General features: G+C 71.8%; 54 protein-coding genes and 1 pseudogene (1 of these 55 cut by a window edge). 36 read left to right on the top strand and 19 right to left on the bottom strand.

Annotated features, from left to right (window positions below):
- The 16 genes and pseudogenes from ACT2CW_RS07820 to ACT2CW_RS07745 form a co-directional block, all read left to right on the top strand.
- A protein-coding gene (locus ACT2CW_RS07820; RefSeq protein WP_445516019.1) for an enoyl-CoA hydratase/isomerase family protein crosses the window boundary here: on the top strand, window positions 1–641 show its 3' portion. It extends 151 nt beyond the left edge of the window; 641 of the gene's 792 nt are visible here — the last part of the coding sequence; its start codon lies beyond the left edge, outside the window; it ends in the stop codon at window positions 639–641.
- A gap of 29 nt (window positions 642–670) precedes the next feature.
- A complete protein-coding gene (locus ACT2CW_RS07815) occupies window positions 671–1819 on the top strand; it encodes an acetyl-CoA C-acetyltransferase (RefSeq protein ID WP_445516018.1) in 1149 nt (382 codons plus the stop codon).
- Between the two features lie 90 nt (window positions 1820–1909).
- Window positions 1910–2533: a TetR/AcrR family transcriptional regulator gene (locus ACT2CW_RS07810; protein WP_037953725.1), complete on the top strand. Its 624-nt coding sequence runs from the start codon at window positions 1910–1912 to the stop codon at window positions 2531–2533.
- 156 nt (window positions 2534–2689) lie between these two features.
- Window positions 2690–3064: a nuclear transport factor 2 family protein gene (locus ACT2CW_RS07805; protein WP_164431422.1), complete on the top strand. Its 375-nt coding sequence runs from the start codon at window positions 2690–2692 to the stop codon at window positions 3062–3064.
- Entirely contained in the window at window positions 3061–3438 is a 378-nt protein-coding gene (locus ACT2CW_RS07800) for a hypothetical protein (RefSeq protein ID WP_164431420.1), read from the top strand. The genes ACT2CW_RS07805 and ACT2CW_RS07800 overlap by 4 nt, the downstream gene beginning before the upstream one ends.
- A 25-nt stretch (window positions 3439–3463) precedes the next feature.
- Complete coding sequence (locus tag ACT2CW_RS07795; protein ID WP_445516228.1) at window positions 3464–3784, top strand: EthD domain-containing protein; 321 nt, start codon at window positions 3464–3466, stop codon at window positions 3782–3784.
- A gap of 92 nt (window positions 3785–3876) precedes the next feature.
- A complete protein-coding gene (locus ACT2CW_RS07790; protein ID WP_445516017.1) occupies window positions 3877–5382 on the top strand; it encodes a class I adenylate-forming enzyme family protein in 1506 nt (501 codons plus the stop codon).
- Window positions 5379–6419, top strand: coding sequence for an MBL fold metallo-hydrolase (locus ACT2CW_RS07785; RefSeq protein ID WP_445516016.1), 1041 nt, complete (start codon window positions 5379–5381; stop codon window positions 6417–6419). Before ACT2CW_RS07790 ends, ACT2CW_RS07785 begins: the two co-directional genes overlap by 4 nt.
- A gap of 156 nt (window positions 6420–6575) precedes the next feature.
- Window positions 6576–7835, top strand: a complete 1260-nt coding sequence (locus ACT2CW_RS07780) for an SGNH/GDSL hydrolase family protein (protein ID WP_445516015.1) — start codon at window positions 6576–6578, stop codon at window positions 7833–7835.
- A gap of 128 nt (window positions 7836–7963) precedes the next feature.
- Window positions 7964–8677, top strand: a complete 714-nt coding sequence (locus tag ACT2CW_RS07775; protein WP_445516014.1) for a GntR family transcriptional regulator — start codon at window positions 7964–7966, stop codon at window positions 8675–8677.
- A gap of 94 nt (window positions 8678–8771) precedes the next feature.
- Window positions 8772–9227 (top strand): annotated as a pseudogene (locus tag ACT2CW_RS07770) (ATP-binding protein); the annotation flags it as partial.
- A 43-nt stretch (window positions 9228–9270) separates the two neighbouring features.
- A complete protein-coding gene (locus tag ACT2CW_RS07765; protein ID WP_445516013.1) occupies window positions 9271–10440 on the top strand; it encodes a pyridoxal phosphate-dependent aminotransferase in 1170 nt (389 codons plus the stop codon).
- Window positions 10441–10604: 164 nt separating this feature from the next.
- Window positions 10605–12743, top strand: coding sequence for a hydantoinase/oxoprolinase family protein (locus ACT2CW_RS07760; protein WP_445516012.1), 2139 nt, complete (start codon window positions 10605–10607; stop codon window positions 12741–12743).
- Window positions 12740–14473 (top strand): hydantoinase B/oxoprolinase family protein, encoded by a 1734-nt coding sequence (locus ACT2CW_RS07755; protein WP_445516011.1) that lies wholly within the window; start codon window positions 12740–12742, stop codon window positions 14471–14473. Before ACT2CW_RS07760 ends, ACT2CW_RS07755 begins: the two co-directional genes overlap by 4 nt.
- A gap of 124 nt (window positions 14474–14597) precedes the next feature.
- The gene (locus ACT2CW_RS07750; protein WP_445516010.1) at window positions 14598–15923 is read left to right on the top strand and encodes an MFS transporter; all 1326 of its coding nucleotides are present in this window, start codon (window positions 14598–14600) and stop codon (window positions 15921–15923) included.
- Window positions 15920–16489, top strand: coding sequence for a cysteine hydrolase family protein (locus tag ACT2CW_RS07745; protein WP_445516009.1), 570 nt, complete (start codon window positions 15920–15922; stop codon window positions 16487–16489). The genes ACT2CW_RS07750 and ACT2CW_RS07745 overlap by 4 nt, the downstream gene beginning before the upstream one ends.
- A gap of 55 nt (window positions 16490–16544) precedes the next feature.
- Here ACT2CW_RS07745 and ACT2CW_RS07740 read toward each other — a convergent pair whose 3' ends face one another.
- The gene (locus ACT2CW_RS07740) at window positions 16545–17660 is read right to left on the bottom strand and encodes an AI-2E family transporter (protein WP_164431398.1); all 1116 of its coding nucleotides are present in this window, start codon (window positions 17658–17660) and stop codon (window positions 16545–16547) included.
- Window positions 17661–17733: 73 nt separating this feature from the next.
- Window positions 17734–18675: an EamA family transporter gene (locus tag ACT2CW_RS07735; protein ID WP_445516008.1), complete on the bottom strand. Its 942-nt coding sequence runs from the start codon at window positions 18673–18675 to the stop codon at window positions 17734–17736.
- A gap of 42 nt (window positions 18676–18717) precedes the next feature.
- Between ACT2CW_RS07735 and ACT2CW_RS07730 the strand changes: the two genes are divergently transcribed.
- From ACT2CW_RS07730 to ACT2CW_RS07720, 3 genes are all read left to right on the top strand, one after another.
- A complete protein-coding gene (locus ACT2CW_RS07730) occupies window positions 18718–19242 on the top strand; it encodes a MarR family winged helix-turn-helix transcriptional regulator (RefSeq protein WP_445516007.1) in 525 nt (174 codons plus the stop codon).
- A 188-nt stretch (window positions 19243–19430) separates the two neighbouring features.
- Window positions 19431–20051: a flavin reductase family protein gene (locus ACT2CW_RS07725; protein ID WP_414083382.1), complete on the top strand. Its 621-nt coding sequence runs from the start codon at window positions 19431–19433 to the stop codon at window positions 20049–20051.
- Window positions 20052–20092: 41 nt separating this feature from the next.
- Complete coding sequence (locus tag ACT2CW_RS07720) at window positions 20093–20752, top strand: HAD family hydrolase (protein ID WP_445516227.1); 660 nt, start codon at window positions 20093–20095, stop codon at window positions 20750–20752.
- Window positions 20753–21015: 263 nt separating this feature from the next.
- Here ACT2CW_RS07720 and ACT2CW_RS07715 read toward each other — a convergent pair whose 3' ends face one another.
- On the bottom strand, window positions 21016–21888 hold the full coding sequence (locus ACT2CW_RS07715; RefSeq protein WP_164431385.1) for an undecaprenyl-diphosphate phosphatase: 873 nt from the start codon (window positions 21886–21888) through the stop codon (window positions 21016–21018).
- A gap of 294 nt (window positions 21889–22182) precedes the next feature.
- On the opposite strand from ACT2CW_RS07715, the gene ACT2CW_RS07710 reads away from it, so the two are divergent.
- On the top strand, window positions 22183–23727 hold the full coding sequence (locus ACT2CW_RS07710; protein WP_445516006.1) for an MFS transporter: 1545 nt from the start codon (window positions 22183–22185) through the stop codon (window positions 23725–23727).
- Window positions 23728–23801: 74 nt separating this feature from the next.
- Here the strand turns inward: ACT2CW_RS07710 and ACT2CW_RS07705 are convergent, their stop codons facing one another.
- Window positions 23802–24560 carry a TVP38/TMEM64 family protein gene (locus ACT2CW_RS07705; protein ID WP_445516005.1) on the bottom strand — a complete coding sequence of 253 codons (759 nt, stop codon included), beginning with the start codon at window positions 24558–24560 and terminating at the stop codon, window positions 23802–23804.
- Between the two features lie 251 nt (window positions 24561–24811).
- Between ACT2CW_RS07705 and ACT2CW_RS07700 the strand changes: the two genes are divergently transcribed.
- The 3 genes from ACT2CW_RS07700 to ACT2CW_RS07690 all read left to right on the top strand — a co-directional run bounded on the left by ACT2CW_RS07700 (window position 24812) and on the right by ACT2CW_RS07690 (window position 27200).
- Complete coding sequence (locus tag ACT2CW_RS07700) at window positions 24812–24964, top strand: hypothetical protein (RefSeq protein ID WP_445516004.1); 153 nt, start codon at window positions 24812–24814, stop codon at window positions 24962–24964.
- 97 nt (window positions 24965–25061) lie between these two features.
- Window positions 25062–26237, top strand: a complete 1176-nt coding sequence (gene tuf / locus ACT2CW_RS07695) for an elongation factor Tu (RefSeq protein WP_037953746.1) — start codon at window positions 25062–25064, stop codon at window positions 26235–26237.
- 117 nt (window positions 26238–26354) lie between these two features.
- Window positions 26355–27200 (top strand): spermidine synthase, encoded by an 846-nt coding sequence (locus ACT2CW_RS07690; protein ID WP_445516226.1) that lies wholly within the window; start codon window positions 26355–26357, stop codon window positions 27198–27200.
- Here the strand turns inward: ACT2CW_RS07690 and ACT2CW_RS07685 are convergent.
- Together ACT2CW_RS07685 and ACT2CW_RS07680 are read right to left on the bottom strand one after the other, a co-directional pair.
- The gene (locus ACT2CW_RS07685; protein ID WP_445516003.1) at window positions 27187–28503 is read right to left on the bottom strand and encodes an MFS transporter; all 1317 of its coding nucleotides are present in this window, start codon (window positions 28501–28503) and stop codon (window positions 27187–27189) included. The two genes, ACT2CW_RS07690 and ACT2CW_RS07685, sit on opposite strands and share 14 nt — an antisense overlap.
- A gap of 74 nt (window positions 28504–28577) precedes the next feature.
- Window positions 28578–29693: a hypothetical protein gene (locus ACT2CW_RS07680; protein WP_445516002.1), complete on the bottom strand. Its 1116-nt coding sequence runs from the start codon at window positions 29691–29693 to the stop codon at window positions 28578–28580.
- Between the two features lie 95 nt (window positions 29694–29788).
- Between ACT2CW_RS07680 and ACT2CW_RS07675 the strand changes: the two genes are divergently transcribed.
- The 4 genes from ACT2CW_RS07675 (at window position 29789) to ACT2CW_RS07660 (ending at window position 32579) form a co-directional block, all read left to right on the top strand.
- A complete protein-coding gene (locus ACT2CW_RS07675; protein ID WP_445516001.1) occupies window positions 29789–30241 on the top strand; it encodes a DUF4442 domain-containing protein in 453 nt (150 codons plus the stop codon).
- 207 nt (window positions 30242–30448) lie between these two features.
- Entirely contained in the window at window positions 30449–31117 is a 669-nt protein-coding gene (locus tag ACT2CW_RS07670; RefSeq protein WP_164431373.1) for a DedA family protein, read from the top strand.
- 215 nt (window positions 31118–31332) lie between these two features.
- Window positions 31333–31863, top strand: a complete 531-nt coding sequence (locus tag ACT2CW_RS07665; RefSeq protein WP_414083391.1) for a gamma carbonic anhydrase family protein — start codon at window positions 31333–31335, stop codon at window positions 31861–31863.
- 23 nt (window positions 31864–31886) lie between these two features.
- Entirely contained in the window at window positions 31887–32579 is a 693-nt protein-coding gene (locus tag ACT2CW_RS07660) for a GAF and ANTAR domain-containing protein (protein WP_445516000.1), read from the top strand.
- Window positions 32580–32727: 148 nt separating this feature from the next.
- Here the strand turns inward: ACT2CW_RS07660 and ACT2CW_RS07655 are convergent, their stop codons facing one another.
- From ACT2CW_RS07655 to ACT2CW_RS07635, 5 genes are all read right to left on the bottom strand, one after another.
- Window positions 32728–33651: a cytochrome c oxidase assembly protein gene (locus ACT2CW_RS07655; RefSeq protein ID WP_445515999.1), complete on the bottom strand. Its 924-nt coding sequence runs from the start codon at window positions 33649–33651 to the stop codon at window positions 32728–32730.
- Window positions 33651–34205, bottom strand: a complete 555-nt coding sequence (locus ACT2CW_RS07650) for a DUF2243 domain-containing protein (RefSeq protein ID WP_445515998.1) — start codon at window positions 34203–34205, stop codon at window positions 33651–33653. The genes ACT2CW_RS07655 and ACT2CW_RS07650 overlap by 1 nt, the downstream gene beginning before the upstream one ends.
- A gap of 162 nt (window positions 34206–34367) precedes the next feature.
- Complete coding sequence (locus ACT2CW_RS07645; RefSeq protein WP_445515997.1) at window positions 34368–35144, bottom strand: VOC family protein; 777 nt, start codon at window positions 35142–35144, stop codon at window positions 34368–34370.
- Window positions 35145–35217: 73 nt separating this feature from the next.
- A complete protein-coding gene (locus ACT2CW_RS07640) occupies window positions 35218–36423 on the bottom strand; it encodes an FUSC family protein (protein ID WP_445515996.1) in 1206 nt (401 codons plus the stop codon).
- A 124-nt stretch (window positions 36424–36547) separates the two neighbouring features.
- Complete coding sequence (locus ACT2CW_RS07635; RefSeq protein WP_138916316.1) at window positions 36548–37414, bottom strand: DMT family transporter; 867 nt, start codon at window positions 37412–37414, stop codon at window positions 36548–36550.
- A gap of 107 nt (window positions 37415–37521) precedes the next feature.
- Here ACT2CW_RS07635 and ACT2CW_RS07630 point away from each other — a divergent pair, with 107 nt between their 5' ends.
- Window positions 37522–38094: a helix-turn-helix domain-containing protein gene (locus ACT2CW_RS07630; protein WP_086883114.1), complete on the top strand. Its 573-nt coding sequence runs from the start codon at window positions 37522–37524 to the stop codon at window positions 38092–38094.
- A gap of 50 nt (window positions 38095–38144) precedes the next feature.
- Window positions 38145–38699 (top strand): YbaK/EbsC family protein, encoded by a 555-nt coding sequence (locus ACT2CW_RS07625; RefSeq protein WP_086883113.1) that lies wholly within the window; start codon window positions 38145–38147, stop codon window positions 38697–38699.
- Window positions 38700–38714: 15 nt separating this feature from the next.
- Here ACT2CW_RS07625 and ACT2CW_RS07620 read toward each other — a convergent pair whose 3' ends face one another.
- From ACT2CW_RS07620 to ACT2CW_RS07610, 3 genes are all read right to left on the bottom strand, one after another.
- Window positions 38715–39122 carry a CoA-binding protein gene (locus ACT2CW_RS07620; RefSeq protein WP_445515995.1) on the bottom strand — a complete coding sequence of 136 codons (408 nt, stop codon included), beginning with the start codon at window positions 39120–39122 and terminating at the stop codon, window positions 38715–38717.
- A gap of 88 nt (window positions 39123–39210) precedes the next feature.
- Window positions 39211–40083: an NAD(P)H-binding protein gene (locus tag ACT2CW_RS07615; RefSeq protein ID WP_445515994.1), complete on the bottom strand. Its 873-nt coding sequence runs from the start codon at window positions 40081–40083 to the stop codon at window positions 39211–39213.
- On the bottom strand, window positions 40080–40526 hold the full coding sequence (locus ACT2CW_RS07610; protein WP_311766906.1) for a nuclear transport factor 2 family protein: 447 nt from the start codon (window positions 40524–40526) through the stop codon (window positions 40080–40082). Before ACT2CW_RS07610 ends, ACT2CW_RS07615 begins: the two co-directional genes overlap by 4 nt.
- A 127-nt stretch (window positions 40527–40653) precedes the next feature.
- Here ACT2CW_RS07610 and ACT2CW_RS07605 point away from each other — a divergent pair, with 127 nt between their 5' ends.
- A complete protein-coding gene (locus tag ACT2CW_RS07605) occupies window positions 40654–41496 on the top strand; it encodes a helix-turn-helix transcriptional regulator (RefSeq protein WP_445515993.1) in 843 nt (280 codons plus the stop codon).
- Between the two features lie 346 nt (window positions 41497–41842).
- On the opposite strand, the gene ACT2CW_RS07600 is transcribed toward ACT2CW_RS07605, so the two are convergent.
- Complete coding sequence (locus tag ACT2CW_RS07600) at window positions 41843–42178, bottom strand: hypothetical protein (RefSeq protein ID WP_445515992.1); 336 nt, start codon at window positions 42176–42178, stop codon at window positions 41843–41845.
- A 245-nt stretch (window positions 42179–42423) separates the two neighbouring features.
- Here ACT2CW_RS07600 and ACT2CW_RS07595 point away from each other — a divergent pair, with 245 nt between their 5' ends.
- Together ACT2CW_RS07595 and ACT2CW_RS07590 are read left to right on the top strand one after the other, a co-directional pair.
- Window positions 42424–42756, top strand: coding sequence for a plasmid stabilization protein (locus ACT2CW_RS07595; RefSeq protein ID WP_445515991.1), 333 nt, complete (start codon window positions 42424–42426; stop codon window positions 42754–42756).
- 150 nt (window positions 42757–42906) lie between these two features.
- A complete protein-coding gene (locus ACT2CW_RS07590; RefSeq protein WP_445515990.1) occupies window positions 42907–43392 on the top strand; it encodes a DUF6098 family protein in 486 nt (161 codons plus the stop codon).
- Between the two features lie 13 nt (window positions 43393–43405).
- On the opposite strand, the gene ACT2CW_RS07585 is transcribed toward ACT2CW_RS07590, so the two are convergent.
- On the bottom strand, window positions 43406–43990 hold the full coding sequence (locus tag ACT2CW_RS07585; RefSeq protein ID WP_445515989.1) for a hemerythrin domain-containing protein: 585 nt from the start codon (window positions 43988–43990) through the stop codon (window positions 43406–43408).
- A 54-nt stretch (window positions 43991–44044) separates the two neighbouring features.
- Window positions 44045–45247, bottom strand: a complete 1203-nt coding sequence (locus tag ACT2CW_RS07580; protein ID WP_164431355.1) for a hypothetical protein — start codon at window positions 45245–45247, stop codon at window positions 44045–44047.
- A 179-nt stretch (window positions 45248–45426) separates the two neighbouring features.
- On the opposite strand from ACT2CW_RS07580, the gene ACT2CW_RS07575 reads away from it, so the two are divergent.
- A complete protein-coding gene (locus tag ACT2CW_RS07575; protein WP_182469440.1) occupies window positions 45427–46053 on the top strand; it encodes a YigZ family protein in 627 nt (208 codons plus the stop codon).
- Between the two features lie 57 nt (window positions 46054–46110).
- Here the strand turns inward: ACT2CW_RS07575 and ACT2CW_RS07570 are convergent, their stop codons facing one another.
- Together ACT2CW_RS07570 and ACT2CW_RS07565 are read right to left on the bottom strand one after the other, a co-directional pair.
- Window positions 46111–47640: a sensor histidine kinase gene (locus tag ACT2CW_RS07570; protein ID WP_445515988.1), complete on the bottom strand. Its 1530-nt coding sequence runs from the start codon at window positions 47638–47640 to the stop codon at window positions 46111–46113.
- Window positions 47637–48458, bottom strand: coding sequence for a response regulator transcription factor (locus tag ACT2CW_RS07565; protein ID WP_445515987.1), 822 nt, complete (start codon window positions 48456–48458; stop codon window positions 47637–47639). The genes ACT2CW_RS07570 and ACT2CW_RS07565 overlap by 4 nt, the downstream gene beginning before the upstream one ends.
- A 290-nt stretch (window positions 48459–48748) precedes the next feature.
- On the opposite strand from ACT2CW_RS07565, the gene ACT2CW_RS07560 reads away from it, so the two are divergent.
- The 3 genes from ACT2CW_RS07560 to ACT2CW_RS07550 all read left to right on the top strand — a co-directional run bounded on the left by ACT2CW_RS07560 (window position 48749) and on the right by ACT2CW_RS07550 (window position 55707).
- Entirely contained in the window at window positions 48749–50788 is a 2040-nt protein-coding gene (locus ACT2CW_RS07560; protein ID WP_445515986.1) for a SulP family inorganic anion transporter, read from the top strand.
- A 177-nt stretch (window positions 50789–50965) separates the two neighbouring features.
- Window positions 50966–52279 carry an exonuclease SbcCD subunit D gene (locus ACT2CW_RS07555; protein WP_445515985.1) on the top strand — a complete coding sequence of 438 codons (1314 nt, stop codon included), beginning with the start codon at window positions 50966–50968 and terminating at the stop codon, window positions 52277–52279.
- Window positions 52276–55707 carry an AAA family ATPase gene (locus ACT2CW_RS07550; protein ID WP_445515984.1) on the top strand — a complete coding sequence of 1144 codons (3432 nt, stop codon included), beginning with the start codon at window positions 52276–52278 and terminating at the stop codon, window positions 55705–55707. The genes ACT2CW_RS07555 and ACT2CW_RS07550 overlap by 4 nt, the downstream gene beginning before the upstream one ends.
- Window positions 55708–55901 lie beyond the last annotated feature (194 nt).

The raw sequence follows: 55901 nt of genomic DNA, 5'->3' as shown, positions 1-55901 counted from the left end.
CCGGTGAGGGGAAGTCCTTCTGCGTCGGCGGTGACCTCGGGGAGTTCTCCCGGCTCTCCGGAGAGCCACTGGAGCGGCACCTCATCGCGGTGACCGGCGCGCTCCACGAAGCGCTGCGCACGTTCGCGGCGGGCGACGCGCCCGTGGTGGCCGCCGTCCAGGGAGCCGTGGCCGGTGCGGGGATCGGCCTGGCCGCGTCCGCCGATGTGACCCTTGCCGCCGACGACGCCTCCTTCACCACCGCGTACACCCGGATCGGCTACTCACCGGACGCCGGGGTGAGCTGGTTCCTGCCCCGGCTCGTCGGCTCCAAGCGGGCCCTGGACCTACTGCTGACCAACCGCCGTATCGCGGCGGTGGAAGCCGAGGACATCGGACTGGTGAGCCGGGTCGTCGCCGCCGACCGGCTGGCCGCCGAGGCGCTGCGCACGGCCGACGCTCTGCGCGACGGGCCCACCGCCGCCTTCGGCGCCACCCGCCGTCTCGTGGCCACCGGGCTGACCGCCGACCTCGGTACGCATCTGGACCGCGAGGCCCGTGCGATCGCCGCCGCGGCCGCCTCCGCCACCGGCCGTGAGGGTGTCGCCGCCTTCCTGGGCAAACGGACACCCGACTTCACCTCCGCCGCCCCCAGCACCTGACTCCGTCCCGAAACCCTTGGAGCCCCACCGTGTCGGAAGCATTCATCGTCGGAGCCGTCCGCACCCCCGTCGGCCGCCGCAAGGGCGCGCTCAGCGGCGTCCACCCCGCCGATCTCGGCGCTCATGCGCTGCGCGCCCTGCTGGAGCGCACCGGGGCCGACCCGGGCGCCGTCGACGACGTGTACTTCGGCTGCGTCAGCCAGATCGGCGCGCAGACCGGCAACGTCGCCCGTACCGCATGGCTGTCGGCCGGGCTGCCCCAGCACGTCCCCGGCACCACCATCGACCGCCAGTGCGGCTCGTCCCAGCAGGCCGTGCACTTCGCCGCCCAGGCGGTCGGCTCCGGGACCGCCGATCTGGTGGTCGCCGGCGGGGTGGAGGTGATGAGCCTGGTGCCCATCGCCAGCCCCATGTACGTCGGAGAACAGGCCGGTATGGGCAGCCCGTACGCGGGGGACGGCTGGCGCGAGCGCTTCGGGGACCAGGAGGTCTCCCAGTTCCGGGGGGCCGAGCTGATCGCCGAGAAGTGGGCCGTCTCCCGCTCGGAGATGGAGGAGTTCGCGCTCACCAGCCACCAGCGGGCCCTCGCCGCCCAGGCCGACGGCGCCTTCGACGACGAGATCACCCCGGCCTTCGGGCTCGCCGCCGACGAGGGGCCGCGCGCCGACACCACGCTGGAGAAGATGGCCGGGCTGAAGAGCCTCACCGAGGACGGCCGGCTGACCGCCGCCGTCTCCAGCCAGATCTCGGACGGCGCCGCCGGCCTGCTGATCGCCTCCGAGGAGGCGGTGCGCCGCCACGGCCTGACCCCGCTCGCGCGCGTGCACACCATGGCCGTCGTCGGCTCCGATCCGATCCACATGCTGACCGGTCCGATTCCCGCCACCGAGAAGGTCCTGGACAGGGCCGGGCTGGCGATCGGCGACATCGATCTGGTGGAGATCAACGAGGCGTTCGCCTCCGTCGTCCTCGCCTGGCAGAAGGAGATCGGCGCCGACCCGGAGCGGGTCAACGCCTTCGGCGGCGCCATCGCGCTCGGACATCCGCTCGGCGCCACCGGCGCCCGGCTCATGACCACGCTCGTCCACCAACTGCGCAGGACCGGCGGACGCTACGGGCTCCAGACGATGTGCGAGGGCGGCGGCATGGCGAACGCGACGGTATTGGAGCGCCTTTGAGCACGGCCCATTCACGTCGATTGGCAACTGAGTTCAGCTTGGGGCTACTCTCGGGTACGGACAAGGTGGACTGCGGCCAGGAGACGAGGCATGGCGACGAGAATCGTTGAACCCGAAGCGGGACCGAGGTCCAAGCGTGCCGCCATCCTGGCCGCCGCCGTCGACTGCTTCGGCGAGACGGGGTTCGAGGCCACCAAGTGGTCCACCGTGGCCGAGCGGGTCGGCATCGGGCAGACGGCGCTCTACCACTACTTCGAGTCCAAGACGCACTGCCTGCTCACCATCATGCGGCTGGAGCTCCAGCGCTCCCACGACAAGTTCACGGAGGCGACCGAGGGCGTCGAGGACCCGACCGAGGCGCTCCGGGCGGCCGTCCGCGCGGCCTACGACGTCTCGGACCACGAGGTCCTCCAGATGCGGATCCTGCACAACCACATGGACCTGCTCTCCGGCACGCGCAAGTCCAAGCGGGAGGAGGCCGAGCGGGTCGAGGCCCGCAAGCTGGTCCAGCTCGTCGAGCGGAACTGGACGAACCTGCTGGTGAAGGGCATGTCCATGGGTGCGTTCCCGCTCCGGGACGCGCAGCTGCTCGGCTCGGGGGTGCTCGGCCTGATCGTCAGCGTCTGGCGGTGGTACCGGCCCTCGGGGCCGACACCGCTGTCGGAGGTCAGTGAACTGATCGAGGGCGCCTGCGTGCGTATGGTCGCCACCTGACCCCCTGAGCGGCCCCCTGCCGTTCCGGCCCCCGGCGGATATCCGCCGGGGGCCGTTTCGCGTCCGTACGGGCTCTTGTCAGCCGCGTTTCCCCCGGATTACGATCCAGATCACTGAATTGAACTGAACTCAGGTTGATCTGGGAGCCCCGGTCTCATGGCATTGCGCACGTACATGGCCAGTATGGACAGCCCGCATCCGGAACGGACGCTGGACCTGCTCGAACCCGACTTCCGCTTTCTCATCGCCCTGCCGGGCAGTGAGATCACCGGCGAGTCCAAGGAGGACTTCGCCGCGTACATCGCCGGCCGGAATCCCAAGGAACGGTCGCATGAGATCCTGCGCCACAGCCGGGACGGCGACCTCGAGACCGTGTACGGGGTGGTGACGGAGGGCGGGCGGTACACCGGCTCCTTCCTCTCGGCCGCGGTGATCTCGCCCGGCGGGCTCATCGCGCGCTACCAGTCCTTCTTCACGACCTCGTTCGAACTGGTCGACTGGGCCCCGCGGGGCGACGGGAGTCCGGCATGACGGACGCCCCGGCCGCGGCCCCCTTCCTCACCGCGTGGTTCGAGATCCTCGACGGCGACGAGCCGTCCCGTATCCTCGACCTGATCAGCGACGACTTCTCGCTGTCCATCCTGTTCTCCACCGGCGACGGCAACGCCACCGACTTCGCCGGGGACCGCGCCGCCCTGGTGGGCTATCTCGAACAGCGTGAGAAGGGCACCCGCACCCACCATCTGCTGTCGGCGACCACGCTCGGCCAGGACGAGCTCTTCCTGGGCGAGGTGCGCCGCGCGGGTGTCCCCGAGGCCACCTTCGTCGCCGCCGGGCGGGTGAACGACGAAGGCCGGCTTCAGCGCCTGCTGATCGGGCGCTCATCCGAGATCCGCTTCACCTGACCTCGACCCCATGGAGAGCACTGTCATGTACAACCTGGTCCTGCTGGCGGCCCGGCCCCCGGAGTGGACGCATGAACAATTCATCACGTGGTGGCGCGGCGACCACGCGGAGCTGACCTACCGGCTGCCCGGGCTGCGCGCCTGGCGCCACACCGAGATCGACGCCGCTCTGGAGCCGCGTTCCGAAGGCTGGGACGGGATCTCCGTACTCAGCTTCGACTCCCCCGAGGACCTGAAGAAGGCCCTCGCGAGCCCCGAGTGGGCCGATGCCGTCGCCCAGGTCGGCGACATGAAGGGCCGCCGGATCGCGGTCATGGGACACGAGGCGGAGATGTTCACCGCCTGAGCGTTCCGGGCCGCCCGGCTCGGTCCGGCGGCAGGTCAGACACCAGAGCGTTTCGGCACAACGGAGTTCGGCACAGCGCAGCGAGGGGCAGGATGCGACAGGTAGTGCGGGAGTTCCAGCAGAAGGCGGACGAAGCCGACTTCATCGCCGTGATCGACGACACCGGCAGCCATACGGCCCGGCAACTGCTCGAGGAGGCCGGACGGCTGGCCGGAGCGCTGTCCGCCGACGCGGCCGACGGATCGGTCGGCACGGTCCTGGTCCAGGCGGACAACTCATGGCGCACCGTCGCCGCCACCCTCGCCGTGGGCCTGCGGGGCGGGGTGCTCGCGGTGGTCAATCGGCACACCACACCCGCCGAGTTCGCCGCCGCATGGGAGGACATCCGTCCGGACGCCGTCGTCGCCGAGCCCTCGGCGATGGACGAGTGGACGGTGCACACCCGGCTGCCGGGCCCGGCGCGGACCGTGCTGGACGGCTGGGCGTGCCGGTCCGTACCCGGCGGACACGAGGTGTCGCGCTGGTCGGGCGGCGCCCTCATCGGTCTGACCTCCGGGTCGACCGGGCGGCCCAAGGGCGTCATACAGTCCGAGCGGGCCCTGCGCTACGCCGCCACGAGCACCATCGACGCCAACGGGCTGGCACCGGGCGACGCCATCGCCGCGATCGTGCCGCTGTCGTCCACCGCGGCGTACTGCTTCGGGGTCTACCTCTCCCTCCTGCTGCGCGGGCCGCTCGTCCTCACGGGCAAGTGGGACCGGGCGGTCGCGCTGCGGCGGATGGCCGACGCGGGCGTCCGCTGGACCATGTGCGTACCGACCATGGCGTTGCAGATGGGCGCCGAAGCGGCCGGCTCCGGCATCCTCCGGGGCGTCCGGTCGATCACCGTCGGCGGCGGGCCCATGGACCGCGGGGCGCTGGCCCGGGCCGAACGGTCCCTGGGCACGAAGATCCTCCGCGTCTTCGGCATGTCCGAGTGCCTGGGCCACACCACGCCGAGCCCCGACGACCCCGAGGAGATCCGGCTCGGAAGGGACGGCCGTCCCTTCCCGGGTACGGACGTGCGCGCGCTCACCCCCGACGGTCAGGTGGCCGGACCGGGGGTGACCGGCCGGGCGCAGGTCCGCGGCCCCTCCCTCTACCTCGGATACGCCCGCGAGGGCAGAACCGATCCACCCGCGCTCACGGCGGACGGCTATCTGCCCACCGGCGATCTGCTGATGGTCCACGAGGACGGCACCATCACCATCATGGGCCGCGAGAAGGACATCATCATCCGGGGCGGCCGCAACATCGACATCACCGAGATAGAGCGCGCGGTCGCCAGCCATCCGCGCGTGGCCAGGGCCTGTGTCACACCGGTCCCCGACGATGTCCTCGGTGAACGCGTGGCGCTGCTCGTCGTCGCCGAGGACGGTGGCGGCTTCGAACTGGCCGAGGTGACCGGCCATCTGGAGAGCGTCGGTCTGTCCAAGACCAAGTGGCCCGAGTACGTCTACGACGTCGAGGAGCTGCCCCAGACGAAGGTCGGCAAGCTCGACCGGGGCGGGGCCCGGGACCTGGCCGTCAGGCTGCACACCCGCGAAGGAGGATCATGACAGCGCGGTTCGACCAGGCTCCATGGGCGACGGCCGGAATCCAGACCGTGGGGCCCGGGGTGCACCGCGTGCCGCTGCCGCTGCCCAACGACGGTCTGCACGCCGTGAATGTCTACCTCCTGGAGGATCTGGACGACGACGGCGGCATCGTCATGATCGACGGGGGCTGGGCGATTCCCGAGGCGCGCAAGACGCTCGAGGAGGCCGTGGCCGCCCTCGACCGCGACCTCGGCGACATCAGCCACATCCTGGTCACCCACATCCACCGCGACCACTACACCCAGGCGGTGGAGCTGCGCCGGCTGCTCGGCTCGCGCGTCTACCTCGGCGCGGAGGAGCGCCCGGGCCTGGAGATGCTCCACCGGCTGCGCAGCGACCAGCCCGTGGGCTCGCTGCGGACCCTGCGGGCGGCGGGCGCCGGGGAACTCGCCGACCGCATCGAGGCGATGGACCACGGTGGCTACGACCCGAGTGTCTGGGAGGCCCCCGACCACTGGCTCGGCGCGGAGACGCTGCGCTTCGGCGAGCGCGAACTGCGGGTCGTGCCCACTCCCGGGCACACCAAGGGCCATGTGGTCTTCCTGGACGAACAGCGGGGGCTGCTGTTCTCCGGGGACCACGTCCTGCCGCACATCACCCCGTCCATCGGCTTCGAACTCGCCGAGCCGGGCGGCCACCCGCTCGCCGACTACCTGGACTCGCTGCGGCTGATGACCCGCTACGCCGACGCCCGACTGCTGCCCGCGCACGGACCGGTCGCCGACTCCGCCCACACCCGGGTCGCCGAACTGCTCGCCCACCACGACGACCGGCTGGCCCGGAGCCTGACGGCGCTGGGCGAGGACGCGCTCGACGCCCACGCGGTGGCGCGGAAGCTCGCATGGACGCGCCGGGCCGTGCCGTTCGGGGAGCTGAGCGCCTTCAACCAGATGCTCGCGGTCCATGAGACGGCCGCGCATCTGGATGTCCTGGTGCTGCGGGGCCGGGTGACGGCGGTCCGCGCCGACGGGGTGGATCGGTACACGCGCGTGCGCTGACGACACCGTACGTAAGTCCATCGAATAGATCCGATGACCATGGGGGTGGTGAGCGGCTCATCCCGGGCAGTTTGGCCCTCTCTCTCGACAGTCGGACCGGAATTGCGTATCAATTCATCCGATCACTGAACTGTCGAGAGAAGGAAGGGCCGCATCATGCAGAGACCCGGCTTACCCGCACGCGCCTTCGGCCTCCTGGCCGCGACCGCCGCCGCCCTCGGGGCCTTCGTGGCCACCGGGACCGAGTCCTACGCCGCCCAGCCGGCCGCCCAGCCCGCCGCCCAGTCCGTGACACCCCCCGCCCCGCGCTCCTCCGTCGTCACCTGGGCCTCCAGCGCGTACCCGGCGGGAACCGCCGCCCAGGACCTGACCTACCGGTTCGTCGTCCACACCAGCGTCGGCGGCCGGGACCTGCGGATCCGGCTCTCCAACGCCTACGGCGACCAGCCGGTGACCTTCGGCCACGCCTACGCCGGTGTGCGCGAGTCCGGGGCGGCGGTCGTGCCCGGCAGCAACGGACGGCTGACCTTCCGCGGCGCGTCGTCGGTGACCGTACCGGTGGGCGGCGTCGTGTACAGCGATCCGCTGCCGGGCCGCGTCCAGCCCCAGTCCGACCTCGCCATCAGCCTCTACGTGCGCGGCGCGGGCACGCTCGCGACCGGCCACAAGGGGGCCCGCGCGACCCAGTACGTCGCACCGGCCGGTGACCACGCCGCGGAGGAGGGCGCCGCCGCCTACACCCAGCAGATCACCTCCTGGTACTACCTGGACGCCGCCGTCGTACGGCCCCCGCGCGGCACCGGCGCCGTCGTCGCCTTCGGCGACTCGATCACCGACGGCTCCGCCTCGACTCAGGACACCAACCGCCGCTGGCCGGACTTCCTCGCCCGACGGCTGCTCGCCGACCCCCGCTCCCGGCTCAAGGGCGTCGCCAACGAAGGAATCTCCGGCAACAGGATCCTCGCCGACGGCTCGGCCGAGAGCGCGCTGAAGCGACTCGAGCGGGATGTGCTCTCCCAGGCCGGTGCGCGCACGGCGATCCTGCTGGAGGGCATCAACGACATCAAGGCCACGCCGGGCCCCACCGCCGACGACCTCATCGCCGGCTACCGGCAGATCATCGCGAGATCCCACGCGCGTGGCATGTGTGTGGTCGGGGCGACCGTCATGCCGTACGAGGGCTGGCGGGAGTACGAGACCGTCGACGAGACGGTCCGCCAACAGGTCAACGCCTTTATCCGCACCAGCGGCGAGTTCGACGCGGTCGTCGACTTTGACCAGGCCGTCCGGGACCCCGCGGCGCCCACCCGGATGCTCCCCGCCTACGACAGCGGCGACCACCTCCACCCCAATGACACCGGTATGCGCGTGATGAGCGACGCCATCCCCCTCCCCGCCCTCAACTGCGACCGCTGACCCCCGCCCCGCTCCACCCCGGGCCGTGGCCTCGCGGCACCGGCCCGGGGTGGGGTTCACCCTCGTCGGACAGGAGCTGAGATCTCCGGTCGGGGGGTGTGAGATCGCAATTGCGCTAAAGTAGAAGTGTGAAGTATCTGCCGGCCATCCTCAGCGAAGATCATCCGAGCCTCAGCGCCACCGAGCGCGCATACGCCACCATCAAGCGCCAGATCATCGAGCTCGAGCTGGAGCCCGGCGCTCATGTCACCAAGTCGACCCTCGCGCGCCGGGCCGGCGCCAGCACGATGCCCGCCCGGGAGGCGCTGACCCGGTTGCAGCGGGACGGTCTGGTGCAGGCGCTGCCCCGCTCGGGCTACCGCATCCTGCCGGTCACCCTCAAGGGGACCCGTGACCTCTGTGCCTTCCGTCGGCTGCTGGAGGTCGAGGCGGCGGGTCTCGCGGCGGAGCTCGGCTGCCCCGAGCGCGATCTCGCCCGGATGGAGGAGCTCCTGTCGGTCACGTACGAGACGGGGGACCCGGCCAGTCTCGACGCGTTCCTCCGCGCCAACCTCGAGTTCGACGCGATCATCGCCAACCGGTGCGGCAACGACATGCTGGCCCAGGCGGTCATCCGAGTCTTCGACGAGTTGGAGCGAGTCCTGCGGATCACGCTGAAGTCCCTGCCCTTCTCGGAGCCGGCCGCGCATCAGCGGCGGGAGATCCTCGAGGCCGTCCGGGACCGTGACCCGGCCGCCGCCCGTGCGGCCATGGGCGCCAGAACGCGGACCGCCCAGGAGCAGATCATCGACCAGCTCGTCTCCCATGCGTCGCTCGCCGAGGTCAGCATCAGCGTCACCTGATCCCGGAGGGCCGGGTTCCGTTTCGCGTTCCCCAGGGGTTGAAGTGGTTCTCCGGGCAGATGTAAGATCTCAGTATAGAGATCTAAGATCTTAGATGGGGATGGAATTCCAGACTCCCGCCCGCCGCCACATCGAGATGATCACTATGAACACCACAGCGCTCTGCCGGACCGACCGGACTTTCTCGCTGCCGCCTTCCGCCGCTGATGTGCCCGGGGTCCGGAGTGCCCTGGTGGAGACCCTCCTCGAATGGGGAATGCCGGCGGGAGGTGAGCTGGTCCACACCATCGGCCTCATCGCCTCGGAGCTGGTCACCAACGCCGTGAACCACGCCGGTGTGTTCACACCGAACATCGTCGTCACCCTCAGGCTCGGTGACGACGGAACGCTGGAACTCGGTGTCCGCGACAACTCGCGCGACGTTCCGAGGCCGACGGCCGCCTCCCCGGAGGCCACCCATGGCCGCGGAACGGCGATCGTCGACGCACTGCTCACCGAATTCGGCGGGGGTCTCACGGCCGAACGGCATCCCGATGGCAAGACCGTCTGGGCCCGGTTGCCCGGCGCACCACGATCCGTGAAGGGAACCCCTGATGAAGCTGGAACGTCTGCCGGCGCTCGAACTCGCCGACCGTGCCCGGACGGCGCCGCCGCACCATGTGGCCATGATCCCCTTCCGCGGTGTGCCGATGCTGCCCATGCCGGAACACGTCGTGGAGGCCGCGCGGACCGCCGCCGGTGAGGTGTTCCCCCGGAACAGCCGCGGTTCCGAAGAACTCCGCCAGGCGATCGCTTCGCGCCTGGAGGCCACGTACGGGCTCGCCGTGGACCCGGGGCGCGAACTGCTGATCACCCATGGCGCCCAGCACGGGATGAGCGTGGCGCTGAGGGCTCTGCTGTCGCCGGGCGACGACGTCCTGATCCCCGCTCCGAGCTATTTCTTCGACGGCATGATCCGCCTGGCGGGAGCCCGGCCGGTGTACGTACCGTCCGACGAGAGCCGCGGCTGGGACCATGTCCCGGCGGCCGTCGAGGCCGCGATCACTCCGGCCACCCGGGCACTGCTGATCTGCAACCCCAACAATCCGACCGGTCATGTGCCCAGCCGGGAGCGGCTTTGCCGGCTTCTGGACATCGCCGCGCGCCACGGTCTGATCGTCTTCTCCGACGAGTCCTACGAGCGCTATGTATGGGACGGGCCCGGCTATGTGCCGCAAATGCTGCTGCGCGATCACCATCCGGACCTGGTCACCGTCACCAGCCTCAGTAAGAACTACGCCTTCACCAGCTGGCGGGTCGGCTATGTGCACGCCCCCGCCCATCTGCTGAGGCCGATACACCATGCCTTCGAATGGGACGCCATCAACGTCGGCGACGTGGCCCAGGCCGCGGCGCATGCCGTCATGACCGGCCCGCAACACTGGATCGAACAAGAGTTCGCCACCATGCGGGCCAGGCGTGACATCCTCCGCGACGGGCTGGAGAGCGCCGGCCTCGCTTCGGTGCGCCCCGACGCCGGTGTTTTCGTCTTCGTCGACTGCGCCCCGCTCGGATTCCGCGGGCGCCGGCTGGAGCGGCTGCTGCTGGATCACGGCATGACGGCCATCGCGGGGGACGCCTTCGCGGGGCCGGATACGCATGTCCGCATGGTGTACGGGGGATCCGCCGCCGACCTCGAGGAAGTGGGGCGGCGGCTCGGGGAGTTGAGGCGGGGGAGTGGGGGCGGGGGCGGCGTGGCGCCCCGGCTGTCCGTCGCGGAGTAGCGGGAACGGAAGCCGACGCTCGCGGAACGTCGCGGTATCGCACGGGCGACAAAGAGATCCTACTAGTTCATTGCTGAGATCTCAGATCTGCCTTATGGTCATCGCAACTGCCGGAGGGGTGGCGCGAGAGAGCCCCTCCAGGGCCGCCATTCAAGGAGCCGAACATGTCAGGACCCGCTGTGACCGATCCCGACGGAAGCTGGCGCGTCGCCGCCGACATCGGCGGGACCTTCACCGATGTCATCGCCCTGGGCCCGGAAGGCCGGGTCGTCCCCGTGAAGGTCCTCTCCACACCGCCGGACTTCGGCAGCGGCGTCCTCGGCGGAACCCGGGCCGCGCTCTCCGCGGCGGACGCGCTTCCGCACCAGGTCACGGCGATGCTGCACGCCACCACGGTGGCCACCAACGCCATCCTGGAGATGCGGGGAGCACATACCGCCCTGGTGACCACGCGGGGATTCCGCGACGTACTGGAACTCGGACGCCTGCGCCGCCCCCTGCTGTACGACCTCTCCTGGCAGCGGCCGACCCCGCTCGTTCCCCGGCGCCACCGCTACGAGATCGACCAGCGCATCACCGCAGACGGCCACCTCGAACCCCCGGCGGACTCTGCCGAACTGGCGCGGGTGGCGGACGAGATCCGGGCCGCGGGCATCGAGGCGGTGGCGGTGTGTCTGATCAACTCCTATGTCCGTCCCGAGGAGGAGCGCCGAGTCGCCGCCGAGCTGCGGGCCCTCCTGCCCGGCACCTATGTGACCGCCTCCGTCGACATCACGCCGCAGATGCAGGAGTACGAGCGCACCAGTACCGCGGTCGTCAACAGCTATGTGGGGCCCCAGGTCCATGACTATGTCACGGCGCTCGGCGAGGGGCTGCGGAAGGCGGGCGTCTCCGCGCCCTTGATGATCATGCAGTCCAGCGGTGGCCTCCTCGACGCACCCTCGGTGGTGGGGCGCCCGGTACAGATCATCGAGTCGGGGCCCGCCGCCGGCGTCATCGCCGTACGGAAACTCTCCCAGCTCATGGGGATCGACTCGGTGGTCGCCTTCGACATGGGCGGCACCACGGCCAAGGCCTCCCTCATCGAGCACGGGGAGCCGTTCGTCGCCGGTGACTACGAGGTCGGCGGGGGCATGAACATCACCCGGGGCATGGGCAAGGGGGCGGGATACGCGCTGCGCGTGCCCTCCATCGACATCGCCGAAGTGGGCGCGGGCGGCGGCAGCGTCATCTCCACCGACGTCGCCGGATCCCTGCGGGTCGGACCGGAGAGCGCCGGCTCCCGGCCCGGTCCCGCCTGCTACGGCAACGGAGGGACCAGCCCCACGCTGACCGATGCCAACGTGGTCCTGGGCTACCTCAGCCCGCGGGCACTGGCCGGCGGACGCGTGGCCATCAAACCGGACCTCGCCCGGCGGGCCATCGCCCCGGTGGCCAAGGACCTCGGCGTCGACATCCCGGCGGCCGCGCGCGGGGCCTACGAGGTCGCCGTGTCCAGCATGACCAAGGCCGTCAAGGCCGTCACCAGCGAACGCGGCCGCGATCCGCGGGAGGCGGTCATGGTGGCCTTCGGCGGTGCCGGGCCCCTCTATGGCGCGGCCATCGCCCGGGAGCTCGGCATCGACACCGTCATCGTCCCCGTGCACACCGGGCTGTTCAGCAGTCTGGGGCTCCTCGTCGCCGACACCGAACGGCAGGCGGTGGTGCCCCACCGGGCGGACCTCGACGCGCTCGACCTGCTCGGCGCGGAGTTCGACCGCATGGCCAAGGAGGTCACCGAGGCCCTGCGGGAGGCCGCCCCCTCGGTACACACCGAGGTACAGCGGGTCTTCGACATGCGCTACCGCGGTCAGCGGTTCGAGCTGTCCGTCACCGTCCCCGACGGGACGCTGGACTCCGGCCTGATGGCCTCCGTACGGCAGCGGTTCCACGCCGAGCACCACCGCACCTACGGCCGCGCCGGCACCGACGAGCTCGTGGAGATCGTCAACCTCCGCGTCCGGGGGCGGGTGCGCAACGCCGTCGGCGTCGAGCGGCTGCTGAGCCTGCCGCCGTCGGCGCCCCGGGCCGAAACGACCTCGGCGCCCCGGGCCGAAACGACCCGGGAGTGCCGGTTCGACCGGACCGAGCCGACCCCGGTCATTCCCCGCGCCGCACTGTCGCCGGAGCCCCGGCAAGGCCCCCTCGTCATCGAGGACATGGACTCCACCACCCTCGTACCGCCGGCGGCCACCGCCCACCGCGACCGCTTCAACAACATCGTCATCAGCTGGACGACCGCAGCCCCGGAGGCAGCCTCATGAGCCCGCGCCCGATCAGCGACGCCGCCACGTTCGAGGTCTACCGGAACGCGGTGACCGGACTCGCGGACGAAATGGCGATCACCATTCTGCGCACCGCGCACTCCCAGATCGTCGCCTCCAGCATGGACTTCTCGGCCGCGCTGTGCGACGCCTCGGGACGGGTGATCGCGCAGGCCAACACCTGTCCGGTGCACCTCGGCTCCATTCCCGAAGCCATGAGCGCCGTGCTCGCGGCCTTCGGCGACTCCGTCCGCCCGGGCGACGTCTATCTGCTCAACGATCCCGACCTGGGCGGTATGCATCTGCCCGACATCTTCGCGATCGCCCCGGTGTTCACCTCCGGCCAGCAGCTGCTCGGCTACTCGGTCACCGTCGTCAACCACGTGGACGTGGGAGGCTGGGCCGCGGGATCCATGGCGGTGCAGTCCACCAGCATCTTCGCGGAAGGCGTGCAGATACCGCCGTCCCGGCTGTACGACGCGGGCACGCTCAACGAGACCTTCCTCGCGCTCATCCTCCGCAACGTACGGGAGCCGGAGCTGCTCCGTGGCGATCTGGAAGCACAGCTCGCCGCGTGTCACGCGGGCGGGGAGGGGCTGAGGGAACTGGCCGAACGCCATGGCACCGACGGGCTGGCCGCGCTCAACGAGGAACTCCTCGCCTACTCCGAGACCCTGCTGCGCGCGGCGCTCGCCGAGGCGCCCGACGGTGCCTACGCGTTCGAGGACTTCATCGACGACGACGGCATGGGTTCGCCGCCCATCCCCTTCCGCGTCACCGTCACCATCACTGGCGACACCCTGCACGTGGACTTCACCGGGTCCTCCCCCCAGGTCGCCTCGGCCCTCAACGCCACCGCGTCCTTCACCCGGTCCGCCTCCTACGCGGCCATCCAGGGCGCCCTGGGATCCGACATCCCGGCCAACAGCGGCTTCTACCGGCCCCTCACCTTCACCATCCCCGAGGCCTCCATCCTCAACGGCCGAAGGCCCTCGGCCCGTGGCGCCCGGGGGCTGGTCGCCTACCGCATCATCGACACCGTCCTCGGCGCGCTGGCTCCTGTCTTCCCCGACCGGGTCCCGGCCGCGGGCGACGGCGGTCCGGACTCCGTGGCCATCGGCATCACCGGGGAGAACGGAACCACCAACGTCCTGTGGGACATCCTGTGCGGGGCCTGGGGAGCCCGTCCCGATCGCGACGGTGTGGACGGTGTCAGCCCGCTCGGCGCCAACCTGGCCAACGTACCGGTGGAGGAACTCGAACAGTCCGGCCATGTGCGCATCGACGGCTACGGCTACCTGCCCGACACCGGCGGCCCCGGCCGGTGGCGCGGCGGCCTGTCGACCTTCCGCGACATGACGGTGCTCGCCCCCGCGGTGTCCGTACAGATCCGCTCCGACCGGCGCACCCACCTGCCCTACGGCCTCGACGGGGGAGCCCAGGGCACGCCGTCGTCCAACATCCTCAACCCCGGCACCCCGCTGGAGCAGATACTCCCCGCCAAGGTCGTCCAACTCCTCGCCGCCGGCGAACGCCACCGGCACGTCACCGCCGGGGGCGGCGGCCACGGGGACCCCTTCACCCGGGATCCCGACCGTGTCCTGCAAGACGTACTGGACGGGAAGGTCACCGCCTCCGGCGCGATCCGCGACTACGGAGTCGTCGTCACCCCGGACGGCGCGGTCGACACGGCGGCGACACGGCGGCGGCGCGCCGCCGGGCGCCACTAACCCCGTCCCCGTCCCCGTCCCCAACTCACCATTCCCACCCCCCACCTCACCATCCTCGGACCCCGCTCACCGAGAGGACCCCGTCATGGCCGAGGTCACCGCCCCGACAACGACAGACGATGGCATGCGTCGTGTATGGCGCAAAGTAGGCATCCGCATCATCCCGCTCATCGGCCTCGCCTACGTGATGAGCTACATCGACCGTGCCAATCTCGGCTATGTGGCGCAGTCGCTCAACAAGAGCCTCGGCATCACCGCCGGACAGCTGGGCCTGGCCTCCGGCCTGTTCTTCATCGGCTACATCCTCGTGGAAATCCCCAGCAATATGATGCTGCGCCGGTTCGGAGCGCGGAAATGGATCACCCGGATCCTGGTCTCCTGGGGCCTCGTCACCATGGGAACCGCGGCCGTGCAGAGCGTCGCCCAGCTCTACGTCATGCGAATCCTGCTCGGTTTCGCGGAGGCCGGGCTGGCCGCCGGAATCCTGCTGTACATGACCTTCTGGTTCCCCAGGAGACAGCGGACATGGGCCATGTCGATCTTCTTCATCATGATTCCGCTGTCCGGCATCATCGGATCGCCACTCGCCGCGGCCATGCTGTCCTGGGGTGAACAGCTCACCGGGTACGCCGGGTGGCGGTCGTTGTTCTTCACCGAGGGCCTCTTCACCGTCCTGTCCGGAACCCTGATCTACGGCCTGCTGCCGGACCGGCCCGCCGACGCGAAGTGGCTGACACCCCAGGAGAAGGACGCCATCCAGCACCGACTCACCCTCGAAACCGCCCAGCAGAACGCACATGGCGCGCTCACCGGGATGCGTCAGGCGCTTTCCAGCGGACGCGTGTGGATGCTGGCCTTCGCCTTCTTCGCCATCGTCTTCGGCCTGTACCCCATCGCGTTCTTCCTGCCGACGATGATCTCCACGCTCACCGGGAACGCGTCCACCATCTCGGATGTCGGCAGCGTGCTGCTCGCCGGTATCCCCTCGGCCATCGCCATCGTCGCCATGCTCGCCTGGGCCAAGGTGGCGGCGCGCCGGTCCGTGGTGTTCTCCACGGCGGTACCCCTGGCGTTCGGTGCGGTGGGCCTGCTGCTGGCCACCTTCACCCACAACGACGTCCTGTTCATCGGGGCGTTCTGCGTCAGCGTCTCCGGCGTCTTCACCGCCATGCCGCAGTTCTGGCGACTGCCGCCGCTGTGTCTGACCGGTGCCGCCGCGGCCTCGGGCATCGCGCTGATCAACTCGGTGAGCAACGTCAGCGGCTTCATCGGCCCCTATATGACGGGCGCCATCGCGGACGCGACCGGCGACTTCACGTACGCCCTCCTGGCCATCGCCCTCATGCTCGCCGCCGGATTGGTGATCCTGCTGACGGCCGGGCGAAAGGCGGAACAGTCAACCGCCCAGGATCCACTGCCCCAGCGCCACGACTCGGAGAAGATCGGGTGACCGGCCGCACCGACACCGCACTCATCATCGGTGATATGCAGACGGGCATCCTGGCCAGCTATCCGTTCAGCCGAGCGCCCGTGCCTCCCATGCGGGAGTCGGTACGCGCCGCTCGCGCGCACGGCTTCCTCGTCGTCCTCGTGCGCACGGAGCTGCGGGCGTCGGGAGCCGATGTCTCCGAGAACAACACCCTGTTCACCGCGTTTCACCAGGCCGGCTCCCTGTTTCATGAGGGATCCGGGGAGACGGACATCATTCCGCAACTGGCACCGCGACCGGAGGACGTCGTCATCACCAAGCGCCGCACCAGCGCGTTCGCCGGAACGGAACTCGACCTGGTGCTGCGCGCCCACCATGTCGAGTCGATCGCGCTGACAGGCGTGGCGACCAGCGCGATGGTCGCGGGAACGCTCTACGACGCCCTGGACCGCGACTACCGGGCCACCGTCCTGAGCGACGCCTGCGCGGACGCCGAGGCGGACGTCCATGACTTCTTCATGGAGCGGGTCTTCCCCGCACGCGGCGCGCGGGTCATGACAGTGGAGTCCTGGCTCGGAGGACTGTGAGGATCCGCCCCAGGACGCCGGGGGCCTCGCCCCCGGCGTCCTGGACGACGAGTGGTTACGACACGACGGCGCCACCGGCGGGCTGCTCGTCGCTCTCCGGCTCCTGTGGCGGATGGCTGAGCTGTTCGCGCACGTAGTTCCAGGCCACCGCGATCAGCGCGGCCACCGGTACGGCGAGCAGACTGCCCACGATCCCGGCCAGACTGCTGCCCAGTGTCACCGCCAGCAGGACGACCGCCGCGTGCAGGCCGAGTCCACGGCTCTGGATCATCGGCTGGAACACATTGCCCTCGAGCTGCTGCACCACGATGATGATCGCCAGCGCGATCAGCGCGTCCGTCGGACCGTTGAACACCAGCGCGATGAGCACCGCGACCACACCCGCGAACAAGGCCCCCACGACGGGAATGAACGCGGAGATGAAGGTCAGGACCGCAAGCGGCAGCACCAGCGGTACTCCCAGAGCCCACAGCCCGAGCCCGATGAGGATGGCGTCGAGCAGGCCGACCAGCGCCTGGGAACGCACGAAGGCCCCGAGGGTGTCCCAACTGCGCGCGGCCACGGCGGGGATGTCGATGGCGAGGCGGCCGGGGAGCTGACCGGCGAGCCACGGCAGGAACCGCGGGCCGTCCTTGAGGAAGAAGAACATCAAGAAGAGCGCCAGGACGGCGGTGATCACACCGTCGACCACGGTGCTCACTCCCGCGACGACAGCGCTGACCAAGCTGCCCGCACTGCTCTGCAACCGGGCGGCCGCGCCGTCGGTGGCCTGCGCGATCTGGGCATCGTCGATGTTCAGCGGCGGCCCGGCGGCCCACTCACGCACCCGCTCGATGCCTTCGGTCACCCCGTCGGCCAGTTCACCGGACTGGGACGCCACGGGCACCGCGATCAGCGCCACGATGCCCGTGGCGACCAGGAGGAACAGCAGGGTCACGACCGAGGCGGCCAGCGCGGGAGGCCACCCCCACCCGCGCAGAAGGCGGGCCAGGGGCCAGGTCAGCGTCGTGAGGAGCAGACCGACGACGAGCGGCCAGATGACCGACCACATCTGGCCCAGGGCCCATAGGACCGCCGCGGCCATGACGAGGATCAAAAGCAATTCGAGGGAGATACGCGACGATTCGCGGAGCGCGGCGCGGGTTTTCGTGGAACTCAACGTGCGTGGCATGGGGCCACCCGTACCTCATCAGGGCTTCCCGGCGCTGCCTTTCAGGAACACCCTAGCCAAACTCCCAGTGCGATCACCGGGGTTGGGGGCGGGAGGGCGAGGGATCCCGTGCGGGGCGCGGGTGAGAGCCGGGCTGGGCGGGCGTCCGGCCGGTGCCACGTCGGCCGACGCGGGTGGGCCGGCCGAGGACGACTCCGGCCAGTACCAGAACCAGTCCGCACAGTTGCTGACCGGTCAGCACCTCCGTGGCGACCGTTGTGCCGAGCAGCACGCCCGTGACGGGGTTGAGCAGCCCGATCAGACCCACGGTCCCCGCGGGCAGATGCCGCAGCCCGGTGAACCAGGCGGTGAAGGCCAGCGCGGTGGCGGCCAGGGAGACATAGCCGAAGGCCACGAGCGCCGGTGTGGAGAGTGCGGGCGGAGGTCCCTCCACCACCGCGGCGGCCGGAAGCAGGAACAGCCCTCCGGCGGTCAGCTGCCAGGCGGTCGAGGCGAGCACATCGGTCTGGGCGCTCCACCGCTTGGTCAGGATGTGGCCGAAGGACGACACCAGCATGGCGGCTGCCGAAGCGAGAACCCCCGGCACGCTCACCCCCTCCGCTCCCGTGAGCAGCATGAGGCACACCCCGGCGAGCCCGACCACGGCACCGGACAGATGGGCGGTGCGGGGCCGTTCGGACACCAGGGGCCAGGCGATGAGCGTCATCGTCAGCGGGGACACCGCCATGACGGTCGCCGCGACGCTCGTCGGCAGCAGCTGGGAGGCGACGTAGACGAGGACGAAGAACACGCTCACGTTGAGCGATCCCAGGACCGCCGACCGCCACCACCACGCACCGTGCGGCCGACGCCACCGGCACAACGCCAGCAGGACGAGCCCCGCGGGCAGCGCCCGCAGAGCGGCCCCGTACAGCGGGCTCCCGGCGGGGAGGAACTCGTGCGTGACGAAGTAGTTGGCTCCCCACGCCACCGGCGCGACCGCGGTCAGCGCCACCCAACGCGCATTAGCTTCCATGGAAGACAAATATAGCTTCCCGGGAAGCTATATTTGTCTTCCATGGAACATCGGCAACCGCTGGACCGCGTGGCCCGCATCCAGGCCGACTGGCGCCGCGAACGGCCCGACGTCGACACCTCTCCGCAGGGAGTGATCGGCCGGCTGCACCGCCTGGCCGGTCAGCTCACCGAAGAACTCTGCCGCGTATACGGCCGCTACGACCTCACCGAGGGGGAGTTCGACGTCCTGTGCGCACTGCGCCGCGCTGGCGAACCCTATGAACGCGCCCCTGGCGAGCTCGCCGCGCACACCATGGTCACCACCGGCGCGATGACCAAGAGAATCGACCGCCTCGAACGAGCCGGACTCGTCACCCGCCGCCGCTCGGACGACGATCAGCGCGGCCGGATCGTCGCCCTCACCGAACCCGGACGCGAACTGATCGACCGGGCGTTCACCGACCATATGCGCAACGAACACCACCTGCTGAACCTGCTGACGCCCGCCGAGGCCGAGACGCTCGAAGCGCTGCTCACGACCTGGCTCTCCCGCCTGGAAGACCCGCGTCCTCCCCGCCACGAGTGACCCGCCCCGCGCGGACCCGCACAGCCGCCTGCTCGACTCCGGCCTCAGTACGGGCGTCCCGTAGCCCGCCTGATACCCACTTCACGACGACGGAGCCCGGAACCGTCCTCTCTGGAGGCGGCCACTGGCCCAACCTATGGGCTCGGATCCGCTGGGATGCGCCGCCGGGCCAGCGGATACTGGGGCGCATGCGTATCGACTTCGAGCCCGAGACCATGGGGACCACCCCCTTCTACAAGCTGCTGACCTCGGTCATCGTGCCCCGGCCGATCGCCTGGGTGTCGACCGTCGGCCAGGACGGTGCCGCGAACCTCGCCCCGCACTCCTTCTTCACCGTCGCGGCCGTGGCTCCGCCCGTCGTGCAGTTCACCTCCGTGGGGCGTAAGGATTCGCTGCGGAATGTCGAGGACACCGGGGAGTTCGTGGTGAACCTCGCTCCCGAGGGGCTGTTCGAGCAGGTCAACGCGACCGCGACGGACTTTCCGCACGGGGTGAGCGAGTTCGAGGCGGTGGGGGTGGAGCAGGAGGCCAGCTTGCGGGTGAAGCCGCCTCGGGTGGCGGGGTCGCCGGTGGCGTTGGAGTGTGTGGTGCACAGCACGATGGGGCTCGGGAACTCGACGGTGGTCTTCGGACGGGTGGTGCACGCCGCGATCGACGACGCGGTGATGGTCGACGGGCATGCCGAGGTCACCAGGCTGCGGCCGCTGTCCCGGCTGGGGAAGAACGAATGGGGCACGGTCGGTGAGGTGCTGGATCTGGCCCGGATCCGGTACGCGGACTGGGAGGGCCGGGGGCCGGAGCAGGTGTGAGGGTCGCGGGCATGGGAAGCGGGCCGTAGGAAGGGGGCGTGGTGGTGGAGAGCGTGGTGTTCGACATCGGCTCGACCCTCGTCCGTGAGGACCGCTACTGGGGTTCCTGGGCCGACTGGCTCGGGGTGCCCCGGCACACCCTGTCCGCGCTGGTGGGGGCCGTCGTCGCGCAGGGACGGGACGACGGGGACGCGATCCGGCTGCTGCGGCCCGGCGTGGACATCGACGCCGAGCGGCGGGCGCGGGAGGCGGCGGGGCGGGGGGAGTGGCTGGACGAGTCCGATCTGTACCCGGACGTACGGTCCGCGCTCGGCGCGCTGCGGGAGTCCGGGCTGCGGGTGGTCCTGGCCGGGAACCAGTCGCTGCGGATGGGGGAGCTGCTGCGGGGAATGCAGCTTCCGGTCGACGCCGTGGCGACGTCCAGTGGCTGGGGGGTCGTCAAGCCCGATCCGGAGTTCTTCCGGCGGGTGCTGGAGCTCGGCGGTGCCGCGCCGGGGGACACGGTGTACGTGGGCGACTACCCGGCCTTCGACATCCGGCCGGCCAAGGCCGCCGGGCTGCGGGCCGCGCATATCCGCCGGGGGCCGTGGGCGTATCTGTGGAGCGATACGGCCGACGCGGCGATGGCGGACTGGCGGATCGACTCGTTGGGCGAACTGGTGGAGATCGTCACCGGGCCGTCGGGGGCATGGTCCCCGTAAGGCCGCAGTTCAGGGCAGGGGTGTGCGCTGGGTGAGGAATTCACACCCGGTGTGATGCGAGTGCTTGCATATATCTACCGCACACCCTTCCCCGCCGCCCGGCATGGCGCTTGACTCGTGCCATGCCGCTCAGGGGCGCCAGACCTGGGCGAAGGGGCCGCCGGACTCCTCCCTCCTCGGCCGGCGGCCCATCTCCCTGCCTGTCCGGCGGATGTACGAGCGGATGTCTGGGCGGATATCCACTCGGATATCCGAGGAGTGCGTCAGCCTGCCGACTCGGCCGCGTGCGCGCTCAGCACACTGAAGCCGACGAGCGCGAAGAGCGCGATGCCCAGCAGGATCCGGTAGATCACAAACGGCATAAAGCTCTTGCTCGAAATGAATTTCATAAACCACGCGATCACCACATAGCCGACAACGAAGGCGATGACCGTCGCGAAGATCGTCGGGCCCCACTCCGTATGGCCCTCGGAGGCGTCCTTCAGCTCGAAGGCGCCCGAGGCCAGCACCGCCGGCACCGCGAGCAGGAAGGAGTAGCGGGCCGCGGCCTCGCGGGTGTAGCCCATCAGCAGTCCGCCGCTGATCGTGGCGCCCGACCGGGAGACGCCCGGCACCAGCGCCATCGCCTGGCAGACCCCGAATATGAGCCCGTCCCGGATGCTCAGCTCCTGGAGCGTCTTGCGCTGGTTGGCGACGCGATGGCGGCCGCCCGTCTCATCGCGGGCCGCACGCCGGTCCGCGAAGCCCAGCACGACGCCCATGACCACGAGGGTCGTGGCTATGAGCCGCAGATCGCGGAACGGACCCTCGATCGCGTCCTGGAGGGTGAGCCCGAGCACACCGATGGGCAGCGAGCCGACGATCACCAGCCAGCCCATCTGGGCGTCGTGGTTGCCGCGCCACTCCTTGCTGAAGAGCGAGCGGAACCAGGCCGACACGATGTTGACGATGTCCTTGCGGAAGTAGATGAGCACCGCGAGCTCCGTGCCGATCTGGGTGATCGCGGTGAAGGCGGGCCCAGGGTCGTTCCAGCCGGCGAACGCGGCCGTGAGCCGCAGATGGGCGCTGGAGGAGATCGGAAGAAACTCAGTCAACCCCTGGACCAGCCCGAGGATGAATGATTCAAACCACGACATTGAGTCTTCGCTATCCAAGGCTGATCGTGCGCTGCTCGGTCCCTGGTCTCAGATGTCCAGGCATGACCGATTCAGGCGGGGCGGTCAGTGGGAAGCCGACCGTCGAGGATCAACGGCCGGTTGTGGGGGCAGCGTAGCGTCCCCGGGTGCGCGGCCCATCAAGGGCCTGGTCAGACCATCGGTTCAGCGCTTTGACCTCGGGTACTCGGCAGTCGCCGCCCGGCCGCGGGCGTGTGGTGAGGACCAGCCGTGGACAGCCGTGGACAGCCATGGACAGCCGAGGAGCCGAACCGTATGACCGCGATCGGGCACGACGGAGGGCAGGGCGGCCGACGGGACGGGGCCGGGGGCGGCGCCGGGAACGGGCCGGGCAGGACGATCACCACCGACGTCCCGGCACGGCTGGACCGGCTGCCGTGGTCACGCTGGCACTGGATGATCGTGATCGGTCTCGGCACCGTATGGATCCTGGACGGTCTCGAGGTGACCGTCGTCGGCAATATCGCCAGCCGTCTCTCCGAGCCCGGCAGCGGGCTGCCCATCACCGACGCGCAGGTCACCGGGGTGGCGGCGGCCCTCTATGTGGCCGGGGCCTGCACCGGGGCGCTGGTCTTCGGCTGGCTCACCGACCGCTACGGCCGCAAGAAGCTCTTCCTCATCACGCTCGGGGTCTATCTGGCCGCCACCGCGCTCACCGCCATCTCCTTCTCCGCCTGGTGGTTCTTCCTCTTCCGCTTCCTCACCGGCTTCGGCATCGGCGGGGAGTACGCGGCCATCAACTCCGCGATCGACGAGCTGATCCCCAGCAAGTACCGGGGCCGCGTCGACCTGGTCATCAACGGGAGCTTCTGGCTCGGCGCGATGGGCGGCTCGCTGCTCTCCGTGCTGATGCTCAACACCAACTTCTTCGCGCTGAACGTCGGCTGGCGGCTCACCTTCGCCCTCGGCGTCGTCCTCGGCCTGGCCATCCTGCTGGTCCGGCGGAACGTCCCGGAAAGCCCGCGCTGGATGTTCATCCACGGCCGGGCGGAGGGCGCCGAGGAACTGGTGGCGGCGGCCGAACGGCGGATCGAGGACGAGACCGGGCGGCGCCTCCCCGAGCCGGACCAGGCCATCACCATCCGCACGCGGAAGAGCACCGGTTTCATCGAGATCGCCCGGACGCTCTTCCGGGCGTACCCCCGGCGCGCGTTCCTGGGGCTGGCCCTCTTCATCGGGCAGGCGTTCCTCTACAACGCCATCACCTTCGGCTTCGGCTCGATCCTGGTGAAGTTCTTCGGCGTGCCCAGCGGCGACACCGGCTACTACTTCACGGTCATCGCCTTCGGCAACTTCCTCGGGCCATTGCTGCTGAGCAGGCTCTTCGACACGGTCGGCCGCCGGCCGATGATCTCGGGGACGTACGTCCTCTCCGGTGTGCTGCTGTTCATCACCGCCTGGATGTTCGGCAACGGCTGGCTCAACGCCACCACGATGACCGCCTGCTGGTGTGCGGTCCTCTTCTTCGCCTCGGCCGGTGCGAGCTCGGCGTATCTGACGGTCAGCGAGGTCTTCCCGATGGAGACGCGCGCCCTGGCCATCGCCTTCTTCTACGCCATCGGCACGGCGGCCGGGGGCATCAGCGGTCCGCTGATCTTCTCGGATCTGACGGCGAGCGGAGTCGTCGCCGACACCGCGCTGGCCTTCTCCATCGGGGCGTCGCTCATGGTCGCGGCCGGGCTGGCCGCCGTCTTCCTCGCGATTCCGGCGGAACGGCGCCCGTTGGAGGACATCGCCGAGCCGCTGTCCGCACGCGCCGCGGCCACGTCGGCCTCCGCCCCCGGACCGGCCGGCGGCTGACGGGCCCCGCGGCTGACGGACGCCCCGTCGGCGGCTGACGGACCCGGTCCTCGTCAGCCTCGCGGGGCCGCCTGTCAGCCCCGCGGCGCCATCTCGTCCGCCGCCGTGTCCTCCACAGGTCGTACGGGCCGCACGGGCCGGATACGGCCGCGTTTGCGCCAGGCCACCAGCGCCCCCGCGACGGCGGGCACCGTGATGAAGGCCAGCGCGAGGAGGAAGACGGGCGAGGTGGGGGTGGTGGCGCGGCTGCCCGCGACCACGTACGCGGCGGTGTTCGGCACACTGCCCACCCCGGTGGCCAGCAGGAACGACGGCCAGCTCATCCGGGAGACGGCCGCGCAGTAGTTGGCGGCGGCGAACGGTACGCCCGGGAACAGCCGGATCGCCAGCATCGACCGGAACCCGTGGTGGCTCAACTGCCGGTCCGCCGCCAAGAGCCAGCGCCCCCGCAGTAGCGGCCGCAGCGCGTCCTGCCCCAGCAGCCGCCCGAGGCCGAAGGCGATCCCGGCGCCGATCACCGTGCCGCCGATGGCCGTGGCCAGCCCGTACTGGATGCCGAAGAGCGCACCGGCCGCCAGGTTCAGCAGCGGCCGGGGCACCAGCGCGGCGGTGCCCACCCCGTACGCGGCGGTGAACAGCACCACGGCCGTCCCGCCCGACAACTCCGGCCAGCCACCGTGGGTCAGCAGCCGCTGCGGCTGCCACAGCCAGACCGCGATCGCGGAACCGGTGAGCAGCGCGGCGAGCAACCCCAGCCGCGACCACGGCGAGAGGAGCACGGCGCGGGCGCGGCGCGTGGCCGGTTTCGCGGGCGGCGGGGCGATATCGAGCATCGGTGGAGCGTAACCGACCCGGCCCGGTGGACGCCGCGATGTCGTCGGGTTGTCGTCCGATTGTCGGCAGACCGTCGACAGACGGTTCCGAACCCGGTCGGCAGATGGTTCCGAACCCCGTTGAGAGACGTTCCGAACCCGGTCGGCAGCGGTTCCGAACCACCCGAACCACCCGCCCCACCCACCCCACACGCATCCAAACGCACCGAAAACCATTCGACGCGGACCGAACAGTGCGCGAAGATCACAGCATGTTCCGGCTCGCCTTCCTCACGCCGACGTCCGCGGTCGCGGACGCGCCGAAGGCTGCCGTCCCCTCTCCCGCTCCGGCCGCGGTCGCCGCCCTCACCACGGACCCGCCCGCCGCCGCTCCCGCCGCCTGCCTCGACGGCGCCCGAAGCTGACCCTCCTCGGACAACTCCGACGGATCCCCCAGGGGGAGGGTCGGCGAGGTTCTGGGGTCCGCGCTTCCCACCCCCGCTGACGAGGAGAGACCGTCGCATGTCCAAGCAGACCTATGTGCGCACCAAGCCGCATCTGAACATCGGCACCATGGGCCATGTCGACCACGGCAAGACCACGCTGACCGCCGCCATCACCAAGGTGCTGAGCGAGCGCGGCACCGGCGGCGCCTATGTGCCGGCGGACCGCATCGACCGGGCGCCGGAGGAGGCCGCGCGCGGCATCACCATCAACATCGCGCATGTCGAGTACGAGACCGACACCCGGCACTACGCGCATGTCGACATGCCCGGCCACGCCGACTTCATCAAGAACATGGTCACCGGCGCCGCCCAGATCGACGGGGCGATCCTGGTGGTCTCCGCGCTCGACGGTGTGATGCCGCAGACCGCCGAGCATGTGCTGCTGGCCCGCCAGGTCGGCGTCGACCACATCGTGGTGGCCCTCAACAAGGCCGACGCGGGCGACCCCGAGCTCACCGACCTCGTCGAGCTCGAGGTGCGCGAGCTGCTCTCCGCGCACGGCTACCCCGGCGACACCACGCCCGTCGTACGGGTCTCCGGGCTGCGGGCGCTGGAGGGCGACCCGCGCTGGACCGGGGCGATCGAGGCGCTGCTGGACGCGGTGGACATCTACGTACCGACGCCGGTGCGCCACACCGGGGCGCCGTTCCTGCTGCCGGTGGAGAACGTGCTGACCATCACCGGCCGCGGCACGGTCGTCACCGGCGCCATCGAGCGCGGCACGGTACGGGTCGGTGACCGGGTCGAGGTGCCCGGCACCGATGTGGCCACGGTGGTCACCGGCGTGGAGACCTTCGGCAAGTCCATGGAGTCGGCCGAGGCGGGCGACAATGTGGCGCTGCTGCTGCGCGGAGTGGCGCGGGACGCGGTGCGCCGCGGCCATGTGGTGGCCGCGCCCGGCAGCCTCGTACCGCGGCGGCGCTTCACCGCGCGGGTGTACGTCCTGTCGGCGGCCGAGGGCGGTCGGCGGACACCGGTGTCCACCGGCTACCGCCCGCAGTTCTACCTCCGTACGGCCGATGTGGTCGGCGCCGTGGACCTCGGGGCCACCGCGGTGGCGCGCCCCGGTGACACGGTCACCATGACGGTCGAGCTCGGCCGTGCCGTACCGCTGGAGCCGGGCCTCGGCTTCGCGATCCGCGAGGGCGGCCGCACGGTGGGCGCGGGCACGGTGACCACCGTGCTGCCGTAAGCCATCACCGGCCCCGCTCGTCCGCCTTCCCCGTGTGGGTGGGGGGGCGGGCGAGCGGAGGCCACGGCCTGCGCGCGACGGCACAATGAACGGCACAATGAGAGGGTGAACGAGAGGGTGAACGAGCCGATACCCGTGAGCCGTGCCGTGGACGGCGGCACCGCCAAGCTGATGCCGGACCTGGACCGCCCGCGCGCCTGGCTGCTCACGGTGGACGGCGCCCCGCAGTCGTACGTCGACCTGGACGATCCGGGCCATCTCGAATTCGAGTACGCGCGGCGGATCGCCCATGTCCTGGACGCGGCCGCCGATCCCGGCGCCCCGCTCGACGTACTGCACCTGGGCGGTGGGGCGCTGACGCTGCCTCGCTATCTGGCCGCCACCCGCCCCGGCTCCCACCAGGTGGTGATCGAGGCCGACCGGGGGCTGCTGGAGCTGGTCGCCGAGCACCTTCCGCTGCCGTCCGGGGCGGGGATCACGGTGCGGCCGGAGGACGCCAGGACGGCGCTGGAGGCCGCGCCCGAGGGGTCCGCCGATGTCATCGTGGCCGATGTCTTCGGCGGTTCGCGGGTGCCCGCGCATCTGACCTCCGTCGAGTACGCCCGCGCCGCGGCCCGCGCGCTGCGGCCGGGCGGGTGGTACGCGGCGAATCTGGCCGACGGGGCGCCGTTCGCCTTCCTCCGCTCCCAACTGGCCACCTACCGCACCGCGTTCGCCCATCTCGCCCTGATCGCGGAGCCGTCGGTGCTGCGCGGCCGCCGGTTCGGCAACGCCGTGCTGGTGGCCTCCCAGGCCGAACCGCCGGTCGCCGTGCTGGCCCGCCGCACCGCGGCCGACGCCTTCCCGGCCAGGGTCGAGTACGGGGAGGCGCTGGAGCGGTTCATGGGCGGCGCGGCGCCGGTGCGGGACGAGGACGCCACGCCCTCGCCCGAGCCGCCGGACGGGGCGTTCAGCGTGGGCTGACCGGCTCCGAGGCGGTGTCCGGGGCGGTGTCCGTGGCGGCGGCCGGTCCGCCCTCGGCGACGGGCTCGGTCTCGCGCCGGCGCAGCCGCCGTACGTCCGGGACCGTCAGCACCGCCAGCGTCAGCGCCAGGATCAGCGCCGAGCAGCCCCACAGCGAGCCCGCCCGGCCGAACGCCTCCTCGGCCGGGCCCGCGAGCGCCGTGGCCAGCGGCACCATGGCGACCGAGCCGAACCAGTCGTACGCCGAGACCCGCGACAGCTTGTCCTCGGGGATCTCCTGGTGCAGCGCGGTCATCCAGGACACCCCGAACACCTCGACCGACACCCCGACCAGGAACATCACCACGGCCAGCGGCACGACCGGCACCGGGACGGCGAGCGCGGCCGACGGCAGGGCGAGCGGCAGTACGCACAGGGAGCCCGCGAGCAGCATCCGGCGCGGCCGCCAGCGCACCATCAGCAGACCGCCCAGGACGGTGCCCGCGCCGAACGCCGCGAGCGCCAGCCCCCAGGGGCGCGCCCCGCCCAGATGGTCCTCGGCCACCAGCGGGCCATACACCGCCTCCGCCGCTCCCACCACCGCGTTGACGACGGAGAACTGGACGACGATCGACCACAGCCAGGGCCGTCCGACGAATTCGCGCCAACCTTCGCGCAGATCCCGCAGTATGCCGCCGCCGGGCTCCCGCTGGGCGACGGCGCTGACGTCGAGGAGCGAGCGCAGGGCGCCCGCGACCGCGAACGCGGCGGCGTCGGCGGCCAGCACCCAGCCCGGGCCGACCACCGCGACCAGTGCGCCGCCGAGCGCGGCCCCGCCGATCTGCGCACCGTTCATGCCCACCCGGAACAGCGCGAAGGCGCGGGCGGCCTGTTCGCCGTTGACGCTGGAGAGCAGCATGCCCTCGGCGGCGGGGGAGAAGAACGCCTGCCCGGTGCCGCCGAGCGCGGACAGCACCGCCATCTGCCACAGCCGTGCCTCGCCGGACAGGACGAGCACGGCGAATGCCGCCTGTGAGAGGCAGTTGAGGCTGTTGGCCGCGACCATCACCCGGTGGCGGGGCAGCCGGTCCGCCACCGCGCCGCCGATCAGCAGGAAGACGACCAGCGGAAGGGTGCGGGCCGCCGCCACCAGCCCGACGTCGCCGCCGTCCCCGCCCGCCTCCAGCACCGCGAACGCCGCCGCGATGAGGGCTCCGGCGTTCCCGAGGCCCGTCACCACGGCGGCGGTGGTCAGCAGTGTGTAGTTGCGGCCGGCCCACGCGGGGCGGCGCGGTCGGAGGCGCGGGGCCGGAGGAGTCGTCACATCCGGACTATCCCTGGGGGCGGGCCCCGGCGTCCAACCGAATTCCGGCCGCCATGGCCGGAGCGGTCAGCGGGTCAGGAGACCTCCGACTTCACCGGCCGCAGCGAACTCATGATCTTCTTGATGGTGGAGTCCGGGACCTCTTCCTTGGTGCCCTTGACCGAGTACAGGACCCAGGTGGCGAAGTCGCCGTTGGTGTCCGTGTAGGTCACGGTGACGGACTTGCCGTCGGTGGTGCACTTGTCGGTCTTCTTCACCCCGGTGACGGTGGCCGACGCGGTGTAGCCCTCGAGGCCGTGGGCGCTCTTGAACTTCTTGGCGTCGGTGACCTTGCGGGTCCCGGTCTGCTTCTGGTCGAAGGCGGCGAAGACCCAGTTCTCGGCCTCGATCTTGGCGGCCGACGCCTCGCTCTTGGCGCCCTGGGCGCCCTTCGAGCCCGCCCCGGCGGCGTGGCTCTTGTCGACGTAGCCGTCCTTGTCCTTGACCGAGCAGTAGTCCTTCTTGTACCGCGCCGGAGCGGACATGACCACGAGCGGCTTGCCCTTGTCGTCCTCGAAACCGGTGCTCAGGCCCGGCGATTCGATCGTCCAGTCCGGGGGGACGTCGAAGGCGTTGTGCCGCTTGGGGCTGACCACCGGCTTCCAGCCGGGTATGACCGCCTTGACGTCGGTGGTGTCACCGCCGGCGCGCGGGTTGTCCGCACCGCCGCCGCCCGGGTCCTCGGTCGGCTCCTCGGAGGCCGGGGCCGAGGTGGAGGCGGGCGTCTTGTCCTTCCCCTTCGACTCGTCACCGCCGCCGCTGTCGCCCTTGCCCAGGACCAGCACACCGGTGATGGCCGCGGCCGCGACGACCGCGATGGCCGCGACGATGGCGATGGTGGTCGTGCGCTTCTTGTTGTCGCGCGGCGGCCGCGGTGCGCCGGGCGGGCCGGACGGAGTGCCCCACTGCTGGCCGGGCGGATCCTGCGGCGGGCCGAAACCGGGCTGCTGCTGCCCCGGCTGCCCCGGCTGGCCGGGCGGCACCGGCTGCTGCTGGGGCGGCTGCTGATAGGGATTCGGCTGTTGGTATCCCGGCTGCTGATACGGGTTGGGCTGGTTGTATCCCGGCTGCTGGTACCCCGGTTGCTGATAGGGGTTCTGGTCGTGCGGGTTGTTCTGCTCGCCCCCGGGCGGCTGCTGTCCTGGCCACATGGCCAGTAACGATAGAGGGGGCCGACGACACCTGCTACGGCTGCCCCTTGAACTGCCCCTTTCCCCGCTTGCTACTGGGTGGTAACTTCCGGGGCATGTCAGAAACCCTGCCTTCCGTCGGCGAGATGCTCACCGCCACCGTGCCCATGGTGCGCACCCTGAACCTGGAGTTCCGCGAGGCGTCGCCCGAGCGCGCGGTGCTGTGCCTGCCCGATCAGCCCGACTTCCACAACCATGTCGGCGGCCCCCACGCGGGCGCGATGTTCACCCTGGCGGAGTCGGCGAGCGGCGCCATCGTGCTGGCGGCGTTCGGCGATCAGCTCGGCCGTGCCGTACCGCTGGCCGTGCGCGCCGAGATCGACTACAAGAAGCTCGCCAAGGGGCCCGTCACCGCGACCGCCACCCTCGGCCGGTCCGCCGCCGAGGTGGTCGCCGAGCTGGACGCGGGGGAGCGGCCTGAATTCCCGGTGAACGTCGCGATCACACGCGAGGACGGTGAGGTTACGGGCGAAATGTCCATCGTGTGGACCCTGCGCCCCCAGTCCTGAGCCCGACCTCCCCAGCCCGAGTCCGGCCCCGAGTCCGGCCCCGAGTCCGGCCCCGACTCGTCCTCCCTTCGCCGGAGCCGACGCGAGCCGGAGCACGACTTGGGGATGATGGCGACCGCGCGCCGATTGAGTAGGCTTCCCGGCGTGCGCCGCGTCCCTGGTCCGGCGCACGCCGGGAAGCGGTCGCCACATGGGGAGGAACCGGCGTTGCATATCGAGGAATGGCTCGAGACCGTGCCCGCGGTCAGCGTGTATCTGCTCGTGGGTATCGTCATCGGCCTGGAGAGCCTGGGAATTCCGCTCCCTGGCGAGATCGTCCTCGTCAGCGCGACGCTGCTGGCGGCCTCCCAGGACCACATCAACCCCTACATCCTGGGGACGTGCGCCGTCGCGGGCGCGGTGATCGGCGACTCCATCGGCTATCTCATCGGCCGCAAGGGCGGACAGCCGCTGCTCGCCTGGCTGGGCCGTAAATTCCCCAAGCACTTCAGCGCCGAGCACGTGGCCACCGCCGAGCGCTCCTTCCAGAAGTGGGGGATGTGGGCGGTCTTCGTCGGCCGGTTCATCGCGCTGCTGCGCATCTTCGCCGGGCCGCTCGCGGGCGTGCTGCGCATGCCGTACTGGAAGTTCCTCATCGCCAATGTGCTCGGCGGCATCGTCTGGGCCGGTGGCACCACCGCGGTCATCTACTCCCTGGGCAAGGTCGCGGAGGACTGGCTGAAGCGCTTCTCCTGGCTCGGGCTCGTGCTGGCCCTGCTCTTCGGCCTCGGCTCGATGCTGGTCATGAAGTGGCGCTCCAAGAAGGCCAAGGCCGCGGCGGTCACGGCGGCCGATCCCGAGACCGCGGAGCCGGAGCCGGTCCCGGCCGGGGACTAAGCGGCCTCATTGAAGTGCGGTGCGGTTCGGGTGCGCCCCGAAGGGGCGCGGGGCTGTGTCGATATGCGGCTCCGCCGCGCGGGCGCGACCAGCCACGACGGCGCCGCGGACGATCGACGACAGGTCAGGGCACTTCCCGCGGAGCGCTTAGGGCTCTGCCGGAGCCATCGGCCGGGGCACGGGACGCGAAGGGGAACGACCAGGTGGGAGAGACGGTGCGCGCCTTGATCTTCGGCATCGGCGGGAAGGAGCCACAGATCGCCCCCGACACATTCGTGGCCCCCACGTCGGTGGTGATCGGCGATGTCGTGCTGGCGGCGGGATCCAGCGTCTGGTACCAGGCGGTGCTGCGGGGTGACGGCGGCCCCATCGTCCTCGGCGCGGACAGCAACATTCAGGACAACTGCACGGTGCATGTCGACCCCGGATTCCCGGTCTCCATCGGCGAGCGGGTCTCGGTCGGGCACAACGCGGTCGTGCACGGCTGTACGGTCGAGGACGAGGTGCTGATCGGCATGGGGGCGACGGTCCTCAACGGCGCCCGGATCGGCGCGGGGTCCCTGGTCGCGGCCCAGGCCCTGGTGCCGCAGGGCATGGAGATACCGCCCGGTTCCCTGGTGGCCGGGGTGCCGGCGCGGGTGAAGCGCCCCCTGACCGACGAGGAACGGGAAGGCATCAGACTGAACGCCCAGGTGTACGCGGACCGGGCGAAGCAGTACCGGGAAGCGCTCAGCAGCGGCGAGTAGCCGGATGTGATCGGATGGTGGGCATGGACTGGGAAGCCTTTGCCGAGCGTATGGCCACCATGGCGAGGGATCTGCTGGCGCAGAACTCCGTGGAGGCCACGCTGGATCGGATCAGCGCCTGTGCGGTGGACATCGTGGAGGGCTGCGACGCGGCCGGCATCCTGGTGCTCCGCGGCAACCGAGTGGAGTCCCTCGCCCCCACCGAAGGGCTGGTGGTGCGGTCGGACCGGCTCCAGAGCCGGCTCCGCGAGGGGCCCTGCTTCGACGCCGCCCGTCGGCTGGACGGCGAGCGGGTGTTCCGGATCAAGGACTTCACCGAGCCCGAGGAGCGCTGGCCGGATTTCGTCAGCGAGGCCCGTGGACTCGGCATCGGCAGCATGATGGGGTTCCTGCTCTACACCGAGCAGGAGAACCTCGGCGCCCTGAACCTCTACTCACGGCGCCCCGCCGTCTTCACCAAGGCCAGCGAGACGGCCGGCTGGCTGCTCGCCTCGCATGCCGCGGTCGCCTTCTCCAGCGCCCGCACCGCCGATCAGCTCCAGCAGGCGATCCAGACCCGGCACACCATCGGGGAGGCCATGGGCATCCTCATGGAACGCCTGAAGATCACCGAGGACGACGCCTTCGCGCTGATCCGGCGGGTGTCCCAGGAGCGCAACGTCAAGCTGCGGGACATCGCCCGGCAGATCTGCGAGAGCGGGGGAATCGACGACTGAAGCGTCGGCCCGAACCGACGCGTCAGCCGAAGCGGCTCTTCCGGCCCGCGGTCTGGACCGGAAGGGCCTGGCCACCGTGGTCCCCCGGGGGCTCACTCCGATGGCGTGACGCCCAGGTACCCGGGACCTGACGGTGGTAACCCCACCGTCACCCGGATTTCGGCAGGGCCCGTGGGGCGCGGATCTCCTCCTCCGGCCGCCCCTCCTCCGGCCGCCGCTCCTCCGGCCGCCCCTCCTCCGGCCGCCGCAGTGTGCGTACGCGTGACCCGTGCGTCCTCCGGGGCGTCCGCACGGGCCGCCAGGTGGTGACGAGGGCCACGGCCAGGAGGAGCTCGGCGAGGTCGCCGCCGTAGTACATGATCTCCGCGCCGCCCCGGACCTCGGCGATCGGGGCACGCACCTCGACCCAGAACCCCCCGTACATCAGCTGGGCGATGACGGCGTGGGCGGCGATGGCGACGCCGAGGACCACCAGCCGGGCCGGCACCCCCGACCGGGCGGGTGCCGGATCGGGACCGGCGATGACATACGCGAACAGCCAGCCCGAGAGCAGGAAGTGGGCGTGCGTCAGCCAGTGCCATCCGGGGTGGCCCGTGGTGGCGTCGTAGACGGGGGTGAAGTACAGCGGCACCAGCCCGCCGGTGGTCAGCAGCAGGGCGGTGACGGGGTGGCCCAGCAGCCGCGCGGGGCGGGAGCGGAGCACGGCGGTCAGCCGTCGGCCGCGGTCCGGGGGCAGTGCGCGCAGCAGCAGGGTGACCGGGGCCGCGAGCGTCAGCGCCAGGGGCGCGTACATCCCGAGCAGCAGATGCTGGGCCATATGGCCGCGGAAGTCCTCATGGGCGAGCGGCGCGAGCGGCGGCAGCAGCGCCATGGCCACCAGGACGAGCCCGGCCGCGAAGCTCAGCGTCCGCGCGAGCGGCCAGCCCTTGGCGGGGTGACGGCGGCGGGCGCGGCGGACCATCAGCGCGTAGCCGGCGGCGCACCCCAGCAGGGCGAGGGCCGGCAGCCATACCTCCAGGGGGCCGCCGCCCCCACCGTGCCCATGGCCGGGATGCGCCGCGCCGGCGCCCATCACACGCGCCCGGCGGCGCGGGGCGCCCCGGGACCGGAGGGCGCCCCGCCGCGCTGCAACAGATAGCCGCCGGCCACCAGAAGGGCGCCCAGGACGAGGAAGCCGGCGTCCCACCACGGCTGCTCCGGGCCGCCGTGGACATGGTGGATGCCGAGGATCTGGTGGTCCAGCACGCCCTCGACGAGGTTGAACAGACCCCAGCCGACCAGCATCCAGCCCCACAGGACGCGGGAGCCCCACACCCGGCGCCGGTCGTGGGTGACCCGGGCGTAGAGGATGGCCAGCCCCAGCAGTACCGAGATCCAGCACACGGCGTGGAAGACGCCGTCCCACACGGTGTTCATCCGCAGACCGGAGACGGTGTGCGGGTTGTAGAACCGCACCCCGATGCGGTCGTGGTCGGTGCTGCTGAGCATGTGGTGCCACTGGAGCAGCTGGTGCAGCAGGATCCCGTCGAGGAATCCGCCGAGCCCCACCCCCAGTACGATCCCCGGCAGCCGGATGACGCGCGACGCGGGTGGACCGGTCCGGGCTTCCTCCGCCGTGGTGGTCATCACCGCTCTCCGTCCTGACGACAGCGTGTTCCCCCCGCTCTCCGCCTCCACGACTTCCCGGCCGGACCGGCTTCGTCACGCGCCCGGGTCGTCTTTCCGCCATCTCGCCGAGCCGGGCCGGGGTGCCGAGGCGGGCCGGGGTGCCGAGGCGGGCGCGTCCGCTCAGGCCGCGGTGACGGTGAACAGCCCCCCGTCGGGGTCGCACAGGATCGCCTGACGGCCCGTCGAAGAGGCGTCCGGCGGGAGGGCGACCGTGCCACCGGCGGCGCGGGCCGCCGCCACGGCGGCCGTCACATCGGGGACGCGGAAGTGGACGTACCAGCGCGGCCGGACCCGTGGGTCGGGGGCCTGCTCGACGGCGCCGCCGTGGACCACCGCCAGCTTGCGGCCCTCCTCGCGCACGACCACCTCGTCGTTCTCGTACTCCACGGAGCAGCTGCCCTCCGGTGCCGCCCAGCCGAAGACCTCGCCGTAGAAGAGGGCGGCCGCGAACGCGTCACGGGTGCGCAACTCCAGCCAGGCCGGGGCGCCTTCCGCCGGACCCGACGGCCGGCCGGGCAGCGTCTCTCCCGTCCAGAAGCCGAAGACGGCGCCGTCGGGGTCGGCGGCCAGCGCGGCGCGGCGGCCGGTGCCGAACGGGAGCGGGCCGACGCCGACGGTGCCGCCCCGCTCACGGATGTGTGCCGCGGTGGCGTCCGCGTCCGCCACGGCGAAGAACGGCGTCCAGGCGGCCGCGCCCCTGAGGCTGTCCGCGAGCGCCCCGACCCCGGCCACCGGCGCCCCGCCGAACAGCGCCGTACGGAACTCCTCACCCAGCCCGGTGGGGCGCCAGGTCCACCCGAGCACCGCGGTGTAGAACTCCTGCGCCGCCTGGAGGCTGGGGGCGGCGAGACTCACCCAGCAGGGGAATCCCGGCCGTGCCTGGCCGATCGGCTTCATGGGCACCACTCCTCACAACTCCGCCCCGACACCACCGCGGGGGACTGCACCGGTGTACCCCGCCGGCCGGTCGCTATGCGCGGGCGGTGACGCGGGGCCAGGTGTCCGGGGCGATGTCGTGCCAGATGTTCTGGGCCTGGATCAGCAGGGTGCCCAGGACGGCGGCGGTGCCGGGGGAGACGTGGCGCTCATCGGTGAGCTGTTTGTGCAGGGCGGCGTGGCGCCGCTCCACGGCCTCCAGCGCCTCGTCCAGTTCGCCGCGTGCCTCGTCGAGTTCGCCGCTCGCGCCGGCGGGGGTGGCGGGCTCATGGGCCATTTTGGCCCGGGCCTCGCAGGCCGCCGCGAGATCGGCGAGAAGGTGGCCGTAGTCGCGCAGCGGCTGCTGATCGGGGGCGGGAATGGCCCGGTTCTCGTCGGCGATGTCGACCATCGTGCTCACGACCGCGCCCACCTGGGCGACGATCGCGCTCCACCGCTGGTCCTCGCTCTCGGGGGGAAGCGTCGGCGGCAGCTTCTCGCGTGACGTCCACGGCAGCCTGGGATTGAGCCGGAGGCTCTCATGGCTCCACAGCCGGGCGGACCGCAGGCTCTCCTGCCGCTGCCTGAGCTGGTCGGCCAGCCGTCGCCAGTCGGCGGGCGTGTCCTCGGTCCAGTCCCCCTGGGCCAGCGCCTCGGCGATGCTCGCCAGTGTCTCCTGTGTCCCGTGCGCCAGACTGCTGAGGTTCTCCCGTACGTTCCGCAGATGGACCGGCGGCAGAACCAGCGCGTTGACCGCGATGCCGATCGCGGCGCCCAGCAGGGCCTGGAGCAGCCGGTGGGAGACGGTGAGGCTGGACACCGGAGCCGAGGTGAGGGTGAACAGCGCGGTGGTGGGGCCGTAGATGCCCTGGTCGCCGAGGCGGGGCCAGTTGCTGAGCAGCATCACGACGGGCAGGACCATGGCCACCGAGATCAGGGTGTTCCCCGTCAGGGCCTCGGCCCCCGCGGCCAGCAGCGTGCCCACGGCGATGGCCACCAGCTGCTGCAACCCCTTGAACAGCGAGCGGTAGACGGTGGCTTGGACCAGGACCACCGCCACCCACGGCGCCATCAGCGCCACCGGGTCCTTCAGCCACCACCCCGACACCGCCCAGGCGAGCGTGGCCGCCCCGGCCGCCTTCAGCGACTGCACGAGCAGGTCCCGCTCCCGCCCCGGCCCCTGCCACGCCCGCGTCGCGGCGTCCACGATCCCCCGGGCCTCGGCCCGCAACACGTACAGCTTCTCGTTTACGTGCCCCATGGCGTAGTGGGTTCCTGGAGCACGTCGGCTTATGCATGGCGGCTTTGGGCCGGCCGCTTGGGCAGGGCCGCTTACGCATGGCAGGGCGGGGGCCGGGCCGCGGTCCGCTCAGCCCGTGGTCCGCTCAGCCCGTGGCCAGCAGCAGCGTGCCCACCAGGGCGAGTCCGGCGCCCGTGGCCTGGACCACCCGCAGCCGCTCGCCGAGCAGTCCGCGGGCCGCGAGGGCGGTCACCACGGGGTAGAGGGAGGCGAGCACCGCGGCGACGGTGACCGGGCCGTGGTGCGCGGCGAGGTTGTACGTGCCGTTCGCCGCCACGTCGGCGAGGCCCACGAAGGCGAGCGCGGGCAGCGACGCCCACACCACGCCCATCCCGCCCTCGGGCAGCCCGGGGTTGCCGCGCCGGACGGAGACCAGCAGCGCGCCGCCGCCGACCGCCACATTGCACACCCGCTGTACGAACAGCGCGAGGAACAGCCCGGTCAGCGTGTGCGACGCCTCGGCGATCAGCGCCATCACCGAGCCGAAGCCCAGCGCGGCCACCAGGGTGAGCAGCAGCGTCTGCCGCTGGACGGGCGCCCCACCGGTCTGCGGACCGCTCGCCAGGACCACACCCGCGACCGCCACCACGACCCCCGAGACCTGGAGCAGCCCGGGCCGCTCGCCGAGCACGAGCGCGACACCGAGCGGCACGATGACCCCGCCGAGCGCGCCGAGCGGGGAGACGACGCCCATCGGGCCGAGCGCGAGGGCGCGGTAGAAGCACAGCATCGCGGCCGGGCCGACCACACCGGCCGCCGCGGCGAACCACAGCTGCGGGCCCGCCTCGGACCATCCGCCGGTGGCGACCACGATGGCTCCGAGGACGGTGACCGCGATGATCTGGGAGACGACGACCACGGTGAGCGCGGGTGTGCGCCGGGTGAGCAACCCTCCGCCGAAGTCGGCCAGCCCCCAGAGCAGGCTGGTGGCAAGAGCGAAGAGTGCGGACATGGTGGAACCTCGCCGTACAGTGTGGTGGACGTGGGAGTACAGCCCACAGTAGTTCACTGCACTCGACTATGCCATTCACTATTTTGGACGGATGGACGGACCGGAACGTGACGGACCTCGACCAGCTCACGCAGTCGCTCGCCCGCAACCTCAAGCGGTGGCGCAATGAACGCGGCTTCACCCTCGACGCTCTGGCGGCCCGCGCCGGGGTCAGCCGGGGCATGATCATCCAGATTGAGCAGGCCCGTACGAATCCGAGCGTGGGCACCACCGTCAAGCTCGCCGACGCGCTCGGCGTGAGCATCACCACGCTGCTCGACTACGAGCAGGGGCCGCGGGTGACCTTCGTCCCGCCCGACCAGGCGGTGCGGATGTGGTCCACCGAGGCGGGCAGCTACACCGCGCTGCTCGTCGGCACCGAGGCGGACGGCCCGCTGGAGATGTGGGGATGGCGGCTGATGCCCGGCGACGAGAGCAGCTCCGATCCGCATCCGTCCGGCACGGTCGAGCTGATCCATGTGACGGCCGGCGAGCTCACCCTGGTGCTCGGCGGTGAGTCCCACACCGCCCCGGTCGGCACCTCGGTGGCGTTCGAGGCGAACACCCCGCACACCTACCGCAACGACGGGACCGAGCCGGTGGAGATGACCATGGCGGTGTCGGTGCCACCCGCGCGCTGAGGCCGCCGGGCCCGGCCCTCGTGCCCCGCTCCGACTGCTAGTTTGGCGGCATGAGTACGCCGATGGATGCCTTCGACGAGGTCCGTCCCGCCGTCGAGTGCCTGGACCTGCTGACCGCTCCCGTCGCCGAGGCGCTGCGCACCTGGCGCGGCTCGGAGCCGGTGGAGCGGGTGCTCTTCGTGGACACCGACCCGGACAAGGCCGACACCGCCGTACTCGTCGAGAACTACGGCTCCTGGCTGCTGGAGCAGTCCGCCAACTGCGTGGTGGTCGCGGGCAAGCGGGGTGGCGAGACCACCCTGGCCGCATGCCTGGTCCTGGCCCACACCCGCGCGGACGTCAACGGCGTGGTGCGCCGCCACCTCGGCGCCCGCAAGGCGTCGTTCGCCCCGATCGACACGGCCACGGGCGAGAGCGGCATGGAATTCGGCGGCATCACCCCGATCGGACTCCCTGCCGACTGGCCGCTCCTGGTGGACGCCGCCGTGGCCGACATCCCGTACGCCCTCATCGGCAGCGGCAGCCGACGCGGCAAGCTCATCGTGCCGGGCAAGCTGCTCGCGGGGCTTCCGGGCGCGGTGGTCCTGGAGGGCCTGGGCGCCTGACGCCGCCCGAGGCGCTCAGCCCAGCCGGGGGATCTCGATGGCCGGGCAGCGGTCCATGACCATGGCCAGCCCGGCGGCGCGGGTGCGCTCGTACGCTTCCGGGTCGATGACGCCGAGCTGGAACCAGACGGCCTTGGCGCCGATGGTGACGGCCTCGTCGGCGACCGGGCCCGCCAGATCGCTGTTGACGAAGACGTCGACCACATCGATCGGGAACGGGATCTCGGCGAGCGAGCCGTAGCCGCGCTCGCCGTGCACCGTCTCGGCCTTCGGGTGCACGGGCACGATGCGCTTGCCGAAGCGCTGGAGGACGCCGGCGACGCCGTACGCCGCGCGCCCCGGGTTCGTCGACAGGCCCACGACGGCCCAGGTGTCGCCCAGCTCGGTGAGGATCTTGCGGACCGTTGCTGAGTCGCCGTACACGCTCGGCCTCCTTGGGGTTCGGGCAAAGGTTGCCGTGTACGACAACGGTGGGCGGGAGCGAGGTGATTCCCGGGCGAGCTGGGTACGGTTACGGCCAGCACTCGGACGCCCCGGTGCGCACCCACTCGCCCGCGTGCTCCTGGACGAATTCGGCGAAGGTGCGCGGCGGACGGCCGGTCAGGTCCAGCACCGCGGTGCTGACCTGGTCTTCCCGACCGGCCCTGATGCTGCTTTCCACAGCGGCGAGGGCGGCGGCGAACTCGGCGGACATGCCTGCGGCCCGGTAATGGGCCGCCTGCTCGTCGGCCCCGATCGTCACCACTCGGACCGACCGCCCGGTGCGGGCGTTGATGATCGCCGCCGCGTCCTGGTAGCTCAAGCCCTTCGGCCCGGTGAGCAGATAGTCGCGCCGGTCGCCGGGCTCGATGTCGGGGTCGGCCAGCAGGGCGGAGGCCGCGGCCGCGATGTCCCGCGCGTCGATCCAGCCCACTCGGCCGTCACCGGCGGCGGTGCGGATCTCGCCGTGCCGCCGGATGCGCTCGCCCACCGGGTGTGGGCTCAGGAAGTTCTGCATGAACCCGGACGCGCGCAGCACGACCCACCCGGGCCGGGCCCGCACCCGCGCGGCCAGCTCCAGCGCGCCGGGAGCGTTCGGCAGCACGATGGCGGAGCCGAGGAGCACCACCCGGCGCACGCCGAGGCGTTGCGCCTCGGCCAGGAACGGCCCGACCGGCGGCATCGGATCCATGCTCTCCACCGGAGGTACCAGGAAGACCCGGTCCATCCCGCGCAACGCGGCCGTATGGGTGGCCGGGGCGTCCCAGTCGAACCGGATCGCGTCAGGATCACCGGCAGGCGGGGTGCGGCTGGCCACCCGGACCGGGACACCGTTGCCGCGCAACAGTTCGACCAGCGCGCTCCCGGTTTTCCCGGTGCCGCCGGTTACCAGTACACCCGTCATCCGGCGGCTCCGGAGCGCAGCGAGTCGAGCAGCTCGGGCAGTGTCCCGGCCGCCTCGGCGACGGCCAGCGGGTTCCAGTAGTCCCGGTAGTGGGTGATCAGGCCGTCCTGGACGGTGATCACCGCGATGTAGTCCAGCTGATAGGGCTCTCCGGTGCGCACCGTGTGCCCGTTCCCGGTGAACTCCACCACGATGGTCTCCGGCCGCTCCGTGTGGTGCACGGTGACCGCGGGAATCCCTCGCACGTCCATCAGCTCCGGGAGGGCGGCCATGTAGCCGCGGACCTCTTCCCGCCCGGCCAGTCGGCGCGGTGAGCTTCCCGTGGCGAACGGGAACTCGGCGGTGCCGTCTTCCGCCCACAAGTCGGCGACGGCGTCCGTGTCCTTGGCCAGCATCCGATCCAGCAGTCGCCGGAACGCTTCTTCGGGAGTGCTCGGCACGATGTCCTCCAGTGTTCGACGAGGTGTGACCGGTCCACACTGGACGCGGACCCGCCGCCGGGGAACGGACGGCTGAGCCCCGGACCACCAGTCCGTGGCTATGCCGGGCCCCTCGTGCCACCATCGCGGGGTGAGCAGAGGCGAACTGGCTGACTTCCTGCGCCGCCGACGGGAGGCACTGCGCCCGGACCAGGTGCCGGCCACCGTCACCACCCACCCGCCGGGCCGGCGCGCCCGGCGCACTCCCGGGCTGCGCCGCGAAGAGGTGGCCGAGCTGGCCGGGGTGTCGGTCAACTACTACGAGCGGCTGGAGCAGGCCCGCGCACCGCGTCCGTCCCCGCAGGTGCTGGCCGCGCTGGGTACGGCGCTGCGGCTCACCGTCGCGGAGCGTGAGCACTTGGCGCGGCTGGCCGGGCAGGTCCCGCCCGGCACGGACGCCGACCGGGGCCCGGTGCCCGGCGAAGCGCAACGGCTGCTGGACCGGCTCGGGCCCATCCCCGCCTATGTGCTCGACGAGCGGCAGTCCATCGTGGCCTGGAACGACGCGGCAGTCGCGCTGATCATGGATTTCGGGCTGCTGCCGGTCGAGGAGCGCAACATCGTGCGGCTGTCCATCCGGCTGTGCGAAGTCCTCTGGTCGGCACCGGCGGGCGCGGAGGGTGAGTTCGCCCGGCAGGTCGCGGCGCAGCTCCGCGCGGCCAGTGTGCGTTATCCGGCGGACCGTGCGCTCGGTGAGCTGATCAATGAGTTCGCCGCGCACAGCCCGGACTTCGCCGCCGGCTGGCGCGACCACGATGTGCGCCCCATAGCGACGCTGCGCAAGTACGTGTGCCACCCCGAGCTGGGCAAGCTGGAGCTGGACTGCCAGACCCTGCTGCTGCCGGGCACCGACCTGCGGCTGGTGATGTACACGGCGGAACCGGGCAGTCCGAGTGCCGCCGCACTCGCCCGCCTCGGAGCCCGCGGCGAGTGACCCCGTCGGCCCGAAGGGCTTTTCCGGCGGAGTCGCGTCCCGCTGTGCCGGGGTGTCAACCCCGACCAACGTCAGGGGTCTGACCTGGCCGTTTGCCAGAGGTGGCGGGCCGTCGCCGTTTCTACGGTCACTGGCCATGGATTCAAGGACGCGATACGGCTTCGGCCGTCGACTGCTGCTCGCGGTGGCGCTGTGTGCCGCCGGGGCGGCAGCGGTGATGTGGCTGTCGCCCGGTGGGCTGGGCGACGCGGAGCGGGTGGAGGTCACGGGCGGCGCCTCGGTGTCGGTGTACCGGGCGGTGGCCGCTCCACGTCCGGCGGCAGCTCGCCGGGCTCGCCGTCGGTCCTCAGCCGGACCGCGAGACCCGACGCCGACGCCCGTTCGACCAGCTCCGCCACGCCCGCGCCACCCGGCTCCGGCGGTCGGCCCAGGTGATCCAGGACGGCACCACGGCGACCCCCACCATCGCGCCCGCCACCACCCCGGTCAGCCCCACCGCCGTGGACCACGTCCGCCCGGGCCGCCACCCCGCCGCGAACGCGCACAGCGCCGTGGGCACCACCCACCACAGGCTGACCACGCTCAACCCGGCGGCGGCGATGGTGGCCGCCAGTGGCAGGTGTCCGCCCCAGGACGCCCACGGGCGGCTGCCGGGTCCGGTCGTGTGTGTCCGTGTCGTCATGTCCCCCACCCGCGTCCCCCCGTGTGATCAGCCCGCGCAGAGGTGACCTTACGAAGACCGGGGACCGGCGGACACTGCCGAAAGACCAATCCCGTGGAATCCGCACACCGCACGGCATCCGGCCGACGCCCAGGAGACGCATGCTGGTTATAGGGGAGGAAGCGAGGGGAACCCGACTCCTGCGGTCGGCGATCTCGAGCCGCCGGCCGCTACCGACCGAGGGGGCGGAAGGAGAGGAAGACACCATGCCCGCAGGATCCAGCCGTAAGCGTGAACGGCAGTACGAGCACATCAAGGAAGGCGCCGAGCAGCGTGGCGCGTCCACCGGCCGGGCGAAGGAAATGGCCGCCCGTACGGTCAACAAGGAGCGCGCCCGCTCGGGCGAGTCCCGGGCCGCGAGCAAGACCTCGACCCAGGACCCGAAGTCCGCGCCGCAGCGTGGCGGACAGCGTTCCGGCAACCGGACGGGTCCCAAGGGCCCGACGCGCGACCAGCTGTACAACGAGGCCAGGCAGCGCGGCATCGAGGGCCGCTCCAACATGACCAAGGACCAGCTGGCCAAGGCCCTGGGCCGCTGACCCGGACGCCCGTCATGGCGCTTCCCAGCGGGACGCCGCCCTTCCCGCCGATCAGCGGGGCCGGGCGGCGTCCGTGCGGTCGGGGGCGTCCGTGCGGTCGGGGGAGGGCGGCGGATTGGATGCGTCGGCCACGGGTACTCAGGGGCGATCATGCCAGGCACCACACTCCCCACCTACACCGCTCTGCACCAGCTCGTGGAGCTGATCGAACAGGGCCCTCCGGTCTTCGTCCGCTGGTCCCGGGGGCCCGAGGCGGACCTGGAAGGCAGTGCGGTCAGCCGGGACGGGCTCACCGGCATGAAGATGCCGGGCCTGTCGGCCAACCCCCTGGTCTTCGAGGAGTGGGCGAAGGACCTGCCCACGACCGTCTGGGTCGCCCGGAGGCTGTGCGACTACCTCCACCTCCGGGACGACGACCAGGGCCCCGCCGATGTCCGCCCCTGGGTGCTCAAGGGGGAGGAGACCGGCCGGGGGCCGGACAACGAACCCCTGGTCCGCGAGGTGGAGCCGGTCGCCTGGATCGCCGAGAGCGTGATCGCCGAAGCCGAGGACGTGGTGGCACGCCAGCGGGGCGCGTGGGGGCCCTTGCACCGGCCGGCCCGGTTCGGCCGTGGCGGAAACGGCGGAGAGGGCTGACCGGGCGCGGTGGTCAGCCGTCCTTCCCCATCGCCTTGCGGACCGTGTCACGGGTGCGGTCGATGGTGGCCGCCATCGGCCCGAGCGCGATGTTCTTCGCCGCCGTTTCCACGCCCGGATGCGGACGGGTCGGGGCCATGGCCTCGGCCGCCCGCACCGCCTTGGCCATCGTGGCGAGCTGCCCGGGGTCGGTGCGCCGCCGCAGATGGACGAACTCGTAGCGCTCCTCGGCCCGCGCGTGCGCCATGACCTCGGTGCGCAGCTCCATGAGCAGCGGCAGGAACCCGGCGCTCTCGGGGTCCATGCCGTCGAGCCGGCTGAGCTTCTCCTTCGCCTCCTTCTCCTCCCGCAGACGGTCCTCCACCACTCCCTCACCGCCGTCGAAGGCCCGCCGCGCCACGGGGTGGACCACCTCCTCCTCCGCGGTCTCATGGACGGCCATCAGCCGGACGAGCCTGCGGAAGGCGTCCCGCCGCTCGTCCCCCGTGGTCCGCTCCACCTCGTCGAAGAGGTTGCGGATATCACCGTGCTGACGCGTCAACAGCGCCACCACATCGTCCTCGCCGCCGATGGCGCCGGATCCGGATCGGTCTGCCACGATGTCTGTCCTCCGTAGGGCCGGGAATCGATCAGCCGTAGGGCCGGGAATCGATCAGTCGCGTGAGCGCAGGGACGGCTCGGGGTGCTCACCCTCGGTCTCCAGCCGGTACTCCCGGCCGAACATGTCACGGTGCTGCGCCATCACCCGCTCGCTCGGCGGCTGGTCACCGTCGTTGAGCAGCGACTGCATGGCCTGGAAGCGCTCATGGGCCTCGCGCACATAGCCGGTGCCGAGCGTGGTGAGGTCGATCTGCGTGTCCAGCAGTTCGCGGATGTACCCCTTGTTGGGCTCGAAGGTGAGCACGTTCGGCAGCTCCGGGGCGACGACCTCCTCCGGCTCGCGGCCGTCGTTGCGGCGCATCAGGTCGCAGGCGATGCGCAGATGCTCCAGCTCCATGTTCAGATGCAGCTCCCAGACGGACTTCACCTTGGGATCCGACTCCTGCTCCATGAAGGAGTAGTAGAGGTAGCACTCGTTGTACTCGTGGTTGACGAGCTGTTCCCACCAGGTCTCGCCCGGGTCGACCAGGGACTCGTAGTGGGTGACGTGCTCCTCCTCGATCAGCCCGATCTCCTGGTAGAGCTGCCGGGCGATCGGCTCCATGTAGGTGGGCCCGACGTTCATGTAGAAGTTCATGGTCTGCTGCTCCGCCGACATGATCGTCAGCGCGTGCAGTTTGGAGAGCGGGTCGGTCCGGTTCCGGTCGTAGGGCTCGCGGACGTTGTCCACCGGATCGCGGTGGTGGTACTTGGTCGGGCGGCCCGGCATGATCTCCGTCAGCCCCTGGACGATCTCCTCCGCCTTGCGGTGCTCGATCATCTCGTAGAGGTTGGCGTACCGGTACAGATGGTCGAAGTCCTCCAGCACCCCGAATTGATACGCCTGCGTGAGGTACGGGTCGGGCTCCATCCGGGCCACCCACGCGGTCAGGTCCACCGCCACCTGCTCATAGGCGATCGTGGTCTCCAGCACCGAGGCCAGCCCCGGCAACAGCCAGTTGACCGCCTTCTGCTGCTGCGCCTCGACGGAGCGCGTCTCGGCCAGCCGCCGCTTCACGTCCATGTCCTCGCAGTGGCGGGCCATCTGGTGGCTGAAGAGGATCGCCTCGATCTCGATGCCGTTCATCGTGATGATCCGGCACCGGGTGTAGGGGTCGCAGCGGTCCGGGTCGATCGGGGAGACGTCCAGCTCACGCCAGGTACGCCTCTGGCGGTCCAGCGGGATTCCACGCTGCTCCAGCGGGTTGAAGGACATACGGGCTCCTCTGAGGCGGGAACCAGATCCGTACCCGGGCCTTCGATTCGATCCGTGCTGGTGGTGGCTTTCCGCCCGATTGGCGGCGCACACGCGTGACCACCGCGGCCACGTACGCGTGACCACCGCCGCCGCACACGCGTGACCAGCACGCGAGAGCCGGGACATAGGGTGGCCTGATGCAGGAGCGGTACCGGACGGTCGCGCGCGAGGGCGTGCACGAGATCGAGATCAACAGATCGCGCTTCCTCTGCACGCTCGCGCCCGCCGCGACCGAGCAGGAGGCGCAGGACGTCATCCAGCGGGTCAGGAGGGAACACCCCACCGCCACCCACAACTGCTTCGCCTACGTCATCGGCGCGGACGGCGGTGTGCAGAAGGCGAGCGACGACGGGGAGCCGGGCGGCACGGCCGGGGTGCCGATGCTGCACATGCTGCTGCGCCGCGAGATCCGGTACGCGGTGGCCGTCGTCACCCGCTACTACGGGGGCGTGAAGCTCGGCGCGGGCGGTCTGATCCGGGCCTACGGCGGCGCGGTCGGCGAGGCGCTGGACGCGCTGGGCACCGTCACCCGGCAGCGGTTCCGGCTGGTGACCGTCACCGTGGACCACCAGCGGGCCGGAAAGCTGGAGAACGATCTGCGGGCGACGGGGCGGGCGGTCCGCGAGGTGCGCTACGCCGAGGCCGTGACGATCGAACTCGGACTGCCCGACGCGGATGTGGACGCCTTCCGCGACTGGCTGGCGGACACCACCGCCGGCACCGCCGCACTGGAGCTCGGCGGCGAGGCGTACCAGGACGCGTAAGGACGGCGTGGGCACGGCCTGGGCACGGTCTTGGAACAGCCCGGGTACGCCCTGGGCCTACGCCGGTGAGCGCACCGAGGGCGGGGACGGAGCGGACCCCGGTGCGCTCCGGTCGCCCCGGACTCTCCGGGGCAGGCCGATTCTGGACGGGCGGCCCTGGGAAGTGCGGCCCTGGGCCGCACGGTGCGCGGGCCGCAGCCGGATCGCCGCGTCGAGGCCGCCACCGGGCGCCCGGGCCAGGGTGGCCTCCCCTCCGCTCGCATGGGCGAGCCGCTGCACCAGCGACAGACCCAGACCGGTGCCGCCCTTCGGGGCGTCGGGGGCGCGCCAGAAGCGGTCGAAGGCGCGACGCCGCTGATCGGCGGTCATGCCGGGCCCCTCATCGATGACGTGCAGCTCGATCCAGGCGGGCCGCGCGGGGAGATGGCGGCGGTCGGCGGCCGAACAGCGCAGCACCATGGTGACGGTGGAGCCCAGGGGTGTGGCACGCAGCGCGTTGGAGAGCAGATTGTCCAGGATCTGCTCGATGGCTCCAGGCACCGCGAGTACCTGGCCGACCCGGTCGCCGAGCAGCGCGAGCTGGGCCCCGTGCTGGTCGAAGAGCGGGCTCCAGGTGAGCAGGCGCTCGGCGCACACCTGGTCCAGATCGACCGGTTCGGGGGTGACGGCGCTCTCCTCCAGCCGTGCCATCGCCAGCAGCCCCTCGACCATCCGGGCCAGCCGGTCGGTCTCGGTTATCGCGGCGCCGAGGCTGTCCCGGGCGTGCCCGGTCATCTCCGCCTCCAGATTGTCCAGCCGCAGCCGCAGCGCCGCCAGCGGCGTCTTGAGCTGGTGGGATGCCTCGGCGGCGAACGCGCGCTGGGAGGCCAGCAGATGCTCCAGCCGGGCGGCGGTCTGGTTGAAGGTGGCGGCGAGGCTGCGCACCTCGGGCGGGCCGGAGGTCACGGGCGCGGGCGTGGTGAACCGGCCGTCGGCGAGGCGGTGCGCGAACCGCTCCAGCTCCAGGATCGGGCGGCTGGCCCAGCGGGCGAAGACCAGCCCCACGGCGGCGACGGCCGTGAGGATCGCGAGCCCGCCCACGGCCAGCAGCAGCCAGGTCCGGTGGACCCGGGCCTCCACCGCGTCGGTGGGCACGGTGAGCCGCACCGCGCCCTGCAACTCCTCGCCGTGGACGACGGGGGCGGCGACCGAGAGATAGCGGACGCCGCCGATGGTGGAGGTACGGACGTCGATCGCGTCCCGGCCGCGCAGCGCGGCGGCGATCTCGGGGCGCGACGCCAGGTTCCGCGACTCGGCGGCGGACAAGCGATGTGAGGTCGCCAGCAGCCGGCCGTCGTCGCCGACGATGACCACCCTGCCCCGGATGCGTTCGGCACAGTGGCGCGCCCGGTGCGGCAGCTCGCGCCGCTCCCGTCCCGCCATGATGGACAGCGAGGCGAACGCGGACACCGACTCGGCCTCGTCCTCCGCCGAGGAGATGATCTGCGCTCGCTCGGCTCTGCCGTAGACATAGCCGAGCGGTATGCCGAGGCTCAGCAGGGTCAGTACGGCGAGGCTCAGATATCCGAGCAGCAGACGTCGGGTCACGGCCGGGCGGCCTCCGGGACCCCCGAATGGCTCCCCGCCGGGACTCCCGCTGGAGCCCCCGCCGGGGCTCCCGAGTGGACGGCAAGACGGAAGCCGACCCCGCGCAGGGTCTGGATCCAGGCCGGATCGCCCAGCTTGCGGCGCAGAGTGGCGATATGCACGTCCAGGGTCTTGGTCGGCCCGTGGAAGTGGGGGTCCCAGACGCGGTCGAGGATCTGCTGGCGCGAGTACACCGCGCCGGGGTCCTCGGTGAGCAGGGCCAGCAGCTCGAACTCCTTGGGGGTGAGGCTGACGGGTGCGCCGCCCACCCACACCTGACGCGTCCGGCGGTCCACGACCAAGGGCTCCTGCTCCCGGGGCGGCGGCTGGGCGGCGGGCGGCGGGGTGACGGCGGGGGCCGGTGCGGTGGCGGCGGGTGCGGCCGGAGCGGGTGCGGCCGGAGCGGTGGGCGCCGTGGCGGTGCGTTGGGAGCGCCGGGTCACCGCGCGGATCCGGGCGATCAGCTCCCGCATGCTGAACGGCTTCGCCAAGTAGTCGTCCGCGCCCAGCTCCAGCCCCAGGACCCGGTCGGCCTCCTCGCCCCGCGCGGTGAGCATGATGATCGGCACATCGGACACCTGCCGGATACCGCGGCAGACGTCGATGCCGTCCATGTCCGGCAGCCCCAGGTCGAGCAGAACGATGTCCCCGTACGGCCCCTCCAGCCCGGCTGCCCCCGTGCTGACATGACCCACCATCAGTCCATACCGCCCCAATCCCTCGACGAGGGGTTCGGCGATCGTCTCGTCATCCTCGATGAGCAGCGCTCGTACGGTCATGGGGACCTGTGTACCGCAATTTCGGAATGGCTTCCTGGTTTTTGTAATGTTGCGAGCGCGGAACCGAATATTGGAGAAGAACTTGTCATGCTCTAGTGTTCGTTTAGCCTTCGCCTGGTACGGCCCTCCCTACGGTGATTCGCATCTGGTCCAACCACCCGTCAGGGAGGCACGATGAGGGCTCCGTGCGAATACCGGAAACTGGCCGACGAGCAATTTCCCGAATTCCGGCCGCGCACCTCGGGCAAGGAACTCGGTCGCGATAACGACGGTGACGTCCGGGCGTACTCATGACGAGCGGACGACATGCCCGTGGCCGGATCCAGCCGGTTTCCTCGCCGCCGTACGACATCGACGAGGTGTTCCCGCCGGAAGGGGCGCGCGACGCCCAGTCGACGCAGCCGATGCCGTATGCGCCCGCCGCCGGAACCGTAAGAGAAACGGCCGAGGCTCCTGGCTTCCATAAGGCCGACGGCGAGGCGGGGGACATCGCCAGGGGCGAGAGGAGAGGCAAGAGCGAGGGAAAAGGCAAGGGCAAGCTCGGCGGGATCCTCCAGGGCGCCGACCTCGGCACCGAGATCACCGCCTCGCTGGTCGTCTTCCTCGTGGCCCTGCCCCTGTGCATCGGTGTCGCCGTCGCCTCCGGCACCCCGGCCGAACTCGGCATCATCACCGGTGTCGTCGGCGGGCTGGTGGTCGGGATGACCCGGGGCAGCGCCCTCCAGGTCAGCGGGCCCGCCGCCGGGCTCACCGCACTCGTGGCGGAGACCGTCGAGGCCCATGGCATCGCCATGCTCGGGGTGATCGTGCTGATGTCCGGGCTGCTCCAGATCGGCCTGGGGATGATCCGGCTGGGCCGTATGTTCCAGGCCATCTCGATCGCCGTGGTCCAGGGCATGCTCGCCGGGATCGGGCTGCCGCTGATGTTCAGCCAGTCCTATCCGCTGGCCGATGCCACGGCCCCCGGCACGGCCGTCGAGAACATCCTCGGCTTCCCCGCGCATGTCCTCGACACCTTCACGAGCGGGCAGACGGCGATCGCCGCGCTGCTCGGCATCGCCACGGTCGTCCTCAGCTTCGTCTGGAAGAAGGCGCCGGGGCCGGTCAGCCGGATTCCCGCCGCGCTGGTGGCCGTCGCCATCGGCATCGTGGTCGCCGCGCTGCCCGGTGTGGAGGTGAAGACCCTTCAGGTCGGCGATCTGCTGTCCGCCGTCCAGGTGCCAGGCCCTGAGCAGTTCGCGGGGCTGGCCGATCCGGCGGTGCTCACCGCCGTCCTCACCTTCACCGTCATCGCCTCGGCGGAGAGCCTGTTCACGGCCGCCGCCGTGGACCGGATGCACGACGGTCCGCGCACCCGCTACAACACCGAGCTGATCGCCCAGGGCGCGGGCAACACCGTCTGCGGCATCCTCGGCGCGCTGCCCATGACCGCTGTCGTCGCCCGTAGCTCGGCCAATGTGCAGGCCGGGGCCAGGACCCGGCTCTCCCGCACCCTGCACGGCCTGTGGCTGCTGGCCTTCGCGCTGCTGCTGCCGAGCGTTCTCGCCCTGATCCCGATCTCGGTGCTGGCGGGTGTGCTGGTGCACAGCGGCTGGAAGCTGCTCGCGCCCGAGCAGTTCCCGAAGATGTGGCGCCAGGACCGCGGTGAGTTCGTGGTGATGGCCATCACCACGGGCACGATCGTCGCCACTGCGCTGCTGGAGGGGGTGCTGGTCGGGCTCGCGGCCGGGATCGTCCTGGCGGCGCTGCGGATGTCGCGGACCTCCATCGAGCACCGGGTGGAGGGCGACACCGCGAAGCTGGTCATGACCGGCAACGCCACGTTTCTGCGGCTGCCCAAGGTGATCGACGCGCTGGAGGCGGTGGGGTCGGCGGGGACGCCGCGGATCCGACTGGACCTGATGGGGGTGACCCATCTGGACCACGCCTGTCGCAGCCAGATCGAGGAGTTCGTGGCGCAGAAGCGGGCGCCGGGCACGGTACGGGTGGAATTGCTGCTGCCCGACCTTCCGGGACCGGGGCGGGGGCCGGGGCGGAAGCCGAGGCCGGGGCCGAAGCCGAAGCCGAAGCGAAGGTCCGGCCTCGGGCTCTCGCCCGAATCCCCGCCGACGTCCGCGTCCGCGCCTGTGTCCGCGCCTGTGTCCGCGCCCGTGTCCCCGTCGTGGCCGCCGCCACAGCCACATGAGCGGTCGTCGTCCGGTGCGCTGTACGACGCGTTCTACGGCCCGTCACAGCCGGGCCCGTCCGCGGAGTGGTACTACCTCGACACCCGCCCCTTCGAAGGCCTCCAGGACTCCGAGGACGCGCGGTGGAGGGACCACCAGGGCTAGCCATGGCCGGGAAACGGGCCGCCGTGTGGGCGACACGGGCGGGAAATACGAGGTCCGTGAGAGACCGGGCACCGACCGCGGCTAACGTGGTCGGTGCCCGCACCGCGTACGCGCCGCGGGTGTGATGCTGGCCACTGGGGTGGGAGGAAGGACAGAAGTGCAGGTCGGAGACCACTTGTGAGAATTCTGCACACCTCCGACTGGCACCTCGGACGCTCCTTTCACCGGGTCAGCCTCCTTGCCGCGCAGCGGGAGTTCATCGACCACCTCGTCACCACCGTGCGCGATCGGCGCATCGACGCGGTGGTCGTCGCGGGCGACATCTACGACCGCGCCGTGCCGCCGCTCGCCGCCGTCGAGCTCTTCGACGACGCCCTGCACCGGCTCGCGGACCTCGGGGTGCCGACGGTCATGATCTCCGGCAACCATGACTCGGCCCGCCGTCTCGGCGTCGGCGCCGGGCTGATCGACCGCGCCGGGATCCATCTGCGTACCGACCCCGCCGGCTGCGCCACGCCCGTCGTCCTCTCCGACGACCACGGCGAGGTGGCCTTCTACGGTCTGCCGTATCTCGAACCCGGCCTGGTGCGGGAGGAGTTGGGCGCCTCGGCGGCCGGGCATACGGCGGTGCTGGGCGCCGCCATGGACCGAGTGCGCGCCGACCTCGCCACCCGGCCGTCCGGCACCCGCTCCGTCGTCCTCGCGCACGCCTTCGTCACCGGTGGCACGGTCAGCGACAGCGAACGGGACATCACGGTCGGCGGCGTCGCCTCCGTACCAGCCGAGGTCTTCGCCGGCGTGGACTACGTGGCGCTCGGCCATCTGCACGGCTGCCAGACCATCACCGAGCGCGTCCGCTACTCGGGCTCCCCGCTCGCGTACTCCTTCTCCGAGGCGGCGCACCGCAAGTCCATGTGGGTGGTGGAGCTGGGGGCGGCGGGCGGGGCGCCGTCGTGCGAACGGGTGGAGTGCCCGGTGCCCCGGCCGCTGGCCCGGATCCGCGGCCGGATCGAGGAGTTGCTCGCCGATCCGGACCTCGAGCGCCACGAGGAGGCGTGGGTCGAGGCCACGCTGACCGACGCGGTGCGGCCGCATGAGCCGATGGCCCGGCTGGCGCGGCGCTTCCCCCATGTGCTGACGCTGGTCTTCGACCCCGAGCGGCCCCCCGAGGATCCGCTCGCCTCGTACGCACAGCGGCTGCGCGGCCGCTCGGACCGGCAGATCGCCGAGGACTTCGTGGCCCATGTGCGGGGCGGCCGCGGCCCGGACGAGGTGGAGCGTGCGTTGCTCGGCGACGCGTTGGATGCGGTACGGAGCGAGGCGCACGAGGGCGTCGTGGCGGGCGAGGGCGTGGTGCCGGACGAGGGTGTCGTGCCGGGCGAGGGTGTCGTGGAGGGTGTCGTGCCGGGCGACGAGAACGGCGCGGGGGCGACGACGGCGGGTGCCGTGACCGCGCGGACGACCACGACCGCGGGGGAGGCGGCGCGATGAGGCTGCACCGGCTCGCCGTCACGGCCTTCGGGCCGTTCGGCGCCACCCAGGAGATCGACTTCGATGAGCTGTCCGCCGCCGGGCTCTTCCTGCTGCACGGGCCGACCGGCGCCGGTAAGACGTCCGTCCTGGACGCGGTCTGCTACGCGCTGTACGGCCAGGTGCCCGGCGCCCGCCAGGGCAGCGGGCTCTCGCTGCGCAGCGACCACGCCGAACCGCTGACCCCGACCGAGGTCGTTCTCGAATGCACGGTCGGGGAGCGGCGCCTGGAGATCACCCGGCGCCCCGAACAGCCGCGCCCCAAGAAGCGGGGCACGGGGATGACGCGGGAGAAGGCGCAGACCCTGCTCCGCGAGTACGTCCCACCGACATCCTCGGCCGGCGCCGGGGCCGGGACGTGGAAGGCGCTCAGCCGCTCGCACCAGGAGATCGGCGAGGAGATCGCGCAGCTGCTCGGCATGAGCCGGGAGCAGTTCTGCCAGGTGGTGCTGTTGCCGCAGGGCGACTTCGCCCGCTTTCTGCGCGCGGATGAACTGGCGCGCGGCAAGCTGCTGGGCAAGCTGTTCGACACCGGCCGCTTCGCCGCCGTCGAGGAACGGCTGGCGGAGCAGCGGCGGGCGGCGGAGAAGCGGGTCGCGGCCGGGGACGAGCGGCTGCTGGCGCTCGCCCACCGCATGGCACAGGCGGCGGGCCGCACCACGGAGCTGGACGGCCACCCGCTGCCCGAACTGACCCCCGGTGAGCCGGGGCTGGCCGACGCCGTCCTGGAGTGGGCCGCCATCGCGCGTGCGGGCGCGCGCGAGCGGCTGGACATCGCGCTGTCCGCCGTACGAGCCGCCGAGGAGGCCCACGACGCCGCCCAGCGGACCGCCGACGCGACCCGCGAACGGGCCGAACTCCAGCGCCGCCACACCGAGGCCCGCCGCCGGGCGGACGACCTCGAACGGCAGCGACCCGACCACGACCGCCTGCGCGAGCTGCTGGAACGCGCCCGCGCCGCCGACGCGGTGGTCCCCGCACTCGACCTCCGCACCGCCGCCGCCCGCGACCACCGCACCGCCGAATCCACCGAACGCCAGGCCCGCACCCGGCTGTCCGCCGAACCCGGCCTGGCGGCCATGACCCTCGCGCCGACCCCGGACATCCCCGACCAGCGCACACCCCCCGGCCGGGCCACGTCGCCTGCCGTGTCCCTGCCCGCGCAGGGCTCCGGAGCCCTGGATGAGGCCGCCGCGATGGGTACGGCGGTCGAGCGTGGCGAGCACGGACGGACCGCCCAGGCGGGGCCGTCCGACGGCGAAACCGCCGTCACGGAGGCGCGGGGCGCGTCGTCGCGTGCGTCCGGGCCGACGTCCCGGGGCGAGGGCGCGTCGCACACCGATGTGGCGGGACAGGTTGCGCCCGAGGCGAGTCGTGGCGGGGCGGCTCCGGGCCCGGGCGGTGCGTACGGCGAGCGGGACCGGCGGGCCGGGGCGCAGGGTGTTGACGCCTCGGCGGTGCTCGCCGAAGCCGATGCCGAGTGGCTGGGGCAGGTTGAGCGGCGGGTGCGGGAGGAGCTCGGGGCGTTGGGTGCCGCGCGGCGGGGGGAGGCTCGGGCGGAGGCGATCCTCCGCGAGATCGCCGCGCTCGATCGGGAGGCCCGTGCCGATGACGAGGCGGTCGAGGAGGCCGCCGAGTGGCTCGCGGGGTGGGAGGAGACCCACCGGGCGCATCAGCGGCGGGTCGAGGCGGCGCAGGAGGCCGTGGCCAGGGCCGAGCAGCTCGGCGGGCGGATCGAGCCCGCCGAGCGGCGGCTGGAGGCCGCCCGGCGGCGGGACCGGCTCGCCGGGCAGGAGGCCCAGGCGCGGGAGGAGTTGCTGCGGGCGCGGGAAGGGGCCGCCGCCGCGCGGCAGAACTGGCTCGACCTCAAGGAGGCCCGGCTGCGCGGCATCGCCGCCGAGTTGGCGGCCGGGCTGCGCGCCGGAGAGCCCTGCGCGGTGTGCGGGGCGACCGAGCACCCGGGCCCGGCCCGGCCCGGGGCCGGGCATGTGGACCGTACGGCGGAGGAGGCCGCGCTGGCGGACTACCAGCGCGCCGAGGAGGTCCGCGAGGAGGCCGAGCGGGCGCGGAACGCGCTGCGGGAGGCCCGTGCGGGCGCCGAGGCCACGGCGGAGGGCGAGGACGCGGCCGAACTCGACCGGGCCCTGGCCGAGTTGCGGACCGCCTACACCGAGGCCCGGGACGCGGCGGCCGACGCACACCCCGCCCGCGAGGCCCTGGACCGGGCCGAGGGCGAGCACACCCGCCGTACGGAACAGCGGCAGGAGGCCGAGCGGCGGGCGGCCGCCCGCACCTCGCACCGCGAAGCCCTGGCCCGGGAGCGGGCCGCGCTGCTGGCCGAGCTCGAGCAGGCGCGCGGCGCGGACGCCACCGTCGCGCGGCGGGCGGCGCGGCTCGAGCGGCAGGCGGGGCTGCTGGCCCACGCCGCCGAGGCGGCGCGGGCCGCCGACGCGGCCGCGAACCGGCTGAAGGAGGCCGACGCCCGGCTCGCCGACGCCGCCTACCGGGCCGGGTTCGAGACCCCGGAGCAGGCCGCCGAGGCCGTACTGCACCCGGACCGGCAGCGCGAGGCGCGCCGCCGTCTCGACGCGTGGCAGTCGGAGTCGGCGGCGGTCGCGGCCGAGCTGTCCGACCCGAGGGTGCTCGCGGCCGCCCAGGAGCCGCCCGCCGACCCCGCGGCGGCGCAGACGGCGGCCGACGCGGCCACCCGCGCCCTGCGCGAGGTCTCGGCCGCGGACGCCGCGGCCCGCACCCGCTGCGAGGAGCTCGACGCGCTCTCCGCGCGGGCGGTCGCCGACGCCCGCCGGCTCGCCCCGCTGCGCGCGGAGCACGACCGGATCGCCCGTCTCGCCTCGCTCGCGGCGGGCACCTCCGCGGACAACGAGCGCAGGATGCGGCTGGAGGCGTATGTGCTGGCGGCCCGCTTGGAGCAGGTCGCGGCGGCGGCGAGCGTACGGCTGCGCCACATGTCCTCCGGGCGCTACACCCTGGTGCACTCCGACGCCCGCTCCGGCGGGCGCGGCCGCTCCGGCCTCGGGCTGCATGTCGTCGACGCCTGGACGGGCAGCGAACGCGACACCGCCACCCTCTCCGGCGGCGAGACCTTCTCCGCCTCGCTCGCCCTCGCGCTGGGCCTGGCCGATGTGGTCACCGACGAGGCGGGCGGGGTCCGCCTGGACACCCTCTTCATCGACGAGGGGTTCGGCAGCCTCGATGAGCAGACCCTGGACGAGGTGATGGACGTGCTGGACTCGCTGCGCGAACGCGACCGTACGGTCGGCATCGTCAGCCATGTCGCCGATCTGCGTCGGCGGATCCCCGCCCAGCTGGAGGTCGTCAAGGGCCGCCAGGGCTCGGCGGTACGCCACCGCACGACGGCCGTGCAATAGGGGCGTCCGGCGGATGTGACGCCTGCGGCGGGCTGTTTTCCCCTACCCGCCCCTTCCCACAACTGGGGCTCCGCCCCAGACCCCGGGATCCAGGGGTGAAGGCCCCTGCCATGCGCCGGACACCCTGTAGCGGGGCGGGGGGGGGACCCCCCCCCTCCCTGCTCCCCCCCCCCCCCCACCCAAAAAACCCCCCC

This window comes from Streptomyces sp. NEAU-174, from assembly GCF_052665095.1.
The sequence above is the reverse complement of the archived record's forward strand: the minus strand, read 5'-3'. Positions and strand labels throughout refer to the sequence as shown.

What these genes read in the sequence shown, in the direction of transcription:
- ACT2CW_RS07575 (WP_182469440.1), top strand. Translation starts at nt 45,427, where the DNA reads ATGCAGGAGCGGTACCGGACGGTCGCGCGCGAGGGCGTGCACGAGATC.
- ACT2CW_RS07560 (WP_445515986.1), top strand. Translation starts at nt 48,749, where the DNA reads ATGACGAGCGGACGACATGCCCGTGGCCGGATCCAGCCGGTTTCCTCG.
- ACT2CW_RS07740 (WP_164431398.1), bottom strand. Translation starts at nt 17,660, where the DNA reads ATGCCACGCACGTTGAGTTCCACGAAAACCCGCGCCGCGCTCCGCGAA.
- ACT2CW_RS07660 (WP_445516000.1), top strand. Translation starts at nt 31,887, where the DNA reads ATGGACTGGGAAGCCTTTGCCGAGCGTATGGCCACCATGGCGAGGGAT.
- ACT2CW_RS07705 (WP_445516005.1), bottom strand. Translation starts at nt 24,560, where the DNA reads ATGCTCGATATCGCCCCGCCGCCCGCGAAACCGGCCACGCGCCGCGCC.
- ACT2CW_RS07750 (WP_445516010.1), top strand. Translation starts at nt 14,598, where the DNA reads ATGCGTCGTGTATGGCGCAAAGTAGGCATCCGCATCATCCCGCTCATC.
- ACT2CW_RS07790 (WP_445516017.1), top strand. Translation starts at nt 3,877, where the DNA reads ATGCGACAGGTAGTGCGGGAGTTCCAGCAGAAGGCGGACGAAGCCGAC.
- ACT2CW_RS07710 (WP_445516006.1), top strand. Translation starts at nt 22,183, where the DNA reads ATGACCGCGATCGGGCACGACGGAGGGCAGGGCGGCCGACGGGACGGG.
- ACT2CW_RS07735 (WP_445516008.1), bottom strand. Translation starts at nt 18,675, where the DNA reads ATGGAAGCTAATGCGCGTTGGGTGGCGCTGACCGCGGTCGCGCCGGTG.
- ACT2CW_RS07765 (WP_445516013.1), top strand. Translation starts at nt 9,271, where the DNA reads ATGAAGCTGGAACGTCTGCCGGCGCTCGAACTCGCCGACCGTGCCCGG.
- ACT2CW_RS07760 (WP_445516012.1), top strand. Translation starts at nt 10,605, where the DNA reads ATGTCAGGACCCGCTGTGACCGATCCCGACGGAAGCTGGCGCGTCGCC.
- ACT2CW_RS07780 (WP_445516015.1), top strand. Translation starts at nt 6,576, where the DNA reads ATGCAGAGACCCGGCTTACCCGCACGCGCCTTCGGCCTCCTGGCCGCG.
- ACT2CW_RS07810 (WP_037953725.1), top strand. Translation starts at nt 1,910, where the DNA reads ATGGCGACGAGAATCGTTGAACCCGAAGCGGGACCGAGGTCCAAGCGT.
- ACT2CW_RS07730 (WP_445516007.1), top strand. Translation starts at nt 18,718, where the DNA reads ATGGAACATCGGCAACCGCTGGACCGCGTGGCCCGCATCCAGGCCGAC.
- ACT2CW_RS07640 (WP_445515996.1), bottom strand. Translation starts at nt 36,423, where the DNA reads ATGGGGCACGTAAACGAGAAGCTGTACGTGTTGCGGGCCGAGGCCCGG.
- ACT2CW_RS07675 (WP_445516001.1), top strand. Translation starts at nt 29,789, where the DNA reads ATGTCAGAAACCCTGCCTTCCGTCGGCGAGATGCTCACCGCCACCGTG.
- ACT2CW_RS07725 (WP_414083382.1), top strand. Translation starts at nt 19,431, where the DNA reads ATGCGTATCGACTTCGAGCCCGAGACCATGGGGACCACCCCCTTCTAC.
- ACT2CW_RS07755 (WP_445516011.1), top strand. Translation starts at nt 12,740, where the DNA reads ATGAGCCCGCGCCCGATCAGCGACGCCGCCACGTTCGAGGTCTACCGG.
- ACT2CW_RS07785 (WP_445516016.1), top strand. Translation starts at nt 5,379, where the DNA reads ATGACAGCGCGGTTCGACCAGGCTCCATGGGCGACGGCCGGAATCCAG.
- ACT2CW_RS07550 (WP_445515984.1), top strand. Translation starts at nt 52,276, where the DNA reads ATGAGGCTGCACCGGCTCGCCGTCACGGCCTTCGGGCCGTTCGGCGCC.
- ACT2CW_RS07650 (WP_445515998.1), bottom strand. Translation starts at nt 34,205, where the DNA reads ATGACCACCACGGCGGAGGAAGCCCGGACCGGTCCACCCGCGTCGCGC.
- ACT2CW_RS07580 (WP_164431355.1), bottom strand. Translation starts at nt 45,247, where the DNA reads ATGTCCTTCAACCCGCTGGAGCAGCGTGGAATCCCGCTGGACCGCCAG.
- ACT2CW_RS07715 (WP_164431385.1), bottom strand. Translation starts at nt 21,888, where the DNA reads ATGTCGTGGTTTGAATCATTCATCCTCGGGCTGGTCCAGGGGTTGACT.
- ACT2CW_RS07565 (WP_445515987.1), bottom strand. Translation starts at nt 48,458, where the DNA reads ATGACCGTACGAGCGCTGCTCATCGAGGATGACGAGACGATCGCCGAA.
- ACT2CW_RS07635 (WP_138916316.1), bottom strand. Translation starts at nt 37,414, where the DNA reads ATGTCCGCACTCTTCGCTCTTGCCACCAGCCTGCTCTGGGGGCTGGCC.
- ACT2CW_RS07595 (WP_445515991.1), top strand. Translation starts at nt 42,424, where the DNA reads ATGCCCGCAGGATCCAGCCGTAAGCGTGAACGGCAGTACGAGCACATC.
- ACT2CW_RS07600 (WP_445515992.1), bottom strand. Translation starts at nt 42,178, where the DNA reads ATGACGACACGGACACACACGACCGGACCCGGCAGCCGCCCGTGGGCG.
- ACT2CW_RS07795 (WP_445516228.1), top strand. Translation starts at nt 3,464, where the DNA reads ATGTACAACCTGGTCCTGCTGGCGGCCCGGCCCCCGGAGTGGACGCAT.
- ACT2CW_RS07590 (WP_445515990.1), top strand. Translation starts at nt 42,907, where the DNA reads ATGCCAGGCACCACACTCCCCACCTACACCGCTCTGCACCAGCTCGTG.
- ACT2CW_RS07805 (WP_164431422.1), top strand. Translation starts at nt 2,690, where the DNA reads ATGGCATTGCGCACGTACATGGCCAGTATGGACAGCCCGCATCCGGAA.
- ACT2CW_RS07800 (WP_164431420.1), top strand. Translation starts at nt 3,061, where the DNA reads ATGACGGACGCCCCGGCCGCGGCCCCCTTCCTCACCGCGTGGTTCGAG.
- ACT2CW_RS07680 (WP_445516002.1), bottom strand. Translation starts at nt 29,693, where the DNA reads ATGTGGCCAGGACAGCAGCCGCCCGGGGGCGAGCAGAACAACCCGCAC.
- ACT2CW_RS07615 (WP_445515994.1), bottom strand. Translation starts at nt 40,083, where the DNA reads ATGACGGGTGTACTGGTAACCGGCGGCACCGGGAAAACCGGGAGCGCG.
- tuf (WP_037953746.1), top strand. Translation starts at nt 25,062, where the DNA reads ATGTCCAAGCAGACCTATGTGCGCACCAAGCCGCATCTGAACATCGGC.
- ACT2CW_RS07625 (WP_086883113.1), top strand. Translation starts at nt 38,145, where the DNA reads ATGAGTACGCCGATGGATGCCTTCGACGAGGTCCGTCCCGCCGTCGAG.
- ACT2CW_RS07655 (WP_445515999.1), bottom strand. Translation starts at nt 33,651, where the DNA reads ATGGGCGCCGGCGCGGCGCATCCCGGCCATGGGCACGGTGGGGGCGGC.
- ACT2CW_RS07700 (WP_445516004.1), top strand. Translation starts at nt 24,812, where the DNA reads ATGTTCCGGCTCGCCTTCCTCACGCCGACGTCCGCGGTCGCGGACGCG.
- ACT2CW_RS07645 (WP_445515997.1), bottom strand. Translation starts at nt 35,144, where the DNA reads ATGAAGCCGATCGGCCAGGCACGGCCGGGATTCCCCTGCTGGGTGAGT.